Annotated in this window: 50 protein-coding genes and 1 pseudogene; 16 read left to right on the top strand and 35 right to left on the bottom strand. The window is 68.0% G+C overall.

Annotated features, from left to right (window positions below; translation table 11 throughout):
* The first annotated feature begins 106 nt into the window (after positions 1-106).
* On the top strand, positions 107-1,303 hold the full coding sequence (locus ACLQ62_RS01740; protein ID WP_411719936.1) for a glycosyltransferase: 1,197 nt from the start codon (positions 107-109) through the stop codon (positions 1,301-1,303).
* The gene (locus ACLQ62_RS01735) at positions 1,300-2,100 is read left to right on the top strand and encodes a PIG-L deacetylase family protein (RefSeq protein WP_411719935.1); all 801 of its coding nucleotides are present in this window, start codon (positions 1,300-1,302) and stop codon (positions 2,098-2,100) included. The genes ACLQ62_RS01740 and ACLQ62_RS01735 overlap by 4 nt, the downstream gene beginning before the upstream one ends.
* Positions 2,101-2,197: 97 nt before the next feature.
* On the opposite strand, the gene ACLQ62_RS01730 is transcribed toward ACLQ62_RS01735, so the two are convergent.
* From ACLQ62_RS01730 to ACLQ62_RS01705, 6 genes are all read right to left on the bottom strand, one after another.
* Positions 2,198-2,842 carry a hypothetical protein gene (locus tag ACLQ62_RS01730; protein WP_411719934.1) on the bottom strand — a complete coding sequence of 215 codons (645 nt, stop codon included), beginning with the start codon at positions 2,840-2,842 and terminating at the stop codon, positions 2,198-2,200.
* Between the two features lie 277 nt (positions 2,843-3,119).
* Positions 3,120-3,413: a DUF1905 domain-containing protein gene (locus ACLQ62_RS01725; RefSeq protein WP_411719933.1), complete on the bottom strand. Its 294-nt coding sequence runs from the start codon at positions 3,411-3,413 to the stop codon at positions 3,120-3,122.
* Positions 3,414-3,416: 3 nt separating this feature from the next.
* Positions 3,417-3,656, bottom strand: coding sequence for a hypothetical protein (locus ACLQ62_RS01720; protein WP_411719932.1), 240 nt, complete (start codon positions 3,654-3,656; stop codon positions 3,417-3,419).
* Positions 3,657-3,753: 97 nt separating this feature from the next.
* Positions 3,754-4,761 carry an NAD(P)H-quinone oxidoreductase gene (locus ACLQ62_RS01715; protein ID WP_411719931.1) on the bottom strand — a complete coding sequence of 336 codons (1,008 nt, stop codon included), beginning with the start codon at positions 4,759-4,761 and terminating at the stop codon, positions 3,754-3,756.
* 76 nt (positions 4,762-4,837) lie between these two features.
* Positions 4,838-5,290, bottom strand: a complete 453-nt coding sequence (locus ACLQ62_RS01710; protein ID WP_411719930.1) for an anthrone oxygenase family protein — start codon at positions 5,288-5,290, stop codon at positions 4,838-4,840.
* Complete coding sequence (locus ACLQ62_RS01705) at positions 5,287-5,445, bottom strand: hypothetical protein (RefSeq protein ID WP_411719929.1); 159 nt, start codon at positions 5,443-5,445, stop codon at positions 5,287-5,289. Before ACLQ62_RS01705 ends, ACLQ62_RS01710 begins: the two co-directional genes overlap by 4 nt.
* Before the next feature lie 80 nt (positions 5,446-5,525).
* Here ACLQ62_RS01705 and ACLQ62_RS01700 point away from each other — a divergent pair, with 80 nt between their 5' ends.
* A complete protein-coding gene (locus ACLQ62_RS01700) occupies positions 5,526-6,488 on the top strand; it encodes an AraC family transcriptional regulator (protein WP_411719928.1) in 963 nt (320 codons plus the stop codon).
* A gap of 35 nt (positions 6,489-6,523) precedes the next feature.
* On the opposite strand, the gene ACLQ62_RS01695 is transcribed toward ACLQ62_RS01700, so the two are convergent.
* The 3 genes from ACLQ62_RS01695 to ACLQ62_RS01685 all read right to left on the bottom strand — a co-directional run bounded on the left by ACLQ62_RS01695 (position 6,524) and on the right by ACLQ62_RS01685 (position 9,766).
* On the bottom strand, positions 6,524-7,612 hold the full coding sequence (locus tag ACLQ62_RS01695) for a glycosyltransferase (protein WP_411719927.1): 1,089 nt from the start codon (positions 7,610-7,612) through the stop codon (positions 6,524-6,526).
* A gap of 178 nt (positions 7,613-7,790) precedes the next feature.
* On the bottom strand, positions 7,791-8,831 hold the full coding sequence (locus tag ACLQ62_RS01690; protein WP_411719926.1) for a chaplin family protein: 1,041 nt from the start codon (positions 8,829-8,831) through the stop codon (positions 7,791-7,793).
* A 92-nt stretch (positions 8,832-8,923) separates the two neighbouring features.
* On the bottom strand, positions 8,924-9,766 hold the full coding sequence (locus ACLQ62_RS01685; RefSeq protein WP_411719925.1) for a hypothetical protein: 843 nt from the start codon (positions 9,764-9,766) through the stop codon (positions 8,924-8,926).
* 177 nt (positions 9,767-9,943) lie between these two features.
* Between ACLQ62_RS01685 and ACLQ62_RS01680 the strand changes: the two genes are divergently transcribed.
* Positions 9,944-11,650, top strand: a complete 1,707-nt coding sequence (locus ACLQ62_RS01680) for a hypothetical protein (protein ID WP_411719924.1) — start codon at positions 9,944-9,946, stop codon at positions 11,648-11,650.
* Between the two features lie 107 nt (positions 11,651-11,757).
* On the opposite strand, the gene ACLQ62_RS01675 is transcribed toward ACLQ62_RS01680, so the two are convergent.
* Positions 11,758-12,213 (bottom strand): nitroreductase family deazaflavin-dependent oxidoreductase, encoded by a 456-nt coding sequence (locus ACLQ62_RS01675; protein WP_411719923.1) that lies wholly within the window; start codon positions 12,211-12,213, stop codon positions 11,758-11,760.
* A gap of 124 nt (positions 12,214-12,337) precedes the next feature.
* On the opposite strand from ACLQ62_RS01675, the gene ACLQ62_RS01670 reads away from it, so the two are divergent.
* Positions 12,338-13,348, top strand: a complete 1,011-nt coding sequence (locus tag ACLQ62_RS01670) for a PHP domain-containing protein (protein WP_411719922.1) — start codon at positions 12,338-12,340, stop codon at positions 13,346-13,348.
* A gap of 101 nt (positions 13,349-13,449) precedes the next feature.
* Here the strand turns inward: ACLQ62_RS01670 and ACLQ62_RS01665 are convergent, their stop codons facing one another.
* Positions 13,450-14,217 carry a VOC family protein gene (locus ACLQ62_RS01665; protein WP_411719921.1) on the bottom strand — a complete coding sequence of 256 codons (768 nt, stop codon included), beginning with the start codon at positions 14,215-14,217 and terminating at the stop codon, positions 13,450-13,452.
* A 235-nt stretch (positions 14,218-14,452) separates the two neighbouring features.
* Between ACLQ62_RS01665 and ACLQ62_RS01660 the strand changes: the two genes are divergently transcribed.
* A complete protein-coding gene (locus ACLQ62_RS01660; protein ID WP_411719920.1) occupies positions 14,453-14,704 on the top strand; it encodes a hypothetical protein in 252 nt (83 codons plus the stop codon).
* A 141-nt stretch (positions 14,705-14,845) separates the two neighbouring features.
* Here ACLQ62_RS01660 and ACLQ62_RS01655 read toward each other — a convergent pair whose 3' ends face one another.
* Positions 14,846-15,331: an SRPBCC family protein gene (locus ACLQ62_RS01655; protein WP_411719919.1), complete on the bottom strand. Its 486-nt coding sequence runs from the start codon at positions 15,329-15,331 to the stop codon at positions 14,846-14,848.
* Complete coding sequence (locus tag ACLQ62_RS01650; protein WP_411719918.1) at positions 15,328-15,702, bottom strand: ArsR/SmtB family transcription factor; 375 nt, start codon at positions 15,700-15,702, stop codon at positions 15,328-15,330. The genes ACLQ62_RS01655 and ACLQ62_RS01650 overlap by 4 nt, the downstream gene beginning before the upstream one ends.
* A 209-nt stretch (positions 15,703-15,911) precedes the next feature.
* On the opposite strand from ACLQ62_RS01650, the gene ACLQ62_RS01645 reads away from it, so the two are divergent.
* From ACLQ62_RS01645 to ACLQ62_RS01635, 3 genes are all read left to right on the top strand, one after another.
* Positions 15,912-16,781 (top strand): DUF4097 family beta strand repeat-containing protein, encoded by an 870-nt coding sequence (locus tag ACLQ62_RS01645; RefSeq protein WP_411719917.1) that lies wholly within the window; start codon positions 15,912-15,914, stop codon positions 16,779-16,781.
* Between the two features lie 105 nt (positions 16,782-16,886).
* On the top strand, positions 16,887-17,150 hold the full coding sequence (locus ACLQ62_RS01640; RefSeq protein WP_411719916.1) for an SDR family NAD(P)-dependent oxidoreductase: 264 nt from the start codon (positions 16,887-16,889) through the stop codon (positions 17,148-17,150).
* On the top strand, positions 17,117-17,521 hold the full coding sequence (locus tag ACLQ62_RS01635) for a hypothetical protein (RefSeq protein ID WP_411719915.1): 405 nt from the start codon (positions 17,117-17,119) through the stop codon (positions 17,519-17,521). The genes ACLQ62_RS01640 and ACLQ62_RS01635 overlap by 34 nt, the downstream gene beginning before the upstream one ends.
* A gap of 89 nt (positions 17,522-17,610) precedes the next feature.
* Here ACLQ62_RS01635 and ACLQ62_RS01630 read toward each other — a convergent pair whose 3' ends face one another.
* Positions 17,611-18,807: an MFS transporter gene (locus ACLQ62_RS01630; RefSeq protein WP_411719914.1), complete on the bottom strand. Its 1,197-nt coding sequence runs from the start codon at positions 18,805-18,807 to the stop codon at positions 17,611-17,613.
* Between the two features lie 131 nt (positions 18,808-18,938).
* Between ACLQ62_RS01630 and ACLQ62_RS01625 the strand changes: the two genes are divergently transcribed.
* Positions 18,939-19,283, top strand: coding sequence for a hypothetical protein (locus ACLQ62_RS01625; RefSeq protein WP_411719913.1), 345 nt, complete (start codon positions 18,939-18,941; stop codon positions 19,281-19,283).
* 130 nt (positions 19,284-19,413) lie between these two features.
* Here ACLQ62_RS01625 and ACLQ62_RS01620 read toward each other — a convergent pair whose 3' ends face one another.
* The 14 genes from ACLQ62_RS01620 to ACLQ62_RS01555 form a co-directional block, all read right to left on the bottom strand.
* Positions 19,414-20,919 carry an aldehyde dehydrogenase (NADP(+)) gene (locus tag ACLQ62_RS01620; protein ID WP_411719912.1) on the bottom strand — a complete coding sequence of 502 codons (1,506 nt, stop codon included), beginning with the start codon at positions 20,917-20,919 and terminating at the stop codon, positions 19,414-19,416.
* A gap of 7 nt (positions 20,920-20,926) precedes the next feature.
* Positions 20,927-21,928, bottom strand: coding sequence for a proline racemase family protein (locus tag ACLQ62_RS01615; RefSeq protein ID WP_411719911.1), 1,002 nt, complete (start codon positions 21,926-21,928; stop codon positions 20,927-20,929).
* 31 nt (positions 21,929-21,959) lie between these two features.
* Positions 21,960-22,892, bottom strand: coding sequence for a dihydrodipicolinate synthase family protein (locus ACLQ62_RS01610; protein WP_411719910.1), 933 nt, complete (start codon positions 22,890-22,892; stop codon positions 21,960-21,962).
* Positions 22,889-24,358 (bottom strand): FAD-dependent oxidoreductase, encoded by a 1,470-nt coding sequence (locus ACLQ62_RS01605; RefSeq protein WP_411719909.1) that lies wholly within the window; start codon positions 24,356-24,358, stop codon positions 22,889-22,891. Before ACLQ62_RS01605 ends, ACLQ62_RS01610 begins: the two co-directional genes overlap by 4 nt.
* A complete protein-coding gene (locus ACLQ62_RS01600) occupies positions 24,355-24,678 on the bottom strand; it encodes a (2Fe-2S)-binding protein (RefSeq protein WP_411719908.1) in 324 nt (107 codons plus the stop codon). Before ACLQ62_RS01600 ends, ACLQ62_RS01605 begins: the two co-directional genes overlap by 4 nt.
* Before the next feature lie 2 nt (positions 24,679-24,680).
* Positions 24,681-25,859, bottom strand: a complete 1,179-nt coding sequence (locus tag ACLQ62_RS01595; RefSeq protein WP_411719907.1) for an NAD(P)/FAD-dependent oxidoreductase — start codon at positions 25,857-25,859, stop codon at positions 24,681-24,683.
* A gap of 28 nt (positions 25,860-25,887) precedes the next feature.
* Complete coding sequence (locus ACLQ62_RS01590) at positions 25,888-26,340, bottom strand: aconitase X swivel domain-containing protein (RefSeq protein WP_411719906.1); 453 nt, start codon at positions 26,338-26,340, stop codon at positions 25,888-25,890.
* Positions 26,324-27,589: an aconitase X gene (locus ACLQ62_RS01585; RefSeq protein ID WP_411719905.1), complete on the bottom strand. Its 1,266-nt coding sequence runs from the start codon at positions 27,587-27,589 to the stop codon at positions 26,324-26,326. Before ACLQ62_RS01585 ends, ACLQ62_RS01590 begins: the two co-directional genes overlap by 17 nt.
* A gap of 2 nt (positions 27,590-27,591) precedes the next feature.
* Positions 27,592-28,305 (bottom strand): ABC transporter ATP-binding protein, encoded by a 714-nt coding sequence (locus tag ACLQ62_RS01580; RefSeq protein ID WP_411719904.1) that lies wholly within the window; start codon positions 28,303-28,305, stop codon positions 27,592-27,594.
* On the bottom strand, positions 28,292-29,086 hold the full coding sequence (locus ACLQ62_RS01575) for an ABC transporter ATP-binding protein (RefSeq protein WP_411719903.1): 795 nt from the start codon (positions 29,084-29,086) through the stop codon (positions 28,292-28,294). Before ACLQ62_RS01575 ends, ACLQ62_RS01580 begins: the two co-directional genes overlap by 14 nt.
* Positions 29,083-30,126 carry a branched-chain amino acid ABC transporter permease gene (locus ACLQ62_RS01570; protein ID WP_411719902.1) on the bottom strand — a complete coding sequence of 348 codons (1,044 nt, stop codon included), beginning with the start codon at positions 30,124-30,126 and terminating at the stop codon, positions 29,083-29,085. The genes ACLQ62_RS01575 and ACLQ62_RS01570 overlap by 4 nt, the downstream gene beginning before the upstream one ends.
* Positions 30,126-31,019: a branched-chain amino acid ABC transporter permease gene (locus ACLQ62_RS01565; protein WP_411719901.1), complete on the bottom strand. Its 894-nt coding sequence runs from the start codon at positions 31,017-31,019 to the stop codon at positions 30,126-30,128. The genes ACLQ62_RS01570 and ACLQ62_RS01565 overlap by 1 nt, the downstream gene beginning before the upstream one ends.
* Before the next feature lie 71 nt (positions 31,020-31,090).
* Complete coding sequence (locus ACLQ62_RS01560) at positions 31,091-32,263, bottom strand: branched-chain amino acid ABC transporter substrate-binding protein (RefSeq protein ID WP_411719900.1); 1,173 nt, start codon at positions 32,261-32,263, stop codon at positions 31,091-31,093.
* Positions 32,264-32,386: 123 nt separating this feature from the next.
* On the bottom strand, positions 32,387-33,058 hold the full coding sequence (locus tag ACLQ62_RS01555) for a GntR family transcriptional regulator (RefSeq protein WP_411719899.1): 672 nt from the start codon (positions 33,056-33,058) through the stop codon (positions 32,387-32,389).
* Between the two features lie 78 nt (positions 33,059-33,136).
* On the opposite strand from ACLQ62_RS01555, the gene ACLQ62_RS01550 reads away from it, so the two are divergent.
* The 4 genes from ACLQ62_RS01550 (at position 33,137) to ACLQ62_RS01535 (ending at position 36,544) form a co-directional block, all read left to right on the top strand.
* Entirely contained in the window at positions 33,137-34,162 is a 1,026-nt protein-coding gene (locus tag ACLQ62_RS01550; protein ID WP_411719898.1) for a proline racemase family protein, read from the top strand.
* The gene (locus ACLQ62_RS01545; RefSeq protein ID WP_411719897.1) at positions 34,159-35,085 is read left to right on the top strand and encodes an ornithine cyclodeaminase family protein; all 927 of its coding nucleotides are present in this window, start codon (positions 34,159-34,161) and stop codon (positions 35,083-35,085) included. The genes ACLQ62_RS01550 and ACLQ62_RS01545 overlap by 4 nt, the downstream gene beginning before the upstream one ends.
* A 100-nt stretch (positions 35,086-35,185) precedes the next feature.
* Entirely contained in the window at positions 35,186-35,614 is a 429-nt protein-coding gene (locus tag ACLQ62_RS01540) for a transferase (RefSeq protein WP_411719896.1), read from the top strand.
* A 135-nt stretch (positions 35,615-35,749) separates the two neighbouring features.
* Positions 35,750-36,544, top strand: coding sequence for a tryptophan-rich sensory protein (locus tag ACLQ62_RS01535; protein WP_411719895.1), 795 nt, complete (start codon positions 35,750-35,752; stop codon positions 36,542-36,544).
* 45 nt (positions 36,545-36,589) lie between these two features.
* On the opposite strand, the gene ACLQ62_RS01530 is transcribed toward ACLQ62_RS01535, so the two are convergent.
* From ACLQ62_RS01530 to ACLQ62_RS01505, 6 genes and pseudogenes are all read right to left on the bottom strand, one after another.
* Positions 36,590-37,009, bottom strand: a complete 420-nt coding sequence (locus ACLQ62_RS01530; RefSeq protein ID WP_411719894.1) for a DUF1761 domain-containing protein — start codon at positions 37,007-37,009, stop codon at positions 36,590-36,592.
* 82 nt (positions 37,010-37,091) lie between these two features.
* Positions 37,092-37,400 (bottom strand): annotated as a pseudogene (locus ACLQ62_RS01525) (alcohol dehydrogenase); the annotation flags it as partial.
* Between the two features lie 76 nt (positions 37,401-37,476).
* Positions 37,477-38,358, bottom strand: a complete 882-nt coding sequence (locus ACLQ62_RS01520; RefSeq protein ID WP_411719893.1) for a 3-methyladenine DNA glycosylase — start codon at positions 38,356-38,358, stop codon at positions 37,477-37,479.
* A gap of 433 nt (positions 38,359-38,791) precedes the next feature.
* On the bottom strand, positions 38,792-39,970 hold the full coding sequence (locus tag ACLQ62_RS01515; RefSeq protein WP_411719892.1) for a cytochrome P450: 1,179 nt from the start codon (positions 39,968-39,970) through the stop codon (positions 38,792-38,794).
* Between the two features lie 208 nt (positions 39,971-40,178).
* A complete protein-coding gene (locus ACLQ62_RS01510) occupies positions 40,179-41,117 on the bottom strand; it encodes a LysR family transcriptional regulator (RefSeq protein WP_411719891.1) in 939 nt (312 codons plus the stop codon).
* Positions 41,110-41,592, bottom strand: coding sequence for an HtaA domain-containing protein (locus ACLQ62_RS01505; RefSeq protein ID WP_411719890.1), 483 nt, complete (start codon positions 41,590-41,592; stop codon positions 41,110-41,112). The genes ACLQ62_RS01510 and ACLQ62_RS01505 overlap by 8 nt, the downstream gene beginning before the upstream one ends.
* Positions 41,593-41,770: 178 nt before the next feature.
* Between ACLQ62_RS01505 and ACLQ62_RS01500 the strand changes: the two genes are divergently transcribed.
* Together ACLQ62_RS01500 and ACLQ62_RS01495 are read left to right on the top strand one after the other, a co-directional pair.
* Complete coding sequence (locus tag ACLQ62_RS01500; protein WP_411719889.1) at positions 41,771-41,962, top strand: ferredoxin; 192 nt, start codon at positions 41,771-41,773, stop codon at positions 41,960-41,962.
* Positions 41,959-43,122, top strand: a complete 1,164-nt coding sequence (locus ACLQ62_RS01495; protein WP_411719888.1) for an NAD(P)/FAD-dependent oxidoreductase — start codon at positions 41,959-41,961, stop codon at positions 43,120-43,122. Before ACLQ62_RS01500 ends, ACLQ62_RS01495 begins: the two co-directional genes overlap by 4 nt.
* A gap of 91 nt (positions 43,123-43,213) precedes the next feature.
* Here ACLQ62_RS01495 and ACLQ62_RS01490 read toward each other — a convergent pair.
* Positions 43,214-43,807: LysR substrate-binding domain-containing protein (locus ACLQ62_RS01490; RefSeq protein WP_411719887.1), on the bottom strand; the 594-nt coding region annotated here is incomplete at its 5' end.

Genomic DNA, 43,807 nt, shown 5'->3' with positions numbered 1-43,807 from the left:
CCCCCGCCCTCCTCGTTGCGTCCGTTGTTCGAGCAGGCCGCCCGCGGCCGGAGCCAGATCGCCGTCCGCCGAAGGAACACCCAGCCAGCCACCGTAAACTCACGGAGTGACCCTCTCCATCGCCCTGATCAGCCTGCATACGTCGCCCGCCGACGACCCAGGTACCGGCGATGTCGGCGGCATGAACGTTGCCGTCCGGTCCACCGCCCTCGCGCTCGCCGCCTTAGGCCACACTGTTGAGATCCTCACCCGTCGCACCGACCCGTCTGCGTCGGCCGCCATCGAGCTCGCTCCGCGGCTCACCCTCCGCCACCTCGACGCCGGACCAGCCGAACGCCGCATCAAAGGCGACCACGAGGCGTTCATCGCCGACTTCCGGCGAGCTCTGGAACCGTTCGGACCATACGACGTGGTCCACTCGCACCACTGGTTCTCGGGCATGGCCGCGCTGGAGTACGCGACGACCCGCGGCATCCCGCACGTGCAGAGCTTCCACAGCATCGCCGCCGACCCGTCCACCCCGCTGTCGGACGGGGAACGCCCGGAGTCCCCCGGTCGGATGCTCGGCGAAGCGCACCTGGCGCAGCGCTCGGACGCGATCATCACCGTGAGCACGGCCGAGCGCGACACGGTCGTGCAGCGGCTCGGCGCCTTGCCCGAGCGGGTGTTCGTCGTTTCGCCCGGTGTCGACGGCGACCTCTTTTCTCCCACTCCTGCGCCACCCGAGCGTCCCGGCTACATCGTGGTTGCCGCCCGGCTGGAACCACTCAAGGGCCTCGACCTCGCCATCGAGGCGATCGCGGCGCTGCCGGCGAGCATCCGACCGCAGCTCGTGATCGCCGGGGGGCCGACCACCGGTTACGACGACTACCCCGCCGTGCTGCGGGCGCACGCCGACGCGCACGGGCTGGGCGACGGCATCCGTTTTCTCGGACCGCAGTCCCGCGAGGACCTTGCCGCCCTGCTTCGATCCGCCCGGATGCTGCTGGTTCCGTCGCACTCCGAGACCTACGGGCTGGTCGCCCTCGAAGCCGCGGCCAGCGGCATCCCGGTTGTCGCGACTGCCTCCGGTGGACTTCTCGAAGCGGTGGAGGATGGCGTCACCGGACTGCTCGTCAATTCCCGTGATCCCGCCGCGTGGACGGATGCCGTGCGCCGCCTGCTCGAGGACGACGCGCTCTCCGCTCGGCTCGGCGCCGCAGGGCGTGCTCACGCCGTGTCCCTTCCGTGGGACCGCACCGCTGCCGCGACCGCCGACGTGTACGCCCGGCTGGTTGGTTCGCGGGTCAGGGCCGCTTCGTGACCGCATTTCTGACGCCCGGCATCCTCGACGGCGTCTCCTCGGTGCTGTTCGCGCACGCGCACCCCGACGACGAAACGCTCGCCTCGGGCGGGCTCATCGCGGAACTCGTGGCGCGGGGCGTCCGGGTGACGCTGCTGACCGCATCCCGGGGCGAACGCGGCGAGATCGTCGCCGGAGCGCTGCCCACTACGACCGACCCGGATGCTCTGACCCGCGCCCGTGAGGACGAGCTGGCGGGAGCCGTCGCTGCGCTTGGAATCGCTGAGCAACACTGGCTCGGCGAGGCACCGGCTCGTGCCGTCGGAATGCCGTCGAGGCGCTACCGGGACTCAGGCATGACCTGGATTCGGCCCGGGTTGGCCGGCCCCGCGGATGATGCGGATGCCGACGCCCTCTCGGTCGCTCCGCTCGGGGAGGTCGTCGACGACGTGACCGCGCTTCTGGACGCGGAGCGACCGTCGCTGGTGATCAGCTACGACTCGGGTGGAGGATATGGCCACCCCGATCACGTGAGAATCCGGGATGCCGCGCTGGCGGCATCCGCTGCGCTGGAGATTCCGTTTGCCGAGCTGCTCGAGGCGCCGGCCGCCGACGCTGAGTGGTTCTCGCTGACCGAGCACTTCGACGTGGTGACGGCGGCGTTGCGCTGCCATGCCAGCCAACTGACGGTGGTCGGCGACGATGTGGTGCACTCGGGTGGCCAGCGGGAGCCGATCGGTACGGATGTCGGGCTGCGGCTGGTGCCGGCCGACGTTGCGGTGCCCAAGGCTATGGGGCAGCTGCTCGGCCAGCGCTAGCATCCGCAAAACAGGAGATCGCACGATGTGCAGGATGCTTTCGCGGTTTCGGTCCTGAAAAGCGTGCGATCTCCTGCTAATCGTGCGGAATCCGAGATCACACCGGCGACACGACAGGCAACGGGTCCTTCGGGCCGGGCGGCGACTCGACCACGGCGATGGCAGCATCGAGGGTCAACTGTCCGGGAAAGTTGTACCGCGCGAACCGCCCGGTCGGGTCGTCCTTGGAGACCGGCATCCGCACGTTCGACCGCTTCAGTACAGCGACGATGAGCCGCGTCGTTTCCGGATCGAGCAGCCGACCCTTCCGGTCGCGAAGCCACACCATGACCTGCGGACCCTTCGCGACACCGAACCGGAACGTCAGCATCCGCGTGTTCTGTGACGTCGTGGCGAACAGCCAGGCCGAGTCGATCTCCGCCAGGGATGCCGTTCGGCGCCCCGTCCGGATCTCGCCGGTGTCGAAATTCACCCACGGCTGCGGGAAGCGCACGGTGACGAAGAGCAGACCGGATGCCGCCAGTCCGGCCAGCAGGATCAGCACCGGAACAACGGCGCGGGGCCACGGAAGGTCCTGCAAGAACTGGAGCGCCACAACGACGACGAAGGAGCAGACCGCGAAAGATACGGATCCGACCCGCACGACGAACGGGGTGGTCCAGTGGTGCGGTCCGAGCCGCGTCCAGCCCTGCGGAAGGCGCTCGAGGTCTTCTTCGCGGGCGCCCGTGGCATCCTCCGACATGAGGGGAGGCTAGCGAACACAAGCGGCCGGCGCCATGGCGTGTCCAGGTTCCGGGCGGCACGTCGACGTGCGCGAATCGACCCGACAGGCGTGGTCCAGGTCGAGTGGTTGCGAACACTCAACCGGACCGGCCGGCCGAAAGTGGCCCTTTCTTCCTGTTGAATGTTCGAAGCAGACAAAATCTCCTGCTGAGCGGCGCATGCTCGCGTGCTCACGTCCTCGCTCGGCACCGAGCGGCCCGGCTGCCGAGCCTGTACGACCCGGGGAGCGTCAGGCGCTACAGCTCCAGCAACTCCAGCCGTACCTCAACCGGATCGCCCTCACCGAGCCCCTCCGCCACCCGCACCGCTTTCTTGACCGGGAGGATGTACATGCCGACCTTGCTGTCCGGGAACACCGAGGTGTCCCAGGTGGAACCGCCGACCGTGACCCGCACCTTCACGGAACCGAAGCCACGCGGCATCCGCGGGCGGTCACGGATGTCATCACTCTGCTCCGCAGGCACGGTCACGAAATACCAGGGGGCGTCCCCATCCCACGCCCACAGCGGCGCGGTGAAACGAAAACCCATCGGTCACTCGACGAGGCTCGAGGGCAGCTGATCGCCCAGCGGACCTGCCGGTTCGGTGCCACTGCGCACGGCAGCGAGCCGCTCGGTCAGCGCCTGCACGATGGGACCGCGGTTGCCGTGCGACTTCTCGTAGGAGAGCAGGGCCAACAGGCCCTCGGCGTCGAGCGAGTCGGCGAGGGAGGAGTGATCTGCCGCGGGCCCACCGGACGCCGGAACGCCTCCGCATACCATCGCATCGTTCATGGCATCCTCCCCGACGGTCGATGCCCGATGGCATCCCTCGGGACCATTCAACCCCCAGCCACTGACACCCCTCAAGGGCATTGACATGAACGAGGAACTACATCGTGAGCAGGATCTTTCCGGTGTGCCGGCCGGAATCGAAGTGCCGGTGCGCCTCTGCGGCTTCCTCCATCGGGTAACGGGCCTCCACCGCGGTGCGCACCGTGCCCGCTTCGACCAGCGGCCACACGTTCTGGGCGACCTGGGCGACGACCTGCGCCTTCTCCTCGGCCGGCCGGGCGCGCAGCGTCGTGCCGAGCACGCTCGCACGCCGGGACATCAGCAGGCCGAGGTCGAGTTCCGCTTTCGTTCCGCCCTGCAGTCCGAGAACGACCAGCCGACCACCGAAGGCCAGGGCACGGATGTTCCGGTCCAGGTAGGAGGCACCGATCACGTCGAGAATGACGTCGGCGCCGTGCCCGCCGGAGATGTCCCGCATCCGCTCGACGAAGTCTTCGTGCCGATAGTCGATGCCGCCGACGGCTCCGAAACCGCGGCAGTACTCCAGCTTCTCCGTGCTGCCCGCGGTCACCACCGGGCGCGCGCCGAACGCCGCCACCATCTGCGTCGCCATCGTGCCGATCCCGCCGGCGCCGCCGTGGATCAGAACCCAGTCGCCGGCAGCGACGCGGACATTCATGAACAGATTCGACCATACCGTGCAGGCCACCTCGGGCAGAGCGGCCGCATCAACGAGCCCGATCCCCGCGGGCACCGGCAGCACCTGCCCGGCCGGCACGGCGACGTATTCGGCGTAGCCGCCACCGGTGAGCAACGCACAAACGGATGCTCCCACCTCGAACCCGGCAACGTCACGTCCCACCGCGGCGACGGTGCCGCTGACCTCCAGGCCAGGGATGTCGGATGCACCGGGCGGCGGCGGATACACGCCGCGCCGCTGCTGCACGTCGGCCCGGTTCAGCCCGGCAGCGACGACCTTGATCAGCACTTCGCCGGCACCCGCTTCCGGTCGGGGGCGTTGGACGACCCGGAGAACCTCGGGTCCCCCGGCGCCCTCGTATTCGACCGCTTTCATCATTGCCGCTGTCATCGTTGCCGCTGTCATCCCGCCTCCGAACACTCGAACCTCCATCGTTGCATGAGGCGCAGACCGCCAGCCCGGCGGATCTAGCGGTGCCGGCTCAGGGCATCCGCACCAGGAGCGCGACCGCTCCGGCGATCGAGAGGACAGCTCGAACAGTGTTCAGCCGCGTCCACGGCCGGACGAACCCGGGCCACTGTGCGGCCCGGTTCTCGCCAGCCGCCGCCAGGCGCCGATTGAGCGGCACGTTCGCTGCGATCGTCGACACCACACCGGCCAGGTAAAGCGTGGCCCCGACGATGCGCAGCGGCGAGGCAGGCTGAGGGTCCACCACCGCGGTGGCAATCGTCGCCGCGGATGCCACCGCCGCCCCGAAGAACACCGTCATGAACGGTGCGCGCTCAGCGTTCTCGTTGATCGCGACCATCGTCGCGGCGGCATCGGCCGGCGCCCGGCGGCGGAGCGCGGGCATCACCACGGCGGAAAAGGCGACGTAGAACCCGCCGGCCACCGCGGAACCGACCCCGGCGACCACCGGCACCCACCCGATCATCGCGCACCGCGCATGGCGGACTCAACGCGTTCGTTCGAGGGACGCAAGATGCTGTCATCCGCGGTCAGGGCGACGTTTTGCGTCCCTTGAATGGCAACGGACGTCGTTATGCCGCCGGCGAGAAGGACAGGCGGGGAGATGTGTGTTGTGGTCATGCCTCGATCCTCCTCGGCTCAGGATGGACGGAGAATAGTTGCGTGTCTCGTTTTCATCTCCCATCGTCTAGACTCGGCGCATGGACCCACTCTCCCGGTTCTTCACCGACCCGCGCGCCCACGACGCTTTCTCGCTCCGCGTGGTGATGGCGCCGCCCTTCGCGATCGACGTGCGCGACGAGGCGGCGCTGACGCTGATCGTCCCCGTGCGTGGAAGCGCCTGGCTCGTTCCGCAGGCCGGTCCTCCCCAGCTGCTGAGCCCCGGGCAGACAGCGACCGTCCGCGGCCCGGAGCCGTATCGCGTCGCCGACCGGCCCGACCAGGACCCCACCGTCATCATCGGCACCGACCAGGTCTGTCGCACCCCCGACGGCGAGCATCTCGAAACGACGATGCGTCAGGGCGTTCGCACCTGGGGCAACGACCCCGCCGGAGAGACCGTGCTGCTCATCGGAACCTACCCGAGCGAGGCTGCCGTGGGCCAGCTCGTGGCATCCGCTCTGCCTCAGCTCGCCGTCTTCGACACGGATGAGACGGATGCCACGCTCGTCGCGCTCCTGGAACGGGAACTCTCATCGTCGGACCTCGGCCAGGGCAGCGCGATCGACCGGCTGCTGGACCTGTTGCTGCTGCACGTGGTGCGTGCGTTCGCCCGCCGGCCCGCTGGCACCGCGCCGAGCTGGGTCGCTGGCTCGAGTGATCCGCTCATTTCCCGGGCGCTGACGCTGCTGCACGACGACCCGGCAGCCGCCTGGACCGTCGCTGAACTCGCGAACCGGGTGCACGTGTCGCGGGCGAAGTTCGCCGCCCGGTTCAGTTCAACGGTCGGGCAGCCACCGATGAGCTACCTGACCAGCTGGCGCCTCGCCCTGGCCGCCGATCGTCTGGTCGGCTCGGACGCCACCACCGCGACGGTGGCTGCTGAAGTCGGCTACAGCAGTGCGTTCACCTTCAGCACGGCGTTCTCGCGGGCCTACGGCATGAGCCCAACGGCGTACCGGCGAGCGCGTCGGAGTGCGCTCGCGGGCACCGCACCCGCATAGCGACCGGGATCGCGAAACGGATGCCGCGGCATCCGTCACCTGGGACGGGATGTCGTCGAGCGACGTCCCCGGCCGGGCCGGCCGTCCGCCCGCGTGAGCTTCCGCCTGAGCGCGGGAACCGAATGCGCCGCCGTCTTCAGCCGTGCGTCGCCGTATTTCGCGCCGCCGAGCATCCGTGAGCCGACGGCGACCCAGACGCAGACGGCTCGTTCGAGCAGCCAGGCCGGCGCCCACAGTGCACTCGTCGCCGGGAACACCCGGCTGCCGCCCGCTCGCCGACGGCCGACTTCGGCGAGCGCCGCAGCGAGTGCCGCGACACCGGCGAGTCGCAACGGCCGGCGGATGCTCCACGCCAGCAGCGGCAGAAGGCTGAGTTCGAGAACCAGCCTGGCCGGTTGGGCGAAGTCGTCGTACGCCTGCCGCACCCGCTGTCGCCCGAAATGCGCCGCGCGTGGCGGCACCCGGCCGACGAAGAGGTCGTCGACCCGGCGCTCCCGGCCGTGAGCGGCCTGGATCGTGCGCATCAGTTCGAGGTTCTCGAACAGCACGTCTCCGTCGTAGCCGCCGAGTTCGAGCACGAGATCACGGTTGATGCCCATGGTGCCGGGGTAATCGGATGCCACAGCACGGTTGATCAGGCTGCGGGCAGTGTCCCAGCGCGCGTGCCAGGGCAGTTCGGTGAAGTAGTTCTGCGGCCGGACGAGGTCCGCGTCGTGGAGCTCCGCGACCATCCGTTCGAGGCTCGGCCGGTCATAGCGCACGTCATCGTCGGCGAGGATCACGGCGCGATGCCGGGCCAGGCGGATGCCGGTCATCACCCCCGCGACCTTCCCGTTGGCGGTGGCCTCGCCGTCCGGCTTCACGTGCCGCACGAGGTCGGCCCACAACTGATGGTGGGCGGCGAAGATGTCGTCCGGTGACCCGTCGACCACGGTCACGTCGAGATTCGGCGCGATTCGGACGAGGTAGTCGGTCAGTTCCAGGACGTCGCCGGTGCGATACTCCGACCAGCGCAGCGGCAGGACGTACTCGGCGTCGAGGCGCTCGAAACCGGGCGCGGTGGGTTCGCGCTGCCCGGGCGCGCGTGCCCCGGCCTGGCTCGTCGTGTCGGTGCGGGTGCTCATGCCCACACTGTCCGTCCCTGGTCGAGGGCGGGTCAACCCCTGGTCAGCTCGGACGTGTCGTTCGAGGGACGCACAACGTCGTTATCCGCGCTGTGGGAGCACCTTGCGTCCCTTGGAATCGACGTACGCAGGCCGAAGGCCCGGTCGGCGTGAGCCGGCCGGGACTTTCCGCTTCGGGCTAGCTTCGCTGCACGGCGCGCTGACGTCCGCGGAGTGTCACAGCCGCTCCGGCCAGCAGCATCAGGGCCGAGAACCAGAGCAGAATCGACGCTTCCTTCAACCCCGTGTCGGCCAGGTTCGGCCCAGCGGATGCCGCCACGAGCGTGACAGCAGCAGCCGACGGACGTCCGATGGTGGCGTCCTCGGTGGTGTGGCTGACGCCGGTGCCGATGGACCCCATACTGTTCAAGCCGGTGCGGATCGGTGCGGTGCCTGCGAAACCTATTGCGGTTCCACCGAGCCCGTTGTCGTCGCCCGACGTCGTTGGAGCTGACGAACCAGCCGGCACGGAAGCACCGGTCGACGGACCTGTCGAAGCCGAGTCGCCGAGCACACTTACCGCGTTACCGCCGACATTGACCGGAGCCGAGACCGCCGGAGCAACCTGCGTTCCGCCGAGCACACTGTCGTTGCCACTGGTCGTGGAGGACGAAGCATCCGGAGGGGGAGCATCCGAGGCTGGGCCGGTAGTCGAGCCGGACGACGAGGAGTCGCCCAGGACCGACACGGCGTTGCCGCCGATGGTGACGGGGACGGTCACGACAGGCGCAACCTGGCTACCGCCGACGACGCTGTCGTTGCCGCTCGTCACCGGGCCGGGTTCTGACGGCGCGGATCCCGGGGCCGGAGTGGCGGCATCCGTCGAGGACGAATCCCCGATGACGCTGACGGCGTTCCCGCCGACTGTGACGGGGACACTCACTACTCCGGCGACCTGGCTGCCGCTTGCGATTGCGTCATTTCCCGATGTGGATGAGCCGACCGGCGCAACCGCTGGGGCGGCGGTCGAAACCGCGCCATCAGAGGTCGAATCCCCGACGACGGAGACGGCGTTGCCGCCGATGGTTACCGGGACGGATACGACGGCGTCGACGGCGGTGCCCGAGAGCACCCCGTTGTCGCCGGACGTGTCGGCGGCATGGGCCGCCGTGGCGCCGAAGAGGGTCAATCCCCCGGCGAAGAGGACGCCGTAGAGGCACCTCGCGATTGTTCGATTCATGGTTCTACTCCTCAAAATTGACATGACGGATGCTCCTCCACAGGCGGGAGGGCGGGATTCGTTTCCTGCAGAAATCGCAGGTCGAACCGTCGTCAGTCAGGAGTAGTCGAGAGTTCCAGTGGGAGAGGCGCCGGTAGCGTGTCGTTCTCGGCACGGGAAAGGAGGGCACCTGAGACCAGGGCCAACGAAACCAATGATGAGAGTTCGGCTGCGGCAGATGGGCCTGTCGGGCCACCCGATGTTCCGCCAGTTGCCGCGAGAACGCTCGGCAATGCCGCGGTCCCGTTCTTCGCCGGACCCCGGGGCACCGGGTCCGGATAAGTGCGGGCTTGCGCTGCAGGGTTGACGCCCAACCCGGAGTGAAGGTCGGCGACCCACGCCGAAATAGACGTAGACGGGGATGCCGACACCCGCTCAGCGACAGGGAGAAGGGGGATCATTCCGTCGCCTTCGGCAATTCCGGCGAGGTCGGCAGAGACACCCGGGGTGGATTCACCGTCGAGTGTGGGAGAGTCCGCGACCGGACCGACCGAGCCGGTCACCGGAGTGACCACTGCGGCGACCGGCGCGACAACCGGCGTGACCACGGCGACGACGGGAGTGTGCACCGGCGTGTCCACGGCGACGACGGGAGCGAGCACCGGCGTGATCACGGCGACGACCGGAGTGGCGCTGGCCGCTTCGACGACCACCGAACGAACGGCAGGCACCACAACGACCGCGACCGCGGGTGAAGCAGTGACCGGGGTCGCGGTCCCGGCAGCGCTCAAGACATCCGAAAACGTGCTCCCCAGAAGCGAGCGCGAATCGGCTTCGTCGGCGTGGGCCGAATCGGTGCCGACGAAGAAGCTGATCACGATCCAAACGGCGGCTAGGCCGAGAGAAAGAAGAAGCAGCCGGACTGGCGCGAGAGAGTCAGACCGTGTGCGGTTCATGACTTCACCCCCCCCGTGCGTCAGTTGGTTCACTCTTGCAGACGAAAAAAGAAGGGCAACGCCCTTGCGGATCCCGCCAACCAGGGCTACCTTGCGCCCGACACGCCCGTTCGACGCATCCGCACGCCACGCGGGCGAGATGTCGCCGCCCTCATCCGGGTGACATACCGTGGGGGCATGTCACTGATGACCCGGCTCGCGCGCCCTACCGCCCTGGCCCTGGTTGGGCTCCTCGCGCTCACGGCGTGCACCGCGGGTACGCCCGATGCTCCAGTGAGCACAGCGGTGAAGACATCCGACCCGGATGCCTCCCTCACCGTCATCGACGCCGCCAACGACATCGACGCAGCGGTCGCCACCAGTCGGCAACTGTTCGACTCCTCCCCCGTCGTCGTCATCGCCCCGACCGGCGACCCGAACGTGCAGGAACTGGCGGCTCGCACCGCGATCGGCCTGGGCGTCCCGCTTCTGATCGGCGCCGCAGGAAAAGCCCCGGAGCCGGAGAGCGCGACCGCCGAACCCCAGGCCGAGACAACACCCGGCCCCTCCTCGGCTACGGAGAAGGACGGCACTGCCGCACTGGTGTCCGAACTCGAGCGGCTGGGCACCACCGACGCCCTCGTGATCGGGAAGGTCGAGCCGATGCCGGACGGCGAGAACTCGGACCTCACCGTTGAACGGGTGAAGGCAAGCGCCAAGGCGATCTCCCAGACAACCGGCCTCGATCTCGACACGGCCGCCACCGAGGATCCCGCCGTTTTCGCCGCCGGCATCGCCGCCTACGAATCAGCCGCTGCGACCGATTCGTCCGCGTCGGAGTCGATTCCGCTGCCCACGCCGGCCGCGCCGCTGGAAGACACCGTCGCACTCGCGGTGGACGGCGCCGCGCATCTCGCCTCGATCGCGACGGCTCGCGCAGCGGGTGTTCCGGTGCATCTGGTTCCAGCGGACGCCGTGAACCCGCAGGCGCACCCATCCGTTGTCGATGCACTTCACGCGTCGGCGACGACGAAAACACTGACGATCGGCGCCGAATTCGCGGCCCAGCCGGCCCTGGACTGGAAGATCCGCACGGCGAGAAGCGGCCTCCAACTGCCCGGCGGCGGGCAGTTGCTGTTCCCGCAGCACCAGTTCGTTGCCCTGTACGGCACGCCGAGCACGGGCGTCCTCGGCGTCCTCGGCGAACAGGGCGCCGAGGCCGCTGTGCAGCGCGCCCGCGACGTCGCAGCCCCATACTCGGCGCTCACCGACAAGACCGTCGTGCCCATGTTCGAGATCATCGCGACGGTCGCCGCCGCTCAAGCCGGCAAGGACGGCAACTTCTCGAACGAGCTGCCGATCGAAGACCTGCGCCCCTTCGTGGACGCCGCAGCCGCCGCCGGGCTGTACGTGGTGATCGACCTGCAGCCGGGTCGCACCGACTTCCTCACCCAGGCGAAGCTGTACCAGCCGCTGCTCGAACTGCCGAACGTCGGGCTCGCTCTTGACCCTGAGTGGCGGCTCGGCCCCGACCAGGTGCCGCTTCGGCAGATCGGCACCGTCAGCGCCGCCGAGGTCAACGGCGTGACCACCTGGCTCGCCGACCTCACCAACGAGAAGGGACTGCCGCAGAAGATGCTCGTGCTGCACCAGTTCCGGACGGCGATGATCTCCGACCGCACCTCGCTCGACCTCACCAGGCCCGAGATTGCGGTGCTCATCCACGCCGACGGGCAGGGCGGCCAGGGTGACAAGCAGGCAACCTGGGCGAACCTGCACCGGGACGCGCCAACCGGCATCCACTGGGGCTGGAAAAACTTCTACGACGAAGACCTGCCGATGCTGACCCCCGAGCAGACCATGGGCGCCGTCTCCCCCGCACCCGACCTGATCACCTACCAGTAACCGCACCGCTGATGGCCAGGGCGATGCGCGCGGCGAACCAGAAGGACCTTCAGAATCTCAAACAGATCCTCGAGGGCCGTTGACGAGCGGATGCCACGACGGCGCGGTCAGCGACGCCCCGTTCGCAGGGTCAGCCGGACAACAGGGATTTCCGGTTCGGCGTCACCGGTAGCTTCCACGATGGCGCGCTTCAGCGCGCGATACGTCGCCGGATGCTTCGACGCGTACCGTGCGAACGCGGTGCGCCCGTCCTCGGCCGAGAGCAGTTCGGCTCGGGCGTCCCGTCGGCGGACGAACCCGACGCTGACCCGGCAGACCGGGAACTCCCGGAGGTTGCGGTACCACTGCGAATTCGGGCCGAGGGCCGACACGACGAGCAGGGAATCCTTCGACTCACGCTCGGCCACCTCGAGGATCGCCTCGCGCCAGTGCCCTGCGAACCGGCCCCGGTGTTCGAGCATCATCAGCCGCCCACCGAAGATCCAGCCGAACCCGGCACGGAAGATGGGCAGCGGCACCCGCACGGCTCTCCGGCTGTTGAGCAAGCGTGCGGTGAGCTTCATCGGGCCGGGTCTCCTGTCGTGGTCCTTCCAGCATGGCACGCCCAAGCGCCACTCGCTCCTTCTCGCCGCCGATGCCATGCTGGGAACCTGAACCACCGGTTCGGCCGATCAGAGCGGAGTTGCCATGAGACCGACAGAAGCGCTGGACGAGATCGCCTTCCTCCTCGAACGCGACCTCGCCTCGCCGTTCAAGACCAAGGCCTTCCGCTCAGCGATCGTCGCCATCGCTCCTTTGACTGACGACGACATCGCCGCTCGCGTCGCCGACGGAAGCCTCAAACGCGCCAAGGGCATCGGCTCGACCACGTACGCGGTGATCGAGCAGGCCGTCGCCGGCGGTGTGCCGGAATACCTCGCCGACCTCCGCAAGCGCATCGGCGGCCCGGTCACCGACACCGGGCACGAGTTGCGGGCGAAGCTCAAGGGCGACCTGCACAGCCACAGCACCTGGTCGGACGGCACCACAGACCTGGCCTCGATGGCGCGCACCGCGCAGCGCCTCGGCCACGACTACCTCGTCGCCTCCGATCACTCGCCGTCGCTCCGGGTCGCGAACGGGCTCAGCACCGAGCGGCTCGAACAACAGCTCCTCGAACTCGACGAACTCAACGCCTCATTCGACGACTTCCGGATGCTCTCCGGCATCGAGGTGGACATCCTCCTCGACGGCGAACTCGACCAGACCGACGAGGTGCTCGGACGGCTCGACCTCGTCGTCGCCAGCGTCCACTCGAAACTGCGGATGGAATCCCGGGAGATGACCGAAAGGATGCTGGCAGCCATCCGGCATCCGCAATCGAATGTGCTCGGTCACTGCACCGGCCGGATGGTCCAGGGCAGCCGCGGCACCCGGCCGCAATCCGCGTTCGACGCGGCCACGGTGTTCGCGGCGTGCGCCGAGAACGACGTCGCCGTGGAGATCAATTCGCGGCCCGAACGGCAGGATCCACCCGACGACCTCCTGCAGATCGCCTTCGACGCGGGATGCCTGTTCAGCATCGACAGCGACGCGCACGCACCGGGACAGCTCGGCCTGCTCGACCTGGGTGCCGCCCGCGCCGAGGCGATCGGCATCCCGGCGGAACGGATCGTGACCACCTGGCCGCTGGACCGCCTGCTCGAGTGGAGCGCTTGACCCGTGGCATCCGTTCGCGAGATGGCAGTTACGCACCCATGTTTCTCGTTTCGGCGGGTTTTCGGTGCGGAACTGTCATCTCGTCGCGGCGCCTGCTCCGCTCAGATCGACATCACCCGCAGCACCGCCCCGGTCGGGTCGGTCACTGAGGCGATTCGCCCGTACGGGGTGTCCGAGGCTTCGTCCTTGACCGTCGCACCGAGTTCCACGGCTTTCGCGACCGTCGCGTCGACATCCGTCGCACCGAAGTAGACGGCCCAGCTGGGCGGCTCGCCGGCGAGCATCTCGGCTGCGTCGTAGATGCCGCAGAGCTGCTGGCCGTCCTTCTCGAACACCATGTAGCGGAAGTCGTCTCCAGTGTCCTCGTTCTTGAGGGTCCAGTCGAACGCCTTCTCGTAGAACTCGACGGCCTTGTCGAATTCCGAGGCGAGCAGCTCGCACCACACCGGAGCGCCGTGCTCCCGTTCAACCTGGAACCCGGTGTGCTTGCCGGACTGCCAGTAGCCGACGGTCGCGCCCGTGCCGTCTGTGGCGAATCCCATCACACCCATCTCCGGCACGCTCAACGGTTCGAACATGTTCATCCCGCCCGCTTCAGCGATCGCGGCGGCCGTCTCCTCGGCATCCGTTGTGAGCAGGTAGACCGACCACGTGTCGGGGTAGGGCGCGTCGTCCTGCTTCTTCATGGCTCCGGCGATGCGCCGGTGCCCCGAACTGAAGCTGACGTAACCGCCGTAGAGCACTTCATCGCCCGTTTCGGCGTCCCAGCCGAAGAGCGCACTGTAAAACTCCTGCGAGCGGGCGGGGTCTGAGGTCGTGAGCTCGAGCCAGCAGGGTGCGCCGGGAGTCGTGACCGTGATGTCAGGCATGGGGGTCCCTTCGTCGATCGTTGTGGCGAGATCAGGGTACGCCGGGGCTCGACGGCTCGGCTAGGGGTTCGGTGCCGTTGGTAACTGCGGAAAATTGCTGGCTGCGGGCAGTTATGCACGCATGAGGGACGGGTCGCCGCCGAATCTCCGAAGTTGCGAACAGCACCGAACGACCGGCGTGGCCCGGCAGCAGATGGCAGGCTGGAGGAATGCTGCCCCCCACCCCGAAATCCGCATGTTAGGCGACGAGGCTGTCGCGTTCCTCCGCTCAGCGCCCGAGGGAACCCGCGTCGTGGTGCGACACCGGTTGCCTGACGGTCAGGCGACGGATGCCCTCGGCTGGTTCCTCCGCGCCGACGAGACTCACTGCGCGGTTGCGACGAAGCGCGGACTGGAGACCATCGCGTTCACCGCGGTGATCGCGGCGAAGGCAGTGCCGCCGCCGCCGGAACCGCGCAACCGGCGGCCTTCGTCGCTGATCGAGTAGGCCGCCCGCGGCCGGATCGGGATCCCGGCCTCGATGCGCTCGCTGGCGCTCGTCGGGTGCTGAGCCTGTCGAGGTACGACCAACACGGGAGCGGGACGGACTCGCCGAGCCCGTCCCGCTTTCGCGTGGTGAAGCATCCGTTCACGCCGAGCTGGACGCCTTCGCCAGCAGCTCGTCGAGCCGCTCGTAGCCGTCGTTGACGCCCTGCTCCATGCCGGACTGCGCCATGCCGTCACGCGCCTCGAGCGTCGGGTACACGCTGTGCCCGATCACCCGGGTGCGACCGTTGCCCAGGTCCTCGAGCTTTTGCGACTCGAGGCTGACGACGCCAGGGAAGCCCTCGAATTCGAAGGTCTGCACGATGCCGTCCTCGATCGAGGCGGAGTGCACGACTCCGTTGAACCAGTACTCGTCGTCGCCGTCACGGTGCACGTAGCGGTAACCGCCGCCGGGGACCAGATTCCAGCGATCGATTTCCATCTCGTAGCCGCGCGGGCCGAGCCAGTTCTTGACGAGCTCGGGATCGGTGTGCGCCCGGAAGACGGCTTCAACCGGGGCGTCGAAGTCGCGCACGATTTCGATGAACGGCAGTCCCTCCGGAAGCGTGATTGTGGTTGGGTTCGTCATTTCTCTTCCTTCCTCTGTGTTGGGGTGGTGACGTCTGCGTTGAGGCCGGCGAGGACGGCGTCCAGCCGGCGGAAGCTTGATTCGGTGGTGAGCCGATAGGTGTCGATCCAGGCGGTCAGTTGCTCCAGCGCCTCGGGTACGAGGTGAGCGGGCCGGCGTTGCGCATCCTTCGATCGGCTCACGAGCCCGGCCTGCTCGAGCACCTGGATGTGCTTCGACACGGCCTGCTTCGTGATGTCGAACGGCTCAGCGAGATCGTTCACCGTCGCCGGCCCACGACTGAGCCGTGCGACGATCGCCCGCCGTACCGGGTCGGCCAGCGCCATGAACGCACGATCCAGCCGGTGTTCGGCTTCCTCGGAAGCATTCATGATCAACTAACTCCTTTATCAACCTGTTAGTTGAATATAAGTCCGGATGTGGCCACCCGCAAGCCCTCACGAGGACTTTCGCCGACCCGGCCGATACGACCGGGAACGCACGGAACCCCTCCCCGAGCGCGCCGCCTCTCGCTACCCTTGAGGCGACCGGGACCCGACCTCAGCCACCCCTCCAGACATCCACGAGGAAGAGGTCCGCCATGACGCTCCCACCACAGCAACCGCCGCAGCAGCCACCGCCGCTTCCGGCTCAGCCGTCGCCCCATCCCCTCCCACCGCCGCCGCGCAGCCGCCTCTCACCCGCAGTGTTGGTCCTGCTGTTCGTCGGCATCCCGCTGCTGGTTCTCGCGCTGATCATCGCCGGGTCGGTCGCTGCGGTGAACGCCTTCCGGGGAGAACCGGTGAGCGACAGTGTCGACGCGGATGCCGGATCCAGCGTCCTCATCGACGCCCCGAACGCATCCATTCGCCTGTCTGTCAGTGACGACGACGAGATCCACGCCACGATGCGCGGCGCCTCCTCCGGCAGGGAACCGTCGCTGGAGGTCACGACGGAGGGTGGCGAGACGGAGATTCGCGGCGGATGCCCGGGCGGCTTCTTCGTGTTCAACCGTTGCCGGGTGCGGATCGACGTGGCCCTCCCCGCCGACCTCGACGTCACCGTCGACGGGCGGAACGGCGCGATCACCGCCGACGGCCTCACCGGGAACCTAAACCTGTCGACCACGAACGGCAGCATCGAGGTGGAGCAGTCCAGCGGCGCGCTGATGCTCCGCTCGACGAACGGACGGATCCAGGTCGAGGATTCCACGTCGACCGAGGTGCAGGCGCAAACGACGAACGGCGGCGTGCAGCTGTCGTTCGCCGAGGCGCCCGATGAAGTGACCGCGAACAGCACGAACGGGGCCATCCGCGTCGAGGTCCCCGATGACGGCACCGGGTACGACATCCAGGCCGACACGACCAACGGTCGCGTCGACACCGAGGATGTGCCGAGCGACCGCCGGGCCGATCACACCATCACCGCCCAGACGACGAACGGCGGCATCACGATCGAAACGACGCGCTGACGCGGATGCCCCGCGCGGGTCGGGCGGCTTCGCGCGGGGGAAAAAAGCGCCCGCGCAGCACCGAAACACCCGCGCGGCTGCGGTCACGGGCGAGAACCGCCCGCATTGATCCGACTCCCGCCGGATGAGTGCGAAGAACTCGGCGGTCGCGCTCTTGCGGTACCGACCGACGTGACCGACGCGAACCAGGTCGACGCGCTGGCCAGCCGAGCCGTGGACGAATTCGGCCGGATCGACGTCTGGGTCAACAACGCCGCCGTCTCCGTCTTCGCACCGTTCCTCGAAATGCCGATCGGTGACCTCCGCCGGGTCTCGACGTCAACATCCTCGGCTACGTGTACGGGGCACGTGCGGCGCTCAAGGTCATGACCGGGCAAGGCAGGCGACACCTCGTCAACGTCGCATCGATCGTCGGCGGAGTTGCCGGCCCGGCACTGGTGCGCCGGCACCGCAAGACACCCGTCGCCGTGGAGGCTCAGATGGCTGTGCAGACCGAGAAGACGCACCTGTCACGCGACCAGTCCGCGGCGGCGACCCCTGGCATCCTCTACAGACCGGCACCCGACGGCGACGCGGAGGTGACCGGCGGCTGGCACGGTACGGAGAAGAGCGCGGCGCGACGCGGCCTGAGCTGGCTGCTGCTCGGTGGCGTCAACGCGTACGTGGTCGGTCGACGCCTCGGCATGAGCGATCAGCGTTCGACGAGCAGCCGCCGTTCGACGAGCAGCCGGCGCTGGTAGTTCCGGATGCTCCGCGCGGGTCGAACGGCCCGGCGCGCGTGAAAAACACACCCGCCCACAGCGGAAACACCCGCGCGAGGCGCGGCGGCTCAGGCAGTGGACGGGGTTCGGCGGAATCTCCGGAACCCGTGCACGAAGTGGTAGAGCACGGCGGAGAGAAGGATCACAACGGCGAGCACGGCGTACATTCCGTGGAAGCCGGTCACCGCGAGCAGCAGGCCGAGCAGCAACGGGCCGACGCCTGTGCCCGCGTCGAGGAGGAAGTAGAACGTCGACGTGGTGACGCCGATCCGGTGCGGCGGAGACATCGTGACAACGATCGCTTGCGTGCACGGCAGAAGCGCGCCGAAGCCCAGGCCGATGAACACGGCCGACGCCGCCAGAACGAACGAGTTCGGCGACCAGGCGAGCAGAGCGAGGCCGACGGCGTAGGCGAGCAGCGTCGGGTAGACGGCCGCGTTGTCTCCGAACCGGTCCTGCACCCGGCCGACGACGAGGCGGGAGAACAGAACCGCGGCCGCGTAGATCAAGAAGAACACACTGGCCGCCGAGACCAGGCCCTCCTCGATGGCGAAGGAATTCAGGAACGCCAGCACCCCGGACCAGCCCAATCCGGCGAGAAAGGCGACGCTGCCGACGGCGAGCGCAGCCGGCTCGAACAGGTCGGTCGGGCGCATCCGCCACTGGGTGGCGACCTGCTCCGGCGTCGGCGGATACTCCGGGAGCCGCAGAAAAAGCGCGAGGACGAACGCCACCGCCGCGCAGGCCGAGCACAGCACGAACAAGGCCTCATAGGTCACCGACTGAATCAGGACGACAGCGAGGAACGGCCCGACAGCGGTGGCCAGCGTGACTGAGATGCCGAAATACCCCGTTCCTTCGCCGCGCCTGCCCGGCGGAATCAATGACATGACGGATGCCGCAATGGCCGTGCTCGCGACACCGAAAGCGATTCCGTGGAGAGTACGGATTCCGAGCAGCAGAGCGAGGTTGTCGGCGGGGATGTAGAGGATACCGGCGATCACGTAGACGAGGAGGGCGAGAAGGATCATCCGTCGCCGACCGACGAAGTCGAGGAACTTGCCGGCGAAGATGCGGGCGATCACGGCACCAAGGATGAACGAGCTCGACGCCACACCCGCACCGACGTCGTTCGCGTCGAAGCGCTCGACGGCGTAGAGCGCCATCGTCGTCATCAGCAGGTAGAACACCATGGCGATGAAGAAATTGGTGATGACGACCAGCACGAAACCGGTCGTCCACAGCCTGGAGTCGCGCTCCGCCACGATTGTCTCCTCCTCGAGTGACTACGCATCACTGGAGATGACGAGCCGAAAGCCCAATCCTATGCGCGGGTTCCAACCGGGTTGCGCGCCCGTACCTGCACCGCTTGGCTGGGCGGAGAAAGGGAGGCCACATGGCTGTGAAACTGAACCAGCGGGCGTTCCGCCACGCGAAGAAGCTGGTCGACGACGGGAAGGTCGAGCGCGACGAGCGGGACGACTGGAGCGAGCACGCCCCGACCGCGGAGAAGGAGAACGCCTTCCTCGACAAGCACGATTGGTCCGACTACTCAGACTGGTACCTCGGTGTCGACGACGAGCATCCGGATGACACGAAGGGCCACTACAAGTTCCCGATCGGCGACTTCACCACAATTCACCGCTGCGGTGTCATCTCGGCTGAGAGCCGGGCCGGCCAGAACGACTACGACGACATCCGCGATGCGCTCAAGACGCTTCTCGAGCGCATCGACGGATGACACGCGGCAGGTCCGGCGGCACCCGCAGCTGTCACGCGAACCGGGTAGCGCTGGTCAACCGTCGCTGCGCGGTTGAAAAAGCACCCGCGCAGCACCAAAACACCCGCGCAACGCCGTGCGGCAGCCCCCGTCAGCGAGTCGACAGCGCGGCGCTGCCCCAGCTCAGGGATTCCCCGGCCGGGCTGCGGTGCTGCGGAACACCCCACGGGTTGTCGTCGCGCAACGGCTCAGGCAGAAGGGCCTGCGGCGCGCTCTGGTAGGTGACCGAGCGCAGGAAGCGGGAGATCGCGGCCGTGCCGACGGACGTTCCGCTGTCCATCGTCGTCGCCGGGTACGGCCCGCCGTGCTGCATCGCCGGTGTCACGGCGACACCGGTCGGCCAGCCGCCGAACAGCACTCGCCCGACGTGGCCGGTCAGCCACTGCACGAGCGATCGGACCGGCTCCGAGTCTTCCCCGTCGGCCAGGTGCACCGTGCCGGTGAGGTTGCCCTCGAACAGTAACTCGGCGACCGGAACCAGCTCGGACTCGTCGTCGTACTCGACCACGATCGCGAGCGGACCGAAGGCCTCATCGCGCAGGCGTTCCCGCTGCGCGACCAGGTCGCGGACGGGCACGCGAACGAAGGTGGGCGTCGCCCAGCCCTGGCCGTCCTCATCGATTCGCACGGCGCCCTCGGCGAGCGCGGTGACGCCGTCGGTGCCGAGGATGGTGTCCCTGCGGCCGCCGTAGCCGGAGGCGATGCCGGGGTTGAGCATCCGGTGTTCAGCGATTCCGCCGGCCCGTGACGCCACCTTCTCGGCGAATCCCTGCCCGGCGGGCACGAACAGGAAGCCGGGCTTGGTGCACAGCTGACCGGCCGAACCGGAGACGCTGGCGACGAAACCGTCGGCGATCGCGTCCGCGTTCTCGGCGATCGCCGCCGCGGTGACAAAGGCCGGGTTGACGCTGCCGAGTTCTCCGTAGAACGGGATCGGCGCGGGTCTGGCGGCGGCGATGTCGGCGAGCATCCGCCCGGCCCGGATCGATCCGGTGAACGAAGCGGCGGCGATCCTTGGATCCTTGAGCATGGTCACTCCGGCTTCCTGGCCGGAGATCAGCTGCAGGATGCCGGCGGGCGCGTCGACCTCGGCGAGCGCCCGGTTCGCGACCTCGGCGGTGAGCTCCGACAGGCGAGGGTGTCCGGAGTGCGCTTTGACAATGACCGGGTTGCCTGCGGCGAGGGCTGAGGCGGTGTCGCCCCCGAGCACGGAGAACGCGAACGGGAAGTTGCTGGCCGCGAAGTTGAGCACGGGACCGACCGGCACCCGGTAACGGCGAAGGTCGGGCCGGACGCCGAGCGCGAAGGAGTCATCGGCGTCATCGATCCGCACGTCGAGGTAGCCGCCGTCGACGATGACGTCGGCGAACAGCCGCAACTGCACGGCGGTGCGCTTCAGTTCTCCGCCGAGGCGGGCGTCGGTGAGGCCCGTCTCCTCGCGGGCGACGGCGACGAGGTCGGGCTGCGCCGCTTCAAGAGCGTCGGCCACGGCCACGAGGGCCCGGGCGCGCAGGCGGGGTTCCCTGCCCGCCCACTCGGGGGCGGCATCCGCTGCGCGCTGGGCGATCGTGTCGAGTTCTGCTGGGGTCATGGACATGTCGGCCTCACAATTGGAATCCGGTTGGGAAAGGGTCTGACGGGTCGAGCAGGTACGAACCGATTCCGGTCACCCAGGCCCGCCCGGTCACGGTGGGGATCACGGCTGGGATGCCGGCGACCGTCGTTTCGGCGATCAGCCGGCCGACGAAGCGTGATCCGATGAACGACTCATTGACGAAGTCGGTGTGTAGGTCGAGCTCGCCACGGGCCCACAGTTCGGCCATCCGTGCGGATGTACCGGTGCCGCACGGCGACCGGTCGAACCAGCCCGGGTAGATCGCCATCGCGTGGCGGGAGTGCTCCGCGGTGGATCCGCTCGCAATGAATTCGACGTGGTGGCAGTGGTTCACCCCGTCGATCTCCGGATGCCGCGGAGGGTCGGTCGCGTTGATGGCATCCATGATCGCGAGCCCCGCTGAAAGGATCTCCTGCTGGTTGGACCGGTCGAATGGCAGGCCGACGTCGTCGAGGTCGACCATGGCGTAGAAATTGCCGCCGAACGCGAGGCTGTAGCGAACCGGCCCGTAGCCGGGAACCTCGACGGTGTCATCGAGTCGCACACTGTACGCGGGCACATTCTCGATGGTGACCGAGTCGGCGTGGCCGTCGGGCACCGCGACCCGCGCGATGACAAGCCCGGCCGGGGTGTCCAGCCGGATGGTCGTGACCGGTTCGGTCACCTCGACCATTCCGGTCTCGACCAGCACCGTCGCCACACCGATGGTGCCGTGCCCGCACATCGGCAGGCAACCGGACACCTCGATGTAGACGACACCCCAGTCGGCGTCCGGCCGGGTCGGAGCCTGCAGGATGGCGCCGCTCATCGCCGCGTGACCGCGCGGCTCGTTCATGAGCAACTGACGGATGTCGTCCAGGTGCTCCATGAAGTACAGCCGCTTCTCGTTCATGGTCGCGCCGGGGATGACGCCGACGCCGCCGGTGACGACGCGCGTCGGCATCCCCTCGGTGTGCGAATCCACCGCGGTGAACATGCGTTTTGAACGCATCCAGTGCTCCTTCCCGGCTTCGGGTGGGTGGTTACGCGCTCACTCGTGACCGGCTCTTGATGTAGTCGAGCGCCTTGACCGTGTCCGCGCGAACGGCGGCTTCCTTCTCGGCGCTGAGCGGTCCGCGCGGCGGACGCGTGGGTCCACCGTAGCTGTTGCCGGCGATGTCGATCGAGAGTTTGATGGCCTGCACGAACTCGGTCTTCGAGTCCCAGCGGAACACGGCGACGAGCTGCGTGTACAGCTCCAGGGCCTCGGCGATGTTGCCGGCCTTGACCTGGTCGTAGATCTCGACCGCTTCGCGGGGGAACGCGTTGGGGTAGCCGGCGAACCAGCCGGTCGCACCGGCGACGAGGGACTCGAAGAGCAGGTCGTCGGCTCCGGCGATGACGTCGAGGTCGCAGACCTCCTGGATTTCGAGCACACGACGGATGTCGGTGGAGAATTCCTTGACGGCGACGACCTCGGGGATCTCCGCGAGCCGCTTGAGCAGGGCAGGGGTCAGGTCGACCTTGGTGTCGATCGGGTTGTTGTACGCCATGATCGGCAGCCCGACCTCGGCGACGCGGGTGTAGTGCTCGACGACCTCGTCGTCGTTGGCCCGGTACAGCGTCGGCGGCAGCAGCAGCACGCCGTCTGCGCCGTCTTCCTTGGCGTATTCGGCCCACTGCTTCGCCTGGTGCCAGCCGACGCCGTGCACTCCGGCGACGACGAGTCCGCGGTCGCCGACGGTTTCCACCGCGACCTGAATCACCTTTCGGCGCTCATCGTCGGTGAGGGAGGAGTATTCGCCGAGCGATCCGTTGGGGCCGACGCCGCGGCATCCGTTGGAGATGAGGAAGTCGCAGTGCTCAGCGAACCGGTCGTAGTCGACGGCGAGGCCGGCCGGTGCGGACGCGTCCTCCTTGAAGGCGAGCGTGGTGGCGACGATGACGCCGCCGAGGTCGAATTTCTGAGTGGTCATGATTTCGGTCCTTTCAAAGGATCGGCCAGTGGGGTGGAGGTGGACAGTGGAGAGGGGTCGGACGGAGAGGCGGCTGCGGCGAGTTCGCCGAGGCGGACGGGAACGGCGAGCGGGCGGCGGTCGGTCGACACGGCATCGCCGAGGGTGTTGCCTGGCAGCCGGCGGGCGATCAGCTGTTCGAGCGATCGACCGCAGACCCGGCCCTGGCAGATGCCGAGCCCGGCCCGGGTGCTGAGCTTGAGGGAACGCAGCGAGGTCGAGCCGGTGCTCTCGGCGGTGCGGCAGAGGCCGCCGAAGCTGACTTCCTCGCACCGGCAGACGATCGTGTCGTCGGTGACCATGGCGGGCCAGCCGGGGCGGATGCCGTGGGCCGCCTCGATCCGTCGGGCGAAGCCCGCGTAGACCCGCCGTTTGCGAACCTCGCCGGGCAGGTCCGACGGTTGTCCGCCGGCCGCAGCGTGGCCGGCGAGCGCACCCTCGGCGAGGGCCAGGTCGACTCCGCCGATGCCGGTGATCTCACCGGCGGCGTAGACGCCGGGCACGCTCGTCGCCTGGGCGTCGTCGATAGCGACGAATCGATCGGCGGTGATGTCGCAGCCGGCGGCGATCGCGAGTTCGAGCCGCGGGGTGAACCCGTGGCTGACGCAGACGGCGTCGACGGCGATCCTCCGTTCGGTGCCGGCGATCGGCGCCCAGTTCGCGTCGAGGGAGGCGACGGTGACGGATTCGACCCGGTCGGTTCCGTGCGCCGCGATGACGGATGCGCCGGTGGTGTATGGGATCCGGTGTTTCAGCTGACCGCCGAGATAGCCGGCGAGTTCGGCACCTTTCTTCGCTGCGGGCAGCAACTGCCAGGGCCGCGGGAGCCAGCCCCGCACCAGGGACGGCAGCCGGGAGGACTCGAACACCCCGAGAACGCGGGAGCCGGTCGCGGCGAGCGACGCGGCGACGGGGAGCAGGAACGGGCCGGCGCCGGCGACGAGAACGCGGCGGCCGACGGCGAGGCGCTCCCCCTTGGCGAGGGCCTGCGCGGCGCCGCCGGTGAAGACGCCGGGCAGATCCCAGCCGGGGAAAGGGAGGGTGCGGTCGTGGGCGCCCGTCGCCAGGACGATCGCGTCCGGGAACAACTCCAGGCGCTGGCGGCCGGTCCCGTCGCTCGGGCCGACGATGACGTGCACTCGGCCGGGACCGGAGTCACCGGGCTCGAGCGCGAAGACGGACGCAGAGGTGAGGATGCGGCATCCGTCGTCGGCGCGCAGGTCGGCCTGGAGCTCGCGGAAGGTGTCCCAGCCGTGGTGGAGGAGGCGTTCGTTCGCAGCGGGACGCGCGTCGGGCAGGTGTCGCCAGAACTGTCCGCCGAGTTGCTCGGAGGAGTCGACGAGGGTGACCGTGGCACCGCGGCGACGGGCGGAGCGTGCGGCGGCGAGGCCGGCCGGTCCGGCGCCGAGGACGAGGATGTGGCTCATGCGGTGCTCCCCGGCAGCGGGTCGTGTTGGGTGACGACGACGTCACCGTCGGCGGCCCGGCGTTGGCAGGCCCGCACGTCACGGTCGCCGTTGACTTCGACGAGGCAGTCGAAGCAGACGCCGATGCCGCAGAACACGCCGCGGGGGCGCCCCGAGACGGAGGTGCGGCGGAAGGCGAGCGGCCCGCTCGCGAGGATCACCCCGGCGATGCTCTGGCCGGCGACCCCGTCAAGAGGCGCGCCGTCGAGTCGAATCGTGACGGTTGCGGGGGCCGACGGCCGGATCGGGTCGTCGGAGAACGGCAGGAGTCGAGCGGTCATGGTCAGGCCGCCAGTTCGAGGTGCGGGGCGAGCGTCGCCCGGGCCGGTGAGTACGGGGTCGGGTCGACTTCGGGGGTGCGACCGAGGAAGAGGTCGCGGAGCAGTTCGGCGGTGGCGAGGCTCAGCCCGATTCCGGCTCCCTCGTGTCCTGACGCGTGCCAGAGTCCTGGCATCCGCGGGTCTTCGCCGATCGCCGGGAGGTGATCGGGCATGAACGGGCGGAATCCGCCGTAGCTGCGCATCACGGCAGCGGTGGCGAGGAACGGGAACAGGCGCAGCGCCTTCGCGGCGACCTCGGTGAGAACGTCGACGCGCAGGCTGGAGTCGAACTCGACCTGCTGCCGGGAGGAACCGATGAGCACGGTGCCTCCCGCGGTGGACTCGACGACGCTCGAGGTCTGCAGGGCACGGTCGTCGGAGCCGACCGCTCCGACGTAGTCGGCGTCGTAGACCTTGTGGAAGATCCGGTGACGCATCCGGGTGGTGACGAGCAGTTCGCCGCGGCGCGGGCGGACGGGCAGGTGCAGGCCGATCCGGTGCGCGACGTCACCGGACCACGGGCCGGCGGCGATCAGCACCCGGGTCGCGCGCTGGGGTCCGCGGCTTGTCATCACGCCGATCAGCGCTCCGCCGTCGTCGAACAGCCCACCGGTGACCTCGGTGTTCTCGAGCAGTCGTGCCCCGTGTTTACGGGCGGATGCCATCAGCGCTTCGGTCGCGATCGTCGGCTGCACCTGGGCGTCTTCGGGGTAGAAGACGCCGGACGCGACGGCCGGGTTGAGGTCGGGTTCGAGCTCGAGCAGCTCGTCGGCGTCGACGACACGGGCGTCGACGCCTGCGCCGCGCTGAGTTGCGGCGAACGCCTGAAGCGACTCGGCGCCGTCGATGGTCGTCGCGACGACGAGTCCGCCCTTCCGCTCGAATTCGATCGACGGGAACGCGTCGCCGAGTTCGGCCGAAAGGTCGGCGGCGGTCGTCGCCCACAGCCGGGACGCGAACTGCGCGAGCACCAGCTCGTGGCCCGGTCCCTTGTCGGAGACGAGCAGGTTGCCCTCGCAGGCCGAGGAGGTGCCGCCGGCGGTCGTGCCACGGTCGAGGACAAGGACCGAGAAACCGGCGAGAGCGAGGGCGCGTGCGCAGGCAGCGCCGACGATGCCGGCCCCCACGATGATCACGTCCACGGTGTTTCCCTTCGTAATATGTTACATACTACACAGCGGCGGATGTTCCGCAAGCGTCCCAGGAGACGACCCCGGAATTCTCGTCGGCCCTCACCCGCACCCGTCCTGCGCGCGGGATGCCGGCGGCATCCGTGAGCAGGATCGGCATCCGCACGTCGTACACTTCGGCAGCAGCGAGCGCACCGAGCGTGACGATCGCGTCGCGGGTGGCGAGCAGCATCGCGGCCGGGCCGACTCCGGAACGGATCTGCTCGGCGAGCACGCTCGACGACGAACTCGACCCGCGTGATGCGCTCATCACGACGACCCGGCCGGCGAGCGAGGTGCCGCACTGCGGGTGGTGGACGTCGGTGATCACGCCCGTGGCGAGATCGGTGCCGCCCCAGAACGACAGCGGTTCGTCGAGCCACAACAGGTCGCCCTCGGCCTCGCCCGCGCAGAGCGCAATCGCCTCCGCGCGGCCGTCACCAGGCGGTGTCATCGCGGATCACCCGCCCGGCGCGAGCGGACGCGACACACTCGGCGAGCGTGCCGAGCACGACGGTGATGCCCATGTTCGCCGGCGCGTACCAGGCCCACTTGCCGGACGTGGTCATCGCCGTCCGCACCGAATCAGCCAGGATCGGAACGAGGTAGGTGCAGGTGTCGACGACGATCCGCGCTCCGGCCCGTTCGCAGACGTCGAGGAACCCGCGCTCCCGCGCCTCGGCGAGAACGGCCCGCGAGGTTGAGATCCAGACCGCGACGGCGAAGTCGCCGGGCTCGCGCAGGAGATCGGCGAGCTTTTCGAACTCGGTGAGCGAGAAGTGCGGTGTGCCGAGCGAGACGGCGTCGAGCGGAGCATCCGTCGCGGCTGTCGTCAGTTCGTCACGAGCGGCGGTGAGCATTCCGCGGGTGAGCACGGTCGAACGGATGCCGTCCGGCGGCCACGCGGACCCCGCCGCTTTCGCTTCGGGCGTCGACCCGGCGACGTGGAAGAGGGCGACCCCGCCGCTGGAGGCGGCGGTCGCCCCGAGCGCCTTGAGCCGGTCTTCGTCGACCGAAGCCGGGTCGATGCCGGTGAGGATGCTGACCTCCTCGCCGGCGATCCGGCCGAGGAGGAACCCGAGAGCCGCCCAGGCCGCTTCGCTGTCGAGGACGTGTGCGGGCAGGTCGGAGCAGTCCACGGCGAGCGTCGGGACGCGTTCCGCCGGGAGGTGGAGCCCGGCCAGCGGCACCCGGCCGGTCACAGCGGCGCAGGCGTCGAGGAAGTCGCCGTAGCGAGCGGTCCGCGCGCCGAGAACCGAATTGGCAAAGACGATCGCGTTCGACTCAGCCCAGGCGATGTCTGTCCCCGCTTCCGGCCGGGATTCGATCTGGTACGGGGCGCAGGTCCAGGTGGGCTGGGCGCCGAGCGCGACGTAGGCGTCCATCAGGCGGCGTGCGGCCGCCGCCTCGTTCGGGTCGAGGCGCACGAGCCCGGGGTGCATCAGGTCGAGCGAACTGACGTTGAGCGTGGTCGGCACCGACACCCGTGCACCGAGCCGCGCCAGCTTCTCAGCGAAATCGAGCCCCGCCTGCCCGTGGTACAGGCAGCTGTCGATGTGCGCGGACTCCACGTCGATGAGCTCGGTCGCCTCTGACACCCGCGCGAGCGCGACGACGATCCGCATGGCCATCGCCACCCCCGGGCCGCGCTCGCCCGACAGCTTCGCTTCATCCTCGGCGGTGAGGACGAGGGGGGAAGCCACCGTCATCCGTTCCCGAGGTAGGCGTCGACGATCCGGGAGTCGGTGAGCAGGTCGGCCGCGCGGCCCTCGATGGTGGTGGCGCCGTGTTCGATGACATAGGCACGGTCGGTGACCTTCAGAGCGGCTCGCGCGTTCTGCTCGACAAGGAGCACGGCGGTGCCCTGGTCACGGATCTCGCTGATCACCCGCATCACTTGTGCCACGATCAGCGGCGCGAGACCCATCGACGGCTCGTCGAGCATGAGCATCTTCGGCCCGGCGACGAGACCACGGCCGATGGCGAGCATCTGCTGCTCCCCACCGGAAAGCGTGCCGCCCTGCTGAGTGCGGCGCTCCGCGAGCAGCGGGAGCAACTCGTAAACCCGCTCGATGCGCTTGGCGACGGTTGCCCGGTCCTTGACGAGGTAGCCACCCAGTTGCAGGTTCTCGAGCACGCTCAGCGTGCTGAAGATCCGGCGTCCCTCAGGCACGTGGATGAGGCCGGCGTCCACGACATTCCACGGATGCGCCTTGCTGATGTCCGTGCCGGCGAACCGGATGCTTCCCGAGTGCAGCCTCACGAGGGCGGAGGCCGTCGACAGTGTCGTGGTCTTACCTGCGCCGTTGTTGCCGAGGAGGGCGACGATCTCACCCTCGTCGACGGTGAGGCTGATCCCCCGGAGCGCCTGCACCTTGCCGTAGAACACTTCGACATCGTGAAATTCAAGCATCGCCATGCGACTGCACCTCCTCGTCTTCGTCGCGGCCCAGGTACGCCTCGATCACGGCGGGGTTCGCCTTGACCTCGGCCGGAGTGCCCTCGGCGATCTCCCGGCCGAAGTTCATCACGACGACCCGTTCGGAGACCTCCATGACCAGACCCATGTCGTGCTCGATCAGCACGATGGCTGTGCCCAGGTTCCGGATCCGGTTGCACAACTCGAGCAGCCGCTGCTTCTCGGAGTAGTTGAGCCCGGCAGCGGGCTCGTCGAGCAGGAGCAGATCGGACTTGCGGGCGAGCGCCCGGGCGATCTCGACTTGCTTCTGCTGCCCGTAGGCGAGGTTCCGGATCGGAACCCCACGCGGTCCGGCGTAGCCGACGAAGTCCAGCCAGCGGTGTGCTTCCTCCGTGTACCCCGCTTCACTGCGCTTGAACCGGGGAGTGTGGAAGATGGCATCCGCCCAGCTCTGCCCACCGTAGAGGTGCATACCCGCACGCACGTTGTCGAGCACGGTGAGGTCGGGGAACAACCGCAGGTTCTGGAAGGTGCGGGAGACTCCGGCGGCGGCGATGTCGGCGGGCCGTCTGCCCGTGATGGCTTTGCCGTTCAGCAGCACCTCACCGGCCGTCGGCTTGTAGAAGCCGGTGATGCAGTTGAACGCGCTGGTTTTTCCTGCACCGTTCGGCCCGATCACCGCGACGATCTGCTTGGCGTGCACGTCGAAGGACAGGCCGTCGACGGCTTTGACGCCGCCGAACGCGATCTGGAGGTTTTTCACCTCGAGGACGGCGCTCATCGCTGTTCCCCCGCCACTGCTGCTGCTTTCTTGTCCTCGGCCTGTTTCCGCTCAGGTTCGTACCCGCGCGCGGGCCAGAAGCCTTGCGGGCGGAACACCATCACGACGACGAGCAGGATGCCGAAGGCCAGGTACCGGAACTCGGCGAGGTCGCGCAGCAACTCGGGCAGCAGGCTGATGACGAGGGCGCCGAGCACGACACCGCGCATGTTGCCCATGCCGCCGAGCACCACGGCCATGAGCACGAGGGCGGACTGCAGGAAGACGAAGCTCTGCGGCGAGACGGCGGAGAGGTGGGCCGCGAACAGCACACCGCCGAAGCCGCCCCAGATCGCGCCGAAGATGTAGGCGAGGAGCTTCACCTTGTAGGTGTGAATGCCCATCGCCTCAGCGGCGTCCTCGTCCTCACGGACGAACCGCCAGGCGCGCCCCAGCCGAGACTTGCCGAGCCGCGCGGCCGCGAGCACGAAGGCGGCGACGACGAAGATGGTGATGTAGTAGAAGATCGCCGGCTGCTGGAAGTCGACATCGCCGATCTTCAGGATGCCGGGGATGCCGAAGATGCCGGACGGTCCACCGGTGATGGCGAGGTTGTTCGCGGTGATGCGGGTGATCTCACCGAACCCCAGGGTGACGATGGCGAGGTAGTCGCTGCGGAGCCGGAGGGTGGGCGCGCCGATGATCAGGCCGGCGAGAACCGTCATGACGAGCACGGCCGGAATGGTGAACAGGAGCGGGAGTTCGAACGCCTTGGCGACGATGCCCGCCGTGTACGCCCCGACCGCCATGAACGCGATGTAACCGAGGTCGAGAAGACCGCAGTACCCGACGACGATGTTGAGGCCGGACGCGAGCAGGACGAAGATCGCCGCGGTGGTCATGATGTTCAGCGCGTAGGGCGACGCGTTGACGAACGGCGCGGCAACCGCGATCGCCAGGGCGATCCAGCCGAGCATCTTGCTTTCGAACAACCGGGACAGCAGGTTCGACGGCGGCCGGATTCTCTTCGGCGCGAGGGTGGTGTCGACGTTCTCGCTCATCAGACACGCTCCGTCACTCGTTCGCCCAGGATGCCTGTCGGCCGAAGGGTCAGGAAGAGGATGAGCACGGCGAATGCGAAGACGTCCCGCCACTGGCCACCGAACCACTGGGCGCCGAACGCTTCGACGAACCCGAGCACGAGGCCGCCGAGCATGGCGCCCTTGATGTTGCCGATCCCGCCGATGACAGCGGCGGTGAAGGCCTTGAGGCCGATGATGAAGCCCATCAGGAAGTCGATCTTGCCGTAGTAGGCGCCCGCCATCACACCGGCGGCACCGGCGAGTGCCGAGCCGATGAAGAACGTCCGGGTGATCACGGAGTTGACGTTGATGCCCATCAGCAGCGACGCGTTCCGGTCGAGCGCAATCGAGCGCATGGCACGGCCGGTCGACGTGTTCTGGATGTAGCTGTTGAGGCCGATCATCAGCAGGCCGGCGATGATCATCAGCACGATCTGCGGCAGAGACACGCGAGCGCCGATCAGGTCGAAGACCTCGCCCTCGAGGCGGATCGGGAAGGACCGGGGGTTGGGTCCGGCGATCGCACTGATGCCGTACTCGAGCGAGAACGAGACACCGACCGCGGTGATCAGCACCGCCAGCCGGGGCGCACCACGCAGAGGGCGGTAGGCGAAGCGTTCGATCAGCACACCGGCTGTGCCGGTGAGCAGCATGCTGAGCAGCAGCACGACGAGCAGGGCGCCGATCGAGAGGGAGGCGGGGATGCCGCCGAGCGACGACAGCACGGCGAAACCGATGAAGGCGCCGAGCATGTACAGGTCGCCGTGGGCGAAGTTGAGGAGCTTGATGATGCCGTAGACCATGCTGTAGCCCAGCGCGATCAAGGCATAGAAGGAACCGACGAAGAGCCCGTCCCAGATGAGTTGCATCATGGGGTAATCCGTTTCACAGAAGCAGTGAGCGGATGCCGCGTCGCGACGAGCGACGCGGCATCCGTTTCAATTCAGGACAGGTCGTCTTCGAGAACGAATTTGCCATCCTGAATCGCGAGAATGACGAACCCACCGCTGGAGAGCGTGTGCTCAGGGGTGAACTTCAGCGGGCCGGAGAACATCTCGAACCCGTCGATGCCCTCGAGGGCTTCGATGATCTTGTCGCCGTCGGTCGAACCGGCCTGCTCGATCGCTTCAGCGGCGAGACGCACGGCGTCGTAGGACTGGGTGGAGTACGGGCCGGGAGCCGAGCCGAACTTCTCTTCGTAGTTGGCGATCCAGTCTTCGGCGCCTTCGATGGTGTCCGGGGTCTGGGTCATGGTGGCGAAGACGCCTTCGGCGCCCTCACCGGCGATCTCCGACAGCGAGGGGTCGACGCTGCCATCGGCGACCATGATCTGACCGGTGAAGCCGGCCTTCTTGAGCTGGTTGATGATCAGTCCGCCCTCCTGGTAGTAGCCGGTCCAGTAGACGAGCTCAGGGTTGGCGTTCATGATGTCGCGGACGACTGCCGAGTAGTCGCTCTCTCCGGCGGTGACCGAGGTGCTGAGGGCGACGGTTGCCGAGCCGTCCTCTTCGATCTGCTTGGCGGTCTCGGTGTTGATGTCCTTGGAGTAGCTGGTGTTGTCATCAACCAGAGCGACCGTGGTGAAGCCCGACTTCTTGATGAAGTCGAGTGCTGCCGTGGACTGCTGCTTGCCTGTTCCGTTGATCATGAACACGTTCTTGAGCTTCTGGTTGACCAGGTCCTGCGAGTTCGCGGCCGGGACGATCATCGGGATGCCGGCCTTCTCGAAGATCGGCAGCTGCGGCAGCGTGGCACCTGAACAGTACCCGCCGACCGAAACGACGGCACCGCCCGAAACGGCCTTGTTTGCGCTGGCGACAGCCTGCTGGGCGTCGCACGCTTCGTCGCCGACGACGAGTTCGAGTTCGCGTCCGTCGAGAACGCCGCCGGCTTCGTTGATCTCCTCGACGGCGAGCTGGGCGCCGTTCTGCATGTACTCACCGGTCGGAGCGCTGCTCCCGGAGATGGGGATGACCATGGCGAGTTTGATCGGGCCGGCGCTCTCACCCTCCGAGCCGCTGTCGCCTGCGAGCAGCCCACCGCTGCATCCCGAGGTGGTCAAGAGAACCGCCGCTGCGATTGTGATCAAGACGGTGCTGTGTCTTCTGAATTTCATTGCCTGCATCTCCTTTGATGTGACAGCCGGGTGACGTCGAGAGCATCCGCTCAACGCTGCAAATCTGGCGCCAGTACAATATGACATGTCACCTTCGGCGCGTCAAGGCTTTCGCAGGAGTGCTCAGTGCGAGCTTTTCGGCTCTCCCCACCACGCGACGACATGGGCCAGGTGTCGCACGGTCAGCTCTTCGAGTTCGGCGCCTTCTCCGGCCTCGATCAGGTCGAGCATCTCGTGATGCTCGCGCGCGGATTGGGCCAGTTCGGGGCTTTCGCGCATCGTGGCGAGGTTGACCATCCGGGTCTGGGATCGCAGTTCCCGCACCATCGCGACGAGGCGGCTGTTGCCGTGCAGTCCGATCAGTCCCAGGTGGAAATTCCTGTCGTTCTCGACGAAGGAGGTCAGCTCGCCCCGCTCGGCGTGCCCGGTGATCGTGGCCGCCAGGTCACGCCACGGGCGCAGGTCGCTTGCCGACAGTTCACCGGCGAGCGTTCGCATCGCCGGCGCTTCGAGCAGCTGCCGCACCTCGATGATGTTGCGAAGCTCCTCCAGGCTCACGGTCGTCACCCGGAACCCCTTGTTGCGAACGGGCTCGACGAATCCGCGCTGAGCGAGGTCGAGCATCGCCTCGCGGACCGGCGTCGCAGACACTTCGAATTGGGCAGCGAGCGTCGGAACGGAGACGAGGGTGCCTGGCGCCAACTCACCCGAGATGATGGCGGCGGAGAGGGACTCGCCGATCCTCCCGCGCAGGCTCTCGGCTTGAACGATCTTGCCTATCGTTCGGCTGGTCATCTCTCTCCATTCCTCGGTGGGCGCTCCGCCCGGGCCGACATCATCGCTTAATGCCGGGCCGCTCACTAGCATCATGATATGTGCCATACCATTGTTTCGCTTCGGGCAATCGACTACCACACCGCCGGAGAACCGTTTCGGATCGTCGTGGACGGCTTTCCTGCCATTATGGGTGCCACCGTCGCCGAGCGTCGGTTCTCGGCGCAGAAATCACCTGATCTGGACGCGATTCGCCGGTTGCTCTGCCGAGAACCGCGCGGCCACGCCGACATGTACGGCGGTTTTCTCGTTCCGCCGGACGACGACGGCGCACACTTCGGAGTCCTGTTCTGGCACAACGACGGCTACTCGACGGCGTGCGGCCACGGCACCATCGCTCTCGGCGCCTGGGCGGTCAGCAGCGGTCTGGTAGCTGCCGAGCCGGATGCCGTGACACCGGTTCGCATCGACGTCCCATCCGGTCGGGTGGTCGCTCACGTGCGGACCGTCGGCGGACGCGTCGACTCCGTCGTCTTCGAGAACGTCGCCTCCTACCGGGTCGCTCGAGCGGTGCCGGTCGCCACCTCGCACGGGTCGATCACGGCCGGGCTCGCGTTCGGCGGAGCGCTGTACGCGAGCGTGGATGTGGCTCAGCTCGGCCTCAGCGTCAGGCCCGAGCACTATTCGACGCTGCTTGAACTCGGCCGCGAGATCAAGTGGGCGCTCAACGATTCACCGTTGGCGCAGCATCCGACCGACGACCGCCTCAGCGGGGTGTACGGCAGCATCCTCTTCGAGGACCTCGGCGACGGCGCCGATGGCCCGCACCAGCGCAACATGACCGTGTTCGCCGACGGCAGGGTCGACCGTTCGCCGTGCGGCTCAGGAACCGCAGCTCGGGTCGCGGAACTCGCCGCGGATGGGCGGCTTCGGGCCGGCCAGGTCCTCACCCACGACTCCATCGTCGATTCTCGCTTCCTGGGCCGCGTCCGATCGAGCACCGCCGCTGTGCCCGGCGGGGTCGGGGTCATCGCCGAGGTGGAGGGAATGGCGTACCGAACCGGTGACCACGTTTTCCACCTCGACCCGGCCGACCCGGTGGGCGAAGGGTTCCTGCTCCGATGACCGCGTTGCCCTGGATCTCCGCCGACGAGGTGTTCGCCGCCGTCGATTACGCGTCGGCCGTCGATGCTCTCCGCCGCCACCTCGCCACCGGCCCTGACCCTGCAACCGACCCGCCGCGCAGCATCCTCGACCAGAGGAACGGTCAACTGCTGCTCATGCCGTCCGAGTCAGCGGATGCCGTCGGCGTGAAGGTCGCCACCGTGGCACCGGGCAATGCGGCGCTGGGGCTCGAGCGAATCCAGGGCATCTATCTTCTGATGGATGCCCGGACGCTGACCCCGATCGCCCTGCTCGACGGCACGGCGCTGACCACGCTGCGGACACCGGCCGTCTCCGCCGCCGCTGCGAGCTACCTGGCCCCTGAGACGATCGAGCACCTCGTCGTCTTCGGCTCCGGCCCGCAGGCCGAGGGCCACGTCGAGGCGATGAACGCGATCCGGCCGATCGGCCGGGTGAGCATCGTGGCGCGGCATGCCGGCCGTGCCGAGGACCTCGTCGACCGGCTCACCGACGCCGGCTTCTCTGCCGCGAGGGGCACCCCGGACGCGGTGCGGGACGCTCAGCTCATCGTGTGCGCGACCACGGCACGAACCCCCCTCTTCGACGGATCGACGGTTCCGAGCGACTCGTGCACGATCGCGGTCGGCTCGCACGAGCCCGATGCGCGCGAGCTCGATTCGGCGTTGATGGCGCGCGCGCAGGTGGTGGTCGAGGACCTCGCCGTCGCCCTCCGGGAGGCCGGCGACGTGCTCATCCCCCGAGCCGAAGGGCTGCTGTCCACGGACTCGCTCGTGCCGCTGCGGGATCTGGCGACGGGCGCGGCATCCGTCGACCGCATGCGCCCTCGGGTGTTCAAGAGCTCAGGAATGTCGTGGGAGGACCTCGTTATCGCCGAGGAAGTATTTCGAGCTCGAACGATCTGACTGAGAGCGCGCTGAAAGCAGGAATCGGGCGCTGACCTGCACCGTTGATGCTGGTAGCGCACAAAATCGGAGTCCCCCGTGCGGTGTGCTGAGAGGCATCATGAGCAAAGTATTTGAGGAGATCGAGTCCAGGGCGGGCGAGATCGCGAAGTACCGCCGCCATCGCAACGGTCGTGGCTTCGTCGCGCAGACCGCCACCGTCGACCCGACGACCTGGATCGAACCCACCGCATACGTCGAGCCCGGCGCGACCCTCGCCGGACGGTGCTGGATCGGTGCCGGAAGCTGGATCGACCGCGGCGCCATTCTCTCCGCCGGAGTGTTCGTCGGAGCCAACGTCCACGTGGGCGCTGACGCCATCGTCGGCGTCGGAGCCGAAATCGGCAGCCACACCCGCATCGGCGCGAAGGCGAAGATCGGCGCTGGGGCACGCGTCGCTCGCGACAGCACCATCCCGACCGGAGCTGTCGTCGCCGGTCCGCCCCGGAACGGTGGACCGAAGAAGAGCGACATGGGTCGCGCCGCGTAGCTCACCGAACAGGACTGACGCGGCCCGGCGCTGGCCGGCACCGACGACATCCGGCGCAAGACCCGTGCCGAAAGTGCTCGCGCTTGCTAGGGTCGACGCACGCTCGGTCGAATGGCCGCAGCGGAGAGGACCGCCATGAAGTCCACCGACCGACTGCGCCAGATCGTCGTCGTGGTCAGCGCCATCCTCGCCATCGCCGGCGCGTTCATCGGCTCCGGGGCAGCGGGCGGAACCCCGATCGCCGAAGCATCGGGCGGTGCCCTCTCGGCGGATGCCACCCCGGTCGCCCCGGCAGGCCCCGCCTTCGCGATCTGGTCGGTGATCTACGCGGGCCTCATCGCCTACGCGATCTGGCAGTTGCTGCCTGCCCAGTCCCGTGACGGACGGCACCGCCGGCTCGGCTACCCCATCGCGCTGTCGCTGGTTCTCAATGCGGCGTGGATCCTCAGTGTGCAGTTCGACCTGCTCTGGGCGAGTGTGCCGATCATTGTGCTGCTCCTGATCGTGCTGATCTGGGCGTTTCGACTCACGCTCGCGTCGCGGCCGAGCAACCTCGTCGATGCGATCGTGACCGACGGCACCATCGGCCTCTACCTCGGCTGGGTGACGATTGCGACCGTCGCCAACACGGCGGCGGTGCTCACCGCCATCGGGTTCTCCGGGTTCGGCCTGTCGCCGGACATGTGGGGTGTGCTGCTGATCGCGATCGCCGGCGTGATCGGGGTCGGTCTCGCCCTCTACGGCCGTGGCCGGCTCGCTCCAGCGGCCTCACTCTGTTGGGGCATCGCCTGGGTCGCGGTTGGGCGCCTGAGCGGCGACCTCGTCTCGGTGCCGACAGCGATCACATCCGTTCTCATGGTCGCCGTGATCCTTCTCGTGACGATCGCCGCGCGCATCAAGGCGCCGCGGCCGTTGCCTGACACCGCCTGAGCTCGCGCGCGACGGGCGAACCCGGGGCATCCGCTTGTTGCTGGACTACGCGGGCCAGACCCCGATGATGATCGCCATGATGACGATGGTCACGAACTCGTGGGCGACGTTGAGCACGGTGAGCCCGGTGGGCCGGCCGTCGAAGGCGTCGTGGGTGATGAAACGCGCTGCGGTGAACCCGGCCCACAGGATGATGCCGGTGAGCAGGGCGTTGACGAAGAAGCTGCCGCCGTAGAAGTCCCAGGAGAGGTATGTGGCACCGGCCAGCACCCAGGCTGTGACGAAGCTGACGATCAGGGTGAGCAGGATCGGCCGGATGGCGTCCCTCGAGTTCCCGGATGGCGTGACGTTCGCGGCCTCCATCCAGTAGTTGCCGAAGACCTTCGGGGTGTACCAGATCGAGCCGACGACCATGCTCGAGAGCGTGGCGAGGAGTACCGCCCAGTAGTTGATCTCGGGGACCATGCTGTGTCCTTCCGTGGAACGGATGTGGCTGAAGTGTAGTGCCGCGCCCGGTGCCGCCGGAAGGCACCGAGCGGACCCAGCCCTAGAACACGATGATCTGCCGCAACGCGTGCCCGTCGGCGAGGGCGTCCATCGCGGCGTTGACCTCGTCCAGCCGGATCTCGGCCGACACGAGCTTGTCCACCGGGAGCCGCCCCGCGCGCCACAGATCCGCGAAGATCGGGATGTCCCGCGACGGAACGGCCGAGCCGAGATAGCTCCCGACGATCGTCCGGGCTTCGGCGACCAGGCCGAGCGGTGAGACCTCGGCGAGCGCGGACGGCGACGGCAGCCCGACCGTGATGGTCGTGCCGCCGGGGGCGGTCAGCGCCACAGCGGTCTCGGATGCACGCACGTTGCGGTGTGTTTCGCTGCCGGCGGGCGACCCGTCGATCCTCCCACGTCGCCGCGTCGGCGGCGCACTCATCTCAGACGGCCGCCCGAGCCACCTGGATCGCCGCAACGATCCGTGCGCGCAACGCGTTCGACCGTTCGGCGAAGGCCCGCTGCTGCCGCACGTACTCGGCTTTGCCCTCGACGGTCTCGATCGCGACGGGCTCCGCACCCCACGGCGCCATGTCGTACGGCGACGCGCGCATGTCCAGCCAGCGGATGTCACGGGCCAGCGTGAACGTCTCGAGCAGGACCTCGCCCGGCACGAGCGGGCCGAGCTTGATGGCCCACTTGTAGACATCCATGCCGGCATGCAGGCAACCCGGCTGCTCGAGCTCCGACGATGTCTCCCGGGTCGGCTGCAGGCGGTTTCGAGGTACGGCCGCCGGGGTGAAGAACCGGAAGGCGTCGAAATGCGAGCAGCCGATGTGGTGCGACTCGACGACCGCGTCGGTGCCGGCCTGCCCCAGCCGCAGCGGAACGGGATGCCGGTGCTCGCCCTGCCGGTAGACCATCGCCCACTCGTGAAGCCCGAAGCAGCCGAACTGGCTGACCCGGGCGGCGGTCCGGCTGAGGAGTTTCTCGATGAAGTCGACCGACGAGCCGTTCGCGGCCAGGAATGCCGCCGCATCGACGGCGAGCCCGTCGTTGTTCGCGCGGTACCAGCGCCAGTCCGCACGATCGAGCGCTGCGGCATCCGTCAGCATCACTCCCGCACCCGGGTGCCAGCGCCGCAACAATCTCGGCTTGAACGGGTAGTAGGTGAAGAGGAAGTCCTCGATCGGATGCTTCTCGCCCCGCTGCACGCGCACCCGCCAGTCGGCGGTGAGGGCGTCCGCGCGCTCCGCGTGGGCTGCCTCGCGCGCCTGCCACTCGGCGCGCGTCAGCACCGCGGTGTCGAGGGTCAGGTGGGGCATGGTCCCACGGTATCCCGAGTCGCTGCGAGAAGCCCTGTTTCCAACTGCGGAGATATGGGCCGTTTGTGACGGATTCGTGCCGAAATGTGCCCGCCCGCCGGAAATCTCCGAAGTTGCGAACGGGGCCGTTGGCAGCCCACCGACCGGCGCATGAGAAGGAGCCGCAGCGCCGAAACCCACCCCCACCTATGACGAAAGCCGCACCACTGCAGGCACCTCCACGCACGGCACCCTCGACGAGTTGGATGCCATCGCGGCGATCGTCGTCGGCGGAACGCCACTCATCGGCACCCCGGATCGCGAGAACACGCGTTCCGGTCGGAAACACCCGTTGCGCGGGATGTTTTCGTCCGGAACGCGTGTTTCGACGCGGGCACGGGCCTCCTGGCGCGCGGTGGAGGCGGGTCGAGAAGGCCTCCCTCGCTGGTCGGCGTCAGGCCGGCACGAACTCGAGCACCGGCAGCTTGTCGAGGCTCTGGCTCGCGTTGTTGATCTTGCGCACCGGTTCGCCGACGGTGATCCGGCTCACCCGGCGGACGAGCGCGTCGAGCATCGCGAACGCCTCAAGTCGGGCGAGGCCCTGTCCGGCGCAGCTGTGAACTCCGTACCCGAAGGTCAGGTGATCCACCGGGTTCCGTCGAACGAGGAACTCATCCGGGTTCTCGTAGTGACGAGGATCCCGGTTGCCGGCTCCGAAGAGAATCGCGACCTGCGCACCGGCAGGGATGAGAGTTCCGTCAACCTCGGTGTCCGCTGTGACGAGCCGTCCCTCGGCGAGCATCAACGCCTCGTATCGGAGGATCTCGTTGTACGCGGAGGGAATCAGCGACGGGTCCTGCCGCAGGATTTCGTACTGATCCGGGTGCGCCGCGAACTGGGCAATTGCGTTACCGAGCGAGGCGATGGTGGTGTCCATCCCCGCTGCGACGTACTGGTGGATGATCTGTCCCGCATTTTCCAAGGGAATCTCGCCGCGGGCCGCTGCATCGAAGATCGCGCGCCCCATACTGCCCTCGGCCAGGTCGGTGCCCTGCAAGGTACTCGCCCACTGGAACAATTCACCGGCGATCGGGAAATTCTCTGCCGTGCGTGCGTTCATCGGGCCGAGCACGTTGAAGGCGGCTTCGCCCCAGCCCAGCACCTTGTCGCGGACATCCCCCTGCACCCCGATGAGGTCGACGACGACCTGCAAGGGCAGCGCTCGGGCGAGGTCATCCATGGCATCGAACGACCCGCGTTCAACCAGCCCGGCGACCAGGACGTCTGCCTTCTCGTCGATGCCGGCTTTCATCTTCCGGAGGGCCCGCGGAGAGAGATTCTCGGTGAGCGCAGCGCGGAGGGCCGTGTGGTCCGGAGGATCCGTCGCCATCGTCGTACCGACGAGGGCGCCGTTCATGGCGTCGTTGAACGCGACGGAGTTCGATGAGAACACCGCCCAGTTGCCCAGAGCGTCGCGAATGGGCTCGTAGCGCGTCAGCGCCCACACATCATTGGTGTCGAGCCGCACGACGGAGGACTGCTCCCGAAGTTCGGTGAACGTGGGATACGGGTTCGCCAGTACCTCGTCCGACCAGAGGTCGATGTCGGATGCGACGATCGTAGAAGAATTCATAGGGATGCCTCACGTGATGGGTTCCGATCCACCCAGCCGGTTGGTCGTGCGGATCGCTTGTATTCGGCAGACCGCTGCGGGGACGAGGTCAACCCTGACTTTCGCCTCCCCGGCACCGGCCCGGTACCGACAGTCAACGGACTCCGGGAACATAGATCAAGTGAATCGTTGGCATGAGGTCCATGCACGTTGTGAATAGCGTGCCGCCTCAGCCCTGCGGCACGGACGCGGCGGCTTCGGTAAGAAGCCCGCGCATCCACGTTCGGAACTGCTCGTCGCCGAACCGTGGGTTCCAGACCATATCGATCCCGAGGGTCTGGATCGGAAAGGGAAACTCCTCGACGCGCAGGTTCAGGGATCGTCTGAAGGCGGATGCCACCCGGTGGCGTGCGAGCGCCACCCCTCCGGCTCCGTCGACCAGGTGAGGGATGAGCAGGGAATCGGTCACCTTGTTCCGCACCGAGTACGGCACATTCTCCTCATCGAGGATGGCGTACGGAAGAAGTCGCTGCGGATACGCGTCGAAGACGACGTGCGGCTGAGTCTCGAGCAGCTCCCTGGCGGTCGCACCTGCCGGGGTATCCGCGGACGCAATGACGACCCACCGATCCTCGTAGAGTCGCTCACGCGGATATGGCGAAGCGAATCCTTCGGAGAGAAGCGTCACGTACACGCCGTCGTCGGTGAACATCGTCGGGGATCTCATCGTGGTTGTGACGAACCGCAGGACCATGTTCGGCGCCCGCTCGGCCAGCAGGCGTGCGATGGCACTGCCGATGACGAAGACGGTGCTGGTGGTCATCGCCATCGTGATCTCGCGGCGATCGGTAGCGGGGTCGAAGACAGACGAACTCACCAACCGCGCCGTCCTTCGCAGCGCCCCGCGCAACGGCGCGATCAGTTCGAGTGCTCGCGGCGTGAGCACCATGCCGCTTCCCTGCCGCACCATGAGTTCGTCGCCCATCAGCCGTCGCATGCGTTGCAGCGCGTGACTCATGGCCGGCTGCGACATCCCCACCCGCGCGGCAGCTCGCGTCACCGATCCTTCCTCGAGAAGGGCGAGGAGCGGAACGAGAAGGTTGAGATCGACGGATGCCAGACGGCCGAATTCGACGTCGCCTCGCCAGTCGCGCTCCTCGTTACTCATCGCCCGGCGCGAACGTGACGCGGAGGGGGTTGAGAGCTTGCCCAACGCGGTACTGGCCGCCCATCAGAATCTGGCCCTGACCGGTCAGGCTGGCGGTCGCCTCGAGAGAGCTCGCGCCGGAATCGAGGTCCGTCATCCGGTTTTGCAGCACGAGATCGGCGAACGGCAGGAAGCGATCGGCGTCGAGACCACCGCGTTCCCGGACCAGGAGTGTCCCGCGCTCCCCGGCGAGTTCGATTCTCGGGTCGCGCAGTTCGATGTCGAGGGCGCCCCAGTATCCGGTCAACCGCACGGTTCCAAGGAATTGCAGGCTGTCGTCATCGCGGTCACCCGACTCCTGGCGCCCCGGGAACCGGAACCCGCCGCCCTCCCTGCTCGCCGGCTCCAGGGTTTCGACCGTGCCGTCATCGAGGGCTTCGATGTAGGCGATCAGGCTGTCTTTGACCGCCCAGAACAATTCTGGCTTCGTTGCCATGTGCATTCCTCACTGCTTCGTCGCTGGTGCAAGCTGGTGCAAGCTGGCCACCAGCGTAGCCGGTAATTCGGTTCGGGCATGTAGTCGATGACAAACATGCATTTGACGCACGTTGCGCGGGGGGTGACACTTACCGGAGTCGATGTGGCAGGGCCGCCATGTCGCGACAGGAGGCATCATGAAAATCATCCTCGACCGACCCCGCTGCGAGGGCCACGGGCTCTGCGAGGAGGCCGCCCCACGCCTGATGCACCTCGACGATGAGGGCGAGCTGATCCTCGATGTCGAGACCGTCGACACCGATTCCGATCGGGATGCCGCCAATCAGGCGGTTCGCGTCTGCCCCGTGGCCGCCCTCCGGCTCGAATGACATCGTCAGGGTTTCGGCGCATCGTCGTTGTCGGCAACGGGATCGCCGGCCTCACGGCGAGCGACTCGTTGCGGGCCGCCGGGTACGACGGTGAACTGACCGTCGTCGGGAACGAAAACCACTCGCCGTACAGCCGCCCGGCGCTGTCGAAGGCCGCGCTTCTCGACGGCGGGGAGATGAGCTCGCACCGGCTGCCCGCCCCCACACACGAAGCGAGTGAGATTTTGGGCGTCAGCGCGTCCCGGCTCGACGTCGACAAAAAGGTGGTGCACCTCGCCGACGGCACAGAGGTCCCGTACGACGCGGTGGTTCTCGCCACCGGGTCCCGCGCGCGACGCCTCGGCTCGGGCGACGACCGCGAACTGACTCTCCGCACCCTCGACGACGCACTCGCTTTGCGGCATCGGCTGAGCAACAAGCCGTCGGTCGTCGTGCTCGGTGGCGGTGCGCTCGGCATGGAAATCGCCTCAGGATGCCTCGCCGCCGGTTGTGCCGTCACCCTGGCATCCCGCGATGAGCCTCTCATCCGCCAGCTCGGCTTCCACCTATCCCAGGTCTTCCTTTCCGGTGCCCGGCGAAGCAGGCTCAGGCTCGCGTCGTCGCCTGCGGTCGATGTTCGCCACGGCGACGGGGTCTCCCGAGTCGCCCTGGCGGACGGCACGGAGCTCGAAGCGGAGCTCGTGATCAGCGCCGTTGGCGACGCACCCAACACCGAATGGCTGCAGTCAAGCGGCCTCCTCGTCAATGGCGAACTGACCGTCGACAGCCGCGGACGCGTGCGGCCCGACATCGTGGCGGCCGGCGACCTGGCGGCTTTCCCGACTTCACGCGGCATCCAACGGATCCCGCTGTGGACCAGCGCCATCGAGCAAGGCAAGGTTGCGGCACTCGCCCTGGTGAAGGGCGATGAAGCTCCCGAGCTCGACTTCACACCGTATTTCTGGACCGAACAATTTGGCCTGAGCCTGAAGGCAAGCGGGTTCCTTCCCCTGGCGGGCCTTCCTGAGGTTCTGGAAGGCGACCCGCAGGAGAATCGGGCGCTCCTCCGCTGGTCCCACGACGACGGATCGGGCACGGCTGTCGCGATCAACTACCGGATCCCGATTCCCCGGCTGCGACGCCTGAGCGCGGCACGGCAGAGCGCCGCGTCCGCCGCCTGAAAGCGGGTGAGATCACCCGTTCCGGCCCAAAACATGCGGCGCGCCGCGTGTTTCCGTCCGTAACGGGTGACCACGGCAGAATCTCGAGTATCTAGGCCCGGCCAAGCAGCTCCGGCTCGAACGCCTTCGTGCGGGCGCGCAGGGCGCTCGCCACCGCGGCGACGGCCGGCTGGCGCAGCGAATCGGGGCGCAGCACCATCCAGTACGGCAGCCGCTCCTGGATCTTCTCGGGCAGCAGTCGCACCAGGTCTGGATGCCGGTCGGCCATGAAGCAGGGCAGGAATCCGATTCCGGCGCCCGCCCGCGTCGCTTCGACGTGGACGAACACGTTCGTCGAGGTGAAGGCATCCCGCATCGTCGGCACCAGCCGCCGCGGCGCGTCGAGGGCGTCGACCTGGAGCATCGAGTCGACGAAGTAGACGAGCGGATGCTCCGCCAGCTCGCTCACGTGGGTCGGCTCGCCGTGCTCGGCGAGGTAGTCGCGAGACGCGTACATGCCGAGGATGTACGACCCCAGTTCGACCGCTTCGACCCGGTGCGCGTGCGGTTCGCCGACGACGACCTCGATGTCGAGTCCTGACCGGTGCTGGAGCACGGGCCTGGTGACGGTGATGATCTCGACGGTGAGTTTCGGATGCTCCCGCTGCAACTCGGCGACGGCGGGGGCGGCGATGTACGCGCTGAA

Source organism: Mycetocola sp., from assembly GCF_046716805.1.
Lineage (GTDB): Bacteria > Actinomycetota > Actinomycetes > Actinomycetales > Microbacteriaceae > Mycetocola_A.
Note: the sequence above shows the minus strand (reverse complement) of the source record. Positions and strands in the feature narration are given on the sequence as shown.

Coding starts and splice junctions, on each gene's coding strand:
- ACLQ62_RS01730 (WP_411719934.1), bottom strand. CDS start 2,842: ATGTCGGAGGATGCCACGGGCGCCCGCGAAGAAGACCTCGAGCGCCTT.
- ACLQ62_RS01725 (WP_411719933.1), bottom strand. CDS start 3,413: ATGGGTTTTCGTTTCACCGCGCCGCTGTGGGCGTGGGATGGGGACGCC.
- ACLQ62_RS01720 (WP_411719932.1), bottom strand. CDS start 3,656: ATGAACGATGCGATGGTATGCGGAGGCGTTCCGGCGTCCGGTGGGCCC.
- ACLQ62_RS01715 (WP_411719931.1), bottom strand. CDS start 4,761: ATGACAGCGGCAACGATGACAGCGGCAATGATGAAAGCGGTCGAATAC.
- ACLQ62_RS01710 (WP_411719930.1), bottom strand. CDS start 5,290: ATGATCGGGTGGGTGCCGGTGGTCGCCGGGGTCGGTTCCGCGGTGGCC.
- ACLQ62_RS01705 (WP_411719929.1), bottom strand. CDS start 5,445: ATGACCACAACACACATCTCCCCGCCTGTCCTTCTCGCCGGCGGCATA.
- ACLQ62_RS01700 (WP_411719928.1), top strand. CDS start 5,526: ATGGACCCACTCTCCCGGTTCTTCACCGACCCGCGCGCCCACGACGCT.
- ACLQ62_RS01695 (WP_411719927.1), bottom strand. CDS start 7,612: ATGAGCACCCGCACCGACACGACGAGCCAGGCCGGGGCACGCGCGCCC.
- ACLQ62_RS01690 (WP_411719926.1), bottom strand. CDS start 8,831: ATGAATCGAACAATCGCGAGGTGCCTCTACGGCGTCCTCTTCGCCGGG.
- ACLQ62_RS01685 (WP_411719925.1), bottom strand. CDS start 9,766: ATGAACCGCACACGGTCTGACTCTCTCGCGCCAGTCCGGCTGCTTCTT.
- ACLQ62_RS01680 (WP_411719924.1), top strand. CDS start 9,944: ATGTCACTGATGACCCGGCTCGCGCGCCCTACCGCCCTGGCCCTGGTT.
- ACLQ62_RS01675 (WP_411719923.1), bottom strand. CDS start 12,213: ATGAAGCTCACCGCACGCTTGCTCAACAGCCGGAGAGCCGTGCGGGTG.
- ACLQ62_RS01670 (WP_411719922.1), top strand. CDS start 12,338: ATGAGACCGACAGAAGCGCTGGACGAGATCGCCTTCCTCCTCGAACGC.
- ACLQ62_RS01665 (WP_411719921.1), bottom strand. CDS start 14,217: ATGCCTGACATCACGGTCACGACTCCCGGCGCACCCTGCTGGCTCGAG.
- ACLQ62_RS01660 (WP_411719920.1), top strand. CDS start 14,453: ATGTTAGGCGACGAGGCTGTCGCGTTCCTCCGCTCAGCGCCCGAGGGA.
- ACLQ62_RS01655 (WP_411719919.1), bottom strand. CDS start 15,331: ATGACGAACCCAACCACAATCACGCTTCCGGAGGGACTGCCGTTCATC.
- ACLQ62_RS01650 (WP_411719918.1), bottom strand. CDS start 15,702: ATGAATGCTTCCGAGGAAGCCGAACACCGGCTGGATCGTGCGTTCATG.
- ACLQ62_RS01645 (WP_411719917.1), top strand. CDS start 15,912: ATGACGCTCCCACCACAGCAACCGCCGCAGCAGCCACCGCCGCTTCCG.
- ACLQ62_RS01625 (WP_411719913.1), top strand. CDS start 18,939: ATGGCTGTGAAACTGAACCAGCGGGCGTTCCGCCACGCGAAGAAGCTG.
- ACLQ62_RS01620 (WP_411719912.1), bottom strand. CDS start 20,919: ATGTCCATGACCCCAGCAGAACTCGACACGATCGCCCAGCGCGCAGCG.
- ACLQ62_RS01615 (WP_411719911.1), bottom strand. CDS start 21,928: ATGCGTTCAAAACGCATGTTCACCGCGGTGGATTCGCACACCGAGGGG.
- ACLQ62_RS01610 (WP_411719910.1), bottom strand. CDS start 22,892: ATGACCACTCAGAAATTCGACCTCGGCGGCGTCATCGTCGCCACCACG.
- ACLQ62_RS01605 (WP_411719909.1), bottom strand. CDS start 24,358: ATGAGCCACATCCTCGTCCTCGGCGCCGGACCGGCCGGCCTCGCCGCC.
- ACLQ62_RS01600 (WP_411719908.1), bottom strand. CDS start 24,678: ATGACCGCTCGACTCCTGCCGTTCTCCGACGACCCGATCCGGCCGTCG.
- ACLQ62_RS01590 (WP_411719906.1), bottom strand. CDS start 26,340: ATGACACCGCCTGGTGACGGCCGCGCGGAGGCGATTGCGCTCTGCGCG.
- ACLQ62_RS01580 (WP_411719904.1), bottom strand. CDS start 28,305: ATGGCGATGCTTGAATTTCACGATGTCGAAGTGTTCTACGGCAAGGTG.
- ACLQ62_RS01575 (WP_411719903.1), bottom strand. CDS start 29,086: ATGAGCGCCGTCCTCGAGGTGAAAAACCTCCAGATCGCGTTCGGCGGC.
- ACLQ62_RS01570 (WP_411719902.1), bottom strand. CDS start 30,126: ATGAGCGAGAACGTCGACACCACCCTCGCGCCGAAGAGAATCCGGCCG.
- ACLQ62_RS01565 (WP_411719901.1), bottom strand. CDS start 31,019: ATGATGCAACTCATCTGGGACGGGCTCTTCGTCGGTTCCTTCTATGCC.
- ACLQ62_RS01560 (WP_411719900.1), bottom strand. CDS start 32,263: ATGAAATTCAGAAGACACAGCACCGTCTTGATCACAATCGCAGCGGCG.
- ACLQ62_RS01555 (WP_411719899.1), bottom strand. CDS start 33,058: ATGACCAGCCGAACGATAGGCAAGATCGTTCAAGCCGAGAGCCTGCGC.
- ACLQ62_RS01550 (WP_411719898.1), top strand. CDS start 33,137: ATGTGCCATACCATTGTTTCGCTTCGGGCAATCGACTACCACACCGCC.
- ACLQ62_RS01545 (WP_411719897.1), top strand. CDS start 34,159: ATGACCGCGTTGCCCTGGATCTCCGCCGACGAGGTGTTCGCCGCCGTC.
- ACLQ62_RS01540 (WP_411719896.1), top strand. CDS start 35,186: ATGAGCAAAGTATTTGAGGAGATCGAGTCCAGGGCGGGCGAGATCGCG.
- ACLQ62_RS01535 (WP_411719895.1), top strand. CDS start 35,750: ATGAAGTCCACCGACCGACTGCGCCAGATCGTCGTCGTGGTCAGCGCC.
- ACLQ62_RS01530 (WP_411719894.1), bottom strand. CDS start 37,009: ATGGTCCCCGAGATCAACTACTGGGCGGTACTCCTCGCCACGCTCTCG.
- ACLQ62_RS01520 (WP_411719893.1), bottom strand. CDS start 38,358: ATGCCCCACCTGACCCTCGACACCGCGGTGCTGACGCGCGCCGAGTGG.
- ACLQ62_RS01515 (WP_411719892.1), bottom strand. CDS start 39,970: ATGAATTCTTCTACGATCGTCGCATCCGACATCGACCTCTGGTCGGAC.
- ACLQ62_RS01510 (WP_411719891.1), bottom strand. CDS start 41,117: ATGAGTAACGAGGAGCGCGACTGGCGAGGCGACGTCGAATTCGGCCGT.
- ACLQ62_RS01505 (WP_411719890.1), bottom strand. CDS start 41,592: ATGGCAACGAAGCCAGAATTGTTCTGGGCGGTCAAAGACAGCCTGATC.
- ACLQ62_RS01500 (WP_411719889.1), top strand. CDS start 41,771: ATGAAAATCATCCTCGACCGACCCCGCTGCGAGGGCCACGGGCTCTGC.
- ACLQ62_RS01495 (WP_411719888.1), top strand. CDS start 41,959: ATGACATCGTCAGGGTTTCGGCGCATCGTCGTTGTCGGCAACGGGATC.